The sequence below is a fragment of the Streptomyces sp. NPDC001606 genome (genome assembly GCF_053596835.1).
The window spans coordinates 115,343-169,989 of the sequence record NZ_JBSFHC010000012.1; the positions used below are offsets into that span (position 1 = coordinate 115,343).

General features: G+C 73.1%; 56 protein-coding genes and 1 riboswitch (2 of these 57 running past the window's edge). Of the genes, 35 read left to right on the forward strand and 21 right to left on the reverse strand.

Annotation, left to right across the window (positions count from 1 at the left end):
- Positions 1–403 carry the final stretch of a cytochrome c oxidase assembly protein gene (locus ACWCV9_RS22200; protein WP_450788868.1) on the forward strand. Its footprint begins 554 nt before the window's first position, so only the last 403 of its 957 coding nucleotides appear in the window; the start codon falls outside the window, past its left edge; the stop codon is at positions 401–403.
- 9 nt (positions 404–412) lie between these two features.
- Here the strand turns inward: ACWCV9_RS22200 and ACWCV9_RS22205 are convergent, their stop codons facing one another.
- Positions 413–580 (reverse strand): hypothetical protein, encoded by a 168-nt coding sequence (locus tag ACWCV9_RS22205; protein WP_450788870.1) that lies wholly within the window; start codon positions 578–580, stop codon positions 413–415.
- An 85-nt stretch (positions 581–665) separates the two neighbouring features.
- Between ACWCV9_RS22205 and ACWCV9_RS22210 the strand changes: the two genes are divergently transcribed.
- The 4 genes from ACWCV9_RS22210 to ACWCV9_RS22225 all read left to right on the forward strand — a co-directional run bounded on the left by ACWCV9_RS22210 (position 666) and on the right by ACWCV9_RS22225 (position 6,135).
- Positions 666–1,151: an Lrp/AsnC family transcriptional regulator gene (locus tag ACWCV9_RS22210; protein ID WP_385844279.1), complete on the forward strand. Its 486-nt coding sequence runs from the start codon at positions 666–668 to the stop codon at positions 1,149–1,151.
- Between the two features lie 151 nt (positions 1,152–1,302).
- A complete protein-coding gene (gene ddaH, locus ACWCV9_RS22215) occupies positions 1,303–2,112 on the forward strand; it encodes a dimethylargininase (protein WP_450788873.1) in 810 nt (269 codons plus the stop codon).
- Positions 2,112–3,329: an ornithine--oxo-acid transaminase gene (gene rocD, locus ACWCV9_RS22220; protein ID WP_385844276.1), complete on the forward strand. Its 1,218-nt coding sequence runs from the start codon at positions 2,112–2,114 to the stop codon at positions 3,327–3,329. Before ddaH ends, rocD begins: the two co-directional genes overlap by 1 nt.
- Positions 3,330–3,480: 151 nt before the next feature.
- Positions 3,481–6,135 carry a WD40/YVTN/BNR-like repeat-containing protein gene (locus ACWCV9_RS22225; RefSeq protein ID WP_450788875.1) on the forward strand — a complete coding sequence of 885 codons (2,655 nt, stop codon included), beginning with the start codon at positions 3,481–3,483 and terminating at the stop codon, positions 6,133–6,135.
- 64 nt (positions 6,136–6,199) lie between these two features.
- On the opposite strand, the gene ACWCV9_RS22230 is transcribed toward ACWCV9_RS22225, so the two are convergent.
- Positions 6,200–7,483, reverse strand: coding sequence for an amidohydrolase (locus tag ACWCV9_RS22230; protein ID WP_450788877.1), 1,284 nt, complete (start codon positions 7,481–7,483; stop codon positions 6,200–6,202).
- Positions 7,480–8,700: an MFS transporter gene (locus tag ACWCV9_RS22235; RefSeq protein ID WP_450788879.1), complete on the reverse strand. Its 1,221-nt coding sequence runs from the start codon at positions 8,698–8,700 to the stop codon at positions 7,480–7,482. The genes ACWCV9_RS22230 and ACWCV9_RS22235 overlap by 4 nt, the downstream gene beginning before the upstream one ends.
- Positions 8,701–8,812: 112 nt before the next feature.
- On the opposite strand from ACWCV9_RS22235, the gene ACWCV9_RS22240 reads away from it, so the two are divergent.
- Together ACWCV9_RS22240 and ACWCV9_RS22245 are read left to right on the forward strand one after the other, a co-directional pair.
- Positions 8,813–9,910, forward strand: coding sequence for an Lrp/AsnC family transcriptional regulator (locus ACWCV9_RS22240; RefSeq protein ID WP_450788881.1), 1,098 nt, complete (start codon positions 8,813–8,815; stop codon positions 9,908–9,910).
- Between the two features lie 49 nt (positions 9,911–9,959).
- Complete coding sequence (locus ACWCV9_RS22245; protein ID WP_450788883.1) at positions 9,960–10,679, forward strand: lysophospholipid acyltransferase family protein; 720 nt, start codon at positions 9,960–9,962, stop codon at positions 10,677–10,679.
- Between the two features lie 50 nt (positions 10,680–10,729).
- Here ACWCV9_RS22245 and ACWCV9_RS22250 read toward each other — a convergent pair whose 3' ends face one another.
- The 8 genes from ACWCV9_RS22250 to ACWCV9_RS22285 all read right to left on the reverse strand — a co-directional run bounded on the left by ACWCV9_RS22250 (position 10,730) and on the right by ACWCV9_RS22285 (position 17,531).
- Positions 10,730–12,328 (reverse strand): alpha/beta hydrolase, encoded by a 1,599-nt coding sequence (locus ACWCV9_RS22250; RefSeq protein WP_450788885.1) that lies wholly within the window; start codon positions 12,326–12,328, stop codon positions 10,730–10,732.
- A 173-nt stretch (positions 12,329–12,501) separates the two neighbouring features.
- On the reverse strand, positions 12,502–13,260 hold the full coding sequence (locus ACWCV9_RS22255; protein ID WP_450788886.1) for an urease accessory protein UreD: 759 nt from the start codon (positions 13,258–13,260) through the stop codon (positions 12,502–12,504).
- Positions 13,257–13,937: an urease accessory protein UreG gene (gene ureG / locus ACWCV9_RS22260; RefSeq protein WP_450788887.1), complete on the reverse strand. Its 681-nt coding sequence runs from the start codon at positions 13,935–13,937 to the stop codon at positions 13,257–13,259. The genes ACWCV9_RS22255 and ureG overlap by 4 nt, the downstream gene beginning before the upstream one ends.
- A gap of 78 nt (positions 13,938–14,015) precedes the next feature.
- The gene (locus ACWCV9_RS22265; RefSeq protein WP_450788889.1) at positions 14,016–14,690 is read right to left on the reverse strand and encodes an urease accessory protein UreF; all 675 of its coding nucleotides are present in this window, start codon (positions 14,688–14,690) and stop codon (positions 14,016–14,018) included.
- Positions 14,690–16,411, reverse strand: a complete 1,722-nt coding sequence (locus ACWCV9_RS22270) for an urease subunit alpha (protein WP_450788890.1) — start codon at positions 16,409–16,411, stop codon at positions 14,690–14,692. Before ACWCV9_RS22270 ends, ACWCV9_RS22265 begins: the two co-directional genes overlap by 1 nt.
- Positions 16,404–16,715, reverse strand: a complete 312-nt coding sequence (locus ACWCV9_RS22275) for an urease subunit beta (RefSeq protein WP_450788891.1) — start codon at positions 16,713–16,715, stop codon at positions 16,404–16,406. Before ACWCV9_RS22275 ends, ACWCV9_RS22270 begins: the two co-directional genes overlap by 8 nt.
- Before the next feature lie 8 nt (positions 16,716–16,723).
- Entirely contained in the window at positions 16,724–17,026 is a 303-nt protein-coding gene (locus tag ACWCV9_RS22280; RefSeq protein WP_385844260.1) for an urease subunit gamma, read from the reverse strand.
- A 226-nt stretch (positions 17,027–17,252) separates the two neighbouring features.
- Positions 17,253–17,531 (reverse strand): type II toxin-antitoxin system Phd/YefM family antitoxin, encoded by a 279-nt coding sequence (locus ACWCV9_RS22285; protein ID WP_450788893.1) that lies wholly within the window; start codon positions 17,529–17,531, stop codon positions 17,253–17,255.
- A 76-nt stretch (positions 17,532–17,607) separates the two neighbouring features.
- On the opposite strand from ACWCV9_RS22285, the gene ACWCV9_RS22290 reads away from it, so the two are divergent.
- The 3 genes from ACWCV9_RS22290 (at position 17,608) to ACWCV9_RS22300 (ending at position 19,600) form a co-directional block, all read left to right on the forward strand.
- On the forward strand, positions 17,608–18,243 hold the full coding sequence (locus ACWCV9_RS22290) for an ATP-dependent Clp protease proteolytic subunit (RefSeq protein WP_450788894.1): 636 nt from the start codon (positions 17,608–17,610) through the stop codon (positions 18,241–18,243).
- A 7-nt stretch (positions 18,244–18,250) separates the two neighbouring features.
- Positions 18,251–18,559: a hypothetical protein gene (locus tag ACWCV9_RS22295; RefSeq protein WP_450788896.1), complete on the forward strand. Its 309-nt coding sequence runs from the start codon at positions 18,251–18,253 to the stop codon at positions 18,557–18,559.
- Between the two features lie 418 nt (positions 18,560–18,977).
- Positions 18,978–19,123, forward strand: a riboswitch (cyclic di-AMP (ydaO/yuaA leader).
- A gap of 3 nt (positions 19,124–19,126) precedes the next feature.
- Positions 19,127–19,600, forward strand: a complete 474-nt coding sequence (locus ACWCV9_RS22300; protein WP_450788897.1) for a C40 family peptidase — start codon at positions 19,127–19,129, stop codon at positions 19,598–19,600.
- 51 nt (positions 19,601–19,651) lie between these two features.
- Here ACWCV9_RS22300 and ACWCV9_RS22305 read toward each other — a convergent pair whose 3' ends face one another.
- Positions 19,652–20,137 carry an ATP-binding protein gene (locus tag ACWCV9_RS22305; protein ID WP_450788899.1) on the reverse strand — a complete coding sequence of 162 codons (486 nt, stop codon included), beginning with the start codon at positions 20,135–20,137 and terminating at the stop codon, positions 19,652–19,654.
- Between the two features lie 223 nt (positions 20,138–20,360).
- Here ACWCV9_RS22305 and ACWCV9_RS22310 point away from each other — a divergent pair, with 223 nt between their 5' ends.
- Together ACWCV9_RS22310 and ACWCV9_RS22315 are read left to right on the forward strand one after the other, a co-directional pair.
- Complete coding sequence (locus ACWCV9_RS22310; RefSeq protein WP_450788901.1) at positions 20,361–21,221, forward strand: helix-turn-helix domain-containing protein; 861 nt, start codon at positions 20,361–20,363, stop codon at positions 21,219–21,221.
- A gap of 9 nt (positions 21,222–21,230) precedes the next feature.
- A complete protein-coding gene (locus tag ACWCV9_RS22315; protein ID WP_450788903.1) occupies positions 21,231–21,452 on the forward strand; it encodes a DUF397 domain-containing protein in 222 nt (73 codons plus the stop codon).
- A gap of 67 nt (positions 21,453–21,519) precedes the next feature.
- Here the strand turns inward: ACWCV9_RS22315 and ACWCV9_RS22320 are convergent, their stop codons facing one another.
- A complete protein-coding gene (locus ACWCV9_RS22320) occupies positions 21,520–22,647 on the reverse strand; it encodes an 8-amino-7-oxononanoate synthase (RefSeq protein ID WP_450788905.1) in 1,128 nt (375 codons plus the stop codon).
- 147 nt (positions 22,648–22,794) lie between these two features.
- Between ACWCV9_RS22320 and bioB the strand changes: the two genes are divergently transcribed.
- The 4 genes from bioB (at position 22,795) to ACWCV9_RS22340 (ending at position 26,837) form a co-directional block, all read left to right on the forward strand.
- Complete coding sequence (bioB, locus tag ACWCV9_RS22325) at positions 22,795–24,003, forward strand: biotin synthase BioB (RefSeq protein ID WP_450788906.1); 1,209 nt, start codon at positions 22,795–22,797, stop codon at positions 24,001–24,003.
- Positions 23,996–25,285 carry an adenosylmethionine--8-amino-7-oxononanoate transaminase gene (locus tag ACWCV9_RS22330; protein ID WP_450788908.1) on the forward strand — a complete coding sequence of 430 codons (1,290 nt, stop codon included), beginning with the start codon at positions 23,996–23,998 and terminating at the stop codon, positions 25,283–25,285. Before bioB ends, ACWCV9_RS22330 begins: the two co-directional genes overlap by 8 nt.
- Before the next feature lies 1 nt (position 25,286).
- Positions 25,287–26,003 carry a dethiobiotin synthase gene (gene bioD, locus ACWCV9_RS22335; protein ID WP_450788910.1) on the forward strand — a complete coding sequence of 239 codons (717 nt, stop codon included), beginning with the start codon at positions 25,287–25,289 and terminating at the stop codon, positions 26,001–26,003.
- A gap of 141 nt (positions 26,004–26,144) precedes the next feature.
- Positions 26,145–26,837 (forward strand): class I SAM-dependent methyltransferase, encoded by a 693-nt coding sequence (locus ACWCV9_RS22340; protein ID WP_450788912.1) that lies wholly within the window; start codon positions 26,145–26,147, stop codon positions 26,835–26,837.
- Here ACWCV9_RS22340 and ACWCV9_RS22345 read toward each other — a convergent pair whose 3' ends face one another.
- Together ACWCV9_RS22345 and ACWCV9_RS22350 are read right to left on the reverse strand one after the other, a co-directional pair.
- Entirely contained in the window at positions 26,838–27,212 is a 375-nt protein-coding gene (locus ACWCV9_RS22345) for a fic family toxin-antitoxin system, toxin component (protein WP_450788913.1), read from the reverse strand.
- Positions 27,213–27,216: 4 nt separating this feature from the next.
- Entirely contained in the window at positions 27,217–27,459 is a 243-nt protein-coding gene (locus ACWCV9_RS22350) for a toxin-antitoxin system HicB family antitoxin (protein WP_450788915.1), read from the reverse strand.
- A 169-nt stretch (positions 27,460–27,628) separates the two neighbouring features.
- Between ACWCV9_RS22350 and ACWCV9_RS22355 the strand changes: the two genes are divergently transcribed.
- The 9 genes from ACWCV9_RS22355 to mug all read left to right on the forward strand — a co-directional run bounded on the left by ACWCV9_RS22355 (position 27,629) and on the right by mug (position 37,863).
- A complete protein-coding gene (locus tag ACWCV9_RS22355; protein WP_450788916.1) occupies positions 27,629–28,441 on the forward strand; it encodes an ABC transporter ATP-binding protein in 813 nt (270 codons plus the stop codon).
- 4 nt (positions 28,442–28,445) lie between these two features.
- Positions 28,446–31,016, forward strand: coding sequence for an ABC transporter permease (locus ACWCV9_RS22360; protein ID WP_450788918.1), 2,571 nt, complete (start codon positions 28,446–28,448; stop codon positions 31,014–31,016).
- 46 nt (positions 31,017–31,062) lie between these two features.
- On the forward strand, positions 31,063–31,953 hold the full coding sequence (locus tag ACWCV9_RS22365; RefSeq protein ID WP_450788920.1) for an LLM class F420-dependent oxidoreductase: 891 nt from the start codon (positions 31,063–31,065) through the stop codon (positions 31,951–31,953).
- Positions 31,954–31,998: 45 nt separating this feature from the next.
- Positions 31,999–32,424, forward strand: a complete 426-nt coding sequence (locus ACWCV9_RS22370) for a GNAT family N-acetyltransferase (RefSeq protein ID WP_450788922.1) — start codon at positions 31,999–32,001, stop codon at positions 32,422–32,424.
- A 151-nt stretch (positions 32,425–32,575) separates the two neighbouring features.
- Entirely contained in the window at positions 32,576–33,931 is a 1,356-nt protein-coding gene (locus tag ACWCV9_RS22375) for a hemolysin family protein (protein ID WP_450788923.1), read from the forward strand.
- Positions 33,928–34,941, forward strand: coding sequence for a hemolysin family protein (locus ACWCV9_RS22380; protein WP_450788925.1), 1,014 nt, complete (start codon positions 33,928–33,930; stop codon positions 34,939–34,941). The genes ACWCV9_RS22375 and ACWCV9_RS22380 overlap by 4 nt, the downstream gene beginning before the upstream one ends.
- Before the next feature lie 57 nt (positions 34,942–34,998).
- Entirely contained in the window at positions 34,999–35,787 is a 789-nt protein-coding gene (locus tag ACWCV9_RS22385; protein WP_450788926.1) for an SGNH/GDSL hydrolase family protein, read from the forward strand.
- A gap of 85 nt (positions 35,788–35,872) precedes the next feature.
- Positions 35,873–37,315, forward strand: a complete 1,443-nt coding sequence (purB, locus tag ACWCV9_RS22390; protein ID WP_450788928.1) for an adenylosuccinate lyase — start codon at positions 35,873–35,875, stop codon at positions 37,313–37,315.
- 56 nt (positions 37,316–37,371) lie between these two features.
- Positions 37,372–37,863: a G/U mismatch-specific DNA glycosylase gene (gene mug / locus ACWCV9_RS22395; RefSeq protein ID WP_385844229.1), complete on the forward strand. Its 492-nt coding sequence runs from the start codon at positions 37,372–37,374 to the stop codon at positions 37,861–37,863.
- A gap of 31 nt (positions 37,864–37,894) precedes the next feature.
- Here mug and ACWCV9_RS22400 read toward each other — a convergent pair whose 3' ends face one another.
- The 3 genes from ACWCV9_RS22400 to ACWCV9_RS22410 are packed head-to-tail and all read right to left on the reverse strand — an operon-like array spanning position 37,895 to position 40,013.
- On the reverse strand, positions 37,895–38,338 hold the full coding sequence (locus ACWCV9_RS22400) for a hypothetical protein (protein ID WP_450788930.1): 444 nt from the start codon (positions 38,336–38,338) through the stop codon (positions 37,895–37,897).
- A gap of 41 nt (positions 38,339–38,379) precedes the next feature.
- Positions 38,380–39,090, reverse strand: a complete 711-nt coding sequence (locus ACWCV9_RS22405) for an ABC transporter permease (protein ID WP_450788932.1) — start codon at positions 39,088–39,090, stop codon at positions 38,380–38,382.
- Positions 39,091–39,092: 2 nt separating this feature from the next.
- The gene (locus ACWCV9_RS22410; protein WP_450788933.1) at positions 39,093–40,013 is read right to left on the reverse strand and encodes an ABC transporter ATP-binding protein; all 921 of its coding nucleotides are present in this window, start codon (positions 40,011–40,013) and stop codon (positions 39,093–39,095) included.
- 124 nt (positions 40,014–40,137) lie between these two features.
- Between ACWCV9_RS22410 and ACWCV9_RS22415 the strand changes: the two genes are divergently transcribed.
- The 3 genes from ACWCV9_RS22415 to ACWCV9_RS22425 all read left to right on the forward strand — a co-directional run bounded on the left by ACWCV9_RS22415 (position 40,138) and on the right by ACWCV9_RS22425 (position 43,213).
- Entirely contained in the window at positions 40,138–41,292 is a 1,155-nt protein-coding gene (locus ACWCV9_RS22415) for a sensor histidine kinase (RefSeq protein WP_450789115.1), read from the forward strand.
- Between the two features lie 14 nt (positions 41,293–41,306).
- On the forward strand, positions 41,307–41,963 hold the full coding sequence (locus ACWCV9_RS22420) for a response regulator transcription factor (protein WP_450788934.1): 657 nt from the start codon (positions 41,307–41,309) through the stop codon (positions 41,961–41,963).
- Between the two features lie 89 nt (positions 41,964–42,052).
- Positions 42,053–43,213 carry an ROK family transcriptional regulator gene (locus ACWCV9_RS22425; RefSeq protein ID WP_450788936.1) on the forward strand — a complete coding sequence of 387 codons (1,161 nt, stop codon included), beginning with the start codon at positions 42,053–42,055 and terminating at the stop codon, positions 43,211–43,213.
- 121 nt (positions 43,214–43,334) lie between these two features.
- Here the strand turns inward: ACWCV9_RS22425 and ACWCV9_RS22430 are convergent, their stop codons facing one another.
- Positions 43,335–44,096 carry a GntR family transcriptional regulator gene (locus tag ACWCV9_RS22430; RefSeq protein ID WP_450788938.1) on the reverse strand — a complete coding sequence of 254 codons (762 nt, stop codon included), beginning with the start codon at positions 44,094–44,096 and terminating at the stop codon, positions 43,335–43,337.
- Between the two features lie 190 nt (positions 44,097–44,286).
- Positions 44,287–45,171, reverse strand: coding sequence for an RNA polymerase sigma factor SigJ (sigJ, locus tag ACWCV9_RS22435; RefSeq protein ID WP_450788939.1), 885 nt, complete (start codon positions 45,169–45,171; stop codon positions 44,287–44,289).
- Between the two features lie 122 nt (positions 45,172–45,293).
- On the opposite strand from sigJ, the gene ACWCV9_RS22440 reads away from it, so the two are divergent.
- From ACWCV9_RS22440 to ACWCV9_RS22455, 4 genes are all read left to right on the forward strand, one after another.
- Positions 45,294–45,947 carry an NADPH-dependent F420 reductase gene (locus ACWCV9_RS22440; RefSeq protein WP_450788941.1) on the forward strand — a complete coding sequence of 218 codons (654 nt, stop codon included), beginning with the start codon at positions 45,294–45,296 and terminating at the stop codon, positions 45,945–45,947.
- A 97-nt stretch (positions 45,948–46,044) separates the two neighbouring features.
- On the forward strand, positions 46,045–46,875 hold the full coding sequence (locus tag ACWCV9_RS22445; protein WP_450788943.1) for an alpha/beta fold hydrolase: 831 nt from the start codon (positions 46,045–46,047) through the stop codon (positions 46,873–46,875).
- A 171-nt stretch (positions 46,876–47,046) separates the two neighbouring features.
- A complete protein-coding gene (locus ACWCV9_RS22450) occupies positions 47,047–48,630 on the forward strand; it encodes an alkaline phosphatase D family protein (protein WP_450788945.1) in 1,584 nt (527 codons plus the stop codon).
- A gap of 226 nt (positions 48,631–48,856) precedes the next feature.
- Positions 48,857–50,293, forward strand: a complete 1,437-nt coding sequence (locus ACWCV9_RS22455) for a GNAT family N-acetyltransferase (protein WP_450788947.1) — start codon at positions 48,857–48,859, stop codon at positions 50,291–50,293.
- Positions 50,294–50,404: 111 nt separating this feature from the next.
- Here the strand turns inward: ACWCV9_RS22455 and ACWCV9_RS22460 are convergent, their stop codons facing one another.
- The gene (locus ACWCV9_RS22460; protein ID WP_450788949.1) at positions 50,405–51,613 is read right to left on the reverse strand and encodes a trans-sulfuration enzyme family protein; all 1,209 of its coding nucleotides are present in this window, start codon (positions 51,611–51,613) and stop codon (positions 50,405–50,407) included.
- A gap of 60 nt (positions 51,614–51,673) precedes the next feature.
- Between ACWCV9_RS22460 and ACWCV9_RS22465 the strand changes: the two genes are divergently transcribed.
- From ACWCV9_RS22465 to ACWCV9_RS22475, 3 genes are all read left to right on the forward strand, one after another.
- The gene (locus ACWCV9_RS22465; protein WP_385844212.1) at positions 51,674–52,159 is read left to right on the forward strand and encodes an Lrp/AsnC family transcriptional regulator; all 486 of its coding nucleotides are present in this window, start codon (positions 51,674–51,676) and stop codon (positions 52,157–52,159) included.
- A gap of 53 nt (positions 52,160–52,212) precedes the next feature.
- Entirely contained in the window at positions 52,213–53,904 is a 1,692-nt protein-coding gene (locus ACWCV9_RS22470; protein ID WP_450788951.1) for a DUF885 domain-containing protein, read from the forward strand.
- A gap of 724 nt (positions 53,905–54,628) precedes the next feature.
- On the forward strand, positions 54,629–54,647 hold the beginning of the coding sequence (locus ACWCV9_RS22475; RefSeq protein WP_450788953.1) for a hypothetical protein. Its footprint extends 659 nt past the window's final position; 19 of the gene's 678 nt are visible here — the first part of the coding sequence; its start codon is at positions 54,629–54,631; the stop codon falls past the right edge of the window.

Sequence of the window (54,647 nt, forward strand, 5' to 3'; positions counted from 1 at the left end):
GGCGGTGGGTGTGGTGTTCTTCTGGCCGATCATGGGGGTGGACCCGGGCCCGCACCGGCCGGGGTACGTGATGCGGATGCTGGAGCTGTTCGCGGGCATGCCGTTCCACGCCTTCTTCGGCATCGCGCTGATGATGGCGTCGGCGCCGATGGTGGAGACGTTCGAGCACCCGCCGGCCTCGCTCGGCGTCGACGCGCTGGCCGACCAGGTCTCGGCCGGCGGCATCGCCTGGGCCTTCAGCGAGGTCCCGTCCGTACTGGTGCTGATCGCCCTGCTGTTCCAGTGGTACCGCTCCGAGCAGCGGCAGGCCAGGCGCAAGGACCGGGCCGCGGACCGGGACGGCGACAAGGAGCTGGAGGCGTACAACGCCTATCTGGCCTCGCTCGGCGCCCGCAAGGGCTGAGCGTACGGCCTACGGCTGGGTGAGGATCATGGCGAGGGTCAGCAGGCCCAGCACCACCCAGCCGAACCACAGCCAGCCGTTGCTGCCGAGCGCGACCGTGTAGGCGGTCACGACGACGAGCCCGCCGACCGTGAGTGCCCCCATCGCCTTGGTGGAACCGCTTGTGGAACCGGGCATCGCGACACCCTCCTCATGGTCCGTACCGACCATGGTGCCCCGGCTGCGGGCGAAAGGGGATGCCCTCGGTGATTACAGTGCCCGCATGAACAGCAGGACGTCGTCGTTCGACGACCTCGACCGCAAGATCATCACCGCCCTGATGGCCAACGCCCGGACCAGTTTCGCCGAGATCGGCGCGGACATCGGGCTGTCCGCCACGGCGGTCAAGCGGCGCGTGGACCGGCTCCGGGAGACCGGGGTGATCACCGGGTTCACGGCGACGGTGAAGCCCGCGGCGCTGGGCTGGCGCACGGAGGCGTATGTCGAGGTGTACTGCGAGGGCGCGGCCCCGCCCCGGCGGATCGCCGAGGTGGTGCGCAACCACCCGGAGATCACGGCGGCGATGACCGTGACCGGCGGCGCGGACGCGCTGCTGCATGTGCGGGCGCGGGATGTGGAGCACTTCGAGGAGGTGCTGGAGCGGATCCGCGTCGAGCCGTTCATCCGGAAGACGATCAGTGTGATGGTGTTGTCCCATCTCCTCCCGGAAAGCCCGGAAGCGGGTGCCACCCATGCGGCACCGGAGTGATCCGAGCCTGCGCAGCACTCGTGCGTGCGCCCGGGGAAAGACGCAGCGATGCTGCACATCCACGCAGCTATTCATTCTTGTCGGCCGTCCACCTCGCTTTCTACCGTGGTGTCACCCCCAGTGACACACAGCAAAGCGGAGGAAACCCTCTGTGTCGGAGAGCCGTGCACAGCGCCACCGGCGCTTTCTCGTCTGCGAACCCAGACATTTCGCGGTGCAGTACGCGATCAACCCCTGGATGAATCCCGACCGGCCGGTCGACGTGGACCTCGCCCAGGAGCAGTGGCAGGAGCTGATCCGCGTCTACCGCGCCCATGGCCACACCGTGGACTCGGTGGAGCCGGTGCCCGGGCTGCCGGACATGGTGTTCGCCGCGAACGCCGCGTTCGTGGTGGGCGGCCGGGTCTTCGGCTCCCTGTTCCACGCGCCGGAGCGGCGTCCCGAGTCCACGCACTACGACACCTGGTTCAAGACGGCGGGGTACGACGTGTACCGCCCCGAGTCGGTGTCCGAGGGCGAGGGCGACCTGGTGTGGACGGGCCGGTACGTGCTCGCCGGCACCGGGTTCCGCACCACCCGTGAGGCGCACCGGGAGGCGCAGGAGTTCCTCGGCCACCCGGTGATCGGTCTGACGCTGGTGGACCCGTACTTCTACCACCTGGACACGGCGCTGTTCGTGCTGGACGACGACAACATCTGCTACTACCCGGAGGCGTTCTCCGCGGGCAGCCGGGAGGTGCTGCGGCGGCTGTACCCGGACGCGGTGCTCGCCACCCGCGAGGACGCGATGGCGTTCGGGCTGAACTCCGTCTCCGACGGCCGGAACGTCTTCATCGCGCCCCGGGCCGAGGCGCTCGCCGAACGCCTCGCCGACCACGGCTACCACCCCGTCCCCGTCGACCTGTCCGAGTTCCACAAGGCCGGCGGCGGCATCAAGTGCTGCACCCAGGAGATCCGCTGATGACCGCACCCGCCCGCACCCGTACCTCCGGCGACCTGATCCGCGCCGAGGAGCCGGTCCTCGCGCACAACTACCACCCGCTGCCCGTGGTCGTCGCCCGTGCCGAGGGCACCTGGGTGGAGGACGTCGAGGGCAACCGCTACCTCGACATGCTCGCCGGGTACTCGGCGCTGAACTTCGGCCACCGGCACCCGGCGCTGATCGAGGCCGCGCACCGCCAGCTGGACCGGCTGACGCTCACCTCGCGGGCGTTCCACAACGACCGGCTCGCCGAGTTCGCCGAGCGGCTCGCGGAGCTGACCGGCCTGGACATGGTGCTGCCGATGAACACCGGCGCCGAGGCGGTGGAGAGCGGCATCAAGGTGGCCCGCAAGTGGGCCTACGACGTGAAGGGCGTCCCGGCCGACCGGGCGACGATCGTGGTCGCGGCGGAGAACTTCCACGGCCGTACGACGACCATCGTCAGCTTCTCCACCGACGAGACGGCCCGCGCCGGCTTCGGCCCCTTCACCCCCGGCTTCCGGGTCGTGCCGTACAACGACCTGGCCGCGCTGGAGGCGGCGGTCGACGAGACCACCGCGGCGGTGCTGATCGAGCCCATCCAGGGCGAGGCCGGCGTGATCATCCCGGACGACGGCTATCTCGCCGGGGTGCGGGAGCTGACCCGGCGCGCGGGGTGCCTGTTCATCGCGGACGAGATCCAGTCGGGGCTGGGCCGCACCGGCCGTACCCTCGCCGTCGAGCACGAGGACGTCGTGCCGGACGTGCTGCTGCTCGGCAAGGCCCTGGGCGGCGGGATCGTACCGGTGTCGGCGGTGGTGGCCCGGCGCGAGGTGCTGGGGGTGCTGCACCCGGGCGAGCACGGCTCGACGTTCGGCGGCAACCCGCTGGCCGCGGCGGTCGGCACGGCCGTGGTGGAGCTGCTGGAGACCGGCGAGTACCAGCGCCGCGCCGCCGAGCTGGGTGTCGTCCTGCGCGGCGGGCTGACCGAGCTGGTCGGCAGGGGCGTGGTCGGCTTCCGCTCCCGGGGCCTGTGGGCGGGCGTGGACATCGACCCGGCCATCGGCACCGGCCGTGAGATCAGCGAGCGGCTGATGCGGGAGGGCGTCCTGGCCAAGGACACCCATGGCTCCACCGTCCGGCTGGCGCCGCCGCTGACCATCACCGCCGAGGAGCTGCGTTCCGCGCTGGCGGCCCTGGAGAAGGTTCTCGCCTGAGTAACGTCCTGGTCCTGGGACCATCAACTCCTGTCCGGCCCCTAGGACAAAGGCGGTTCACAGGAGTACCGTTCCGGCGCTCGGCAACGGGAGATCATGTGCGGCCGTAGGGGCGGCCGCGCCCCGTGCCGGAGAAGCCGGAGAAAAGTCCATGCGCGTCACTTCCGCACGGCGCAGACCGCGCCGCGGCGCGAACGGCGGCGGTAGAGCGGCATTCGCCGCCACCGCCGCCGCACTCCTGATAGCCGGGACGGGACCCGTCGCCGCGTTCGGAGCGGGCAGCGACACGGGAACCGGCCGCCATGACGTGGCGGGCGAGGAGTCCCACGAACTGATGGAGTCCATCGACTCGTTCAACGAGCCGCGGCTCTCCCCCAGCGACCAGGTCGCTCCGGGCGCCTACGCCGCCGCCTGGGCCCACATCAAGAACATGCCGGTGGCGTCCGGCAGTTGGTCGGAGGTCACCACCTCTCCGTACAACGAGGACGCCGCCCACTACCGCGACCAGTCCGCCTCCAACTCCGGTGGCGGGGCGGGCCATTCGGCGGGCCGGATCGCCGCCCTGGCCACCGACCCCGGCCACACCGGTGTGGTCTACGCGGGCGCCGCCGGCGGTGGCGTGTTCCGCTCCACCGACGACGGCAGGACCTGGACGCCGATCGCCGACCGGCTGCCCGCACTGTCCGTGGGTGCCCTCGCGGTCGCGCCCGACGGCTCGCTGTGGCTGGCCACCGGCGAGGCGACCACCGCCTCCGACAACTACCTGGGCAGCGGCGTCTACCGGCTCGCCGACCCGGTCACCGGCACCTTCGCGGAGAGCGACAAGGTCGGCGGCACCGAGCTGGACAGCAGCTCCGTGCACACCCTCACCTTCGACAAGGCGGCCGGTTACGTCTTCGCGGCCTCCTCGCACGGCGTCTTCCGGCGCCCGCTGTCGGCCGACCGGTCCAGCGCCTGGACCAAGGTCCTCGCCCCCTGCGCGGGCGTCGGGATCACCGGGGTGAGCTGCGGGGTGGACAGCCACTACGCGGACATCGCCGACGACATCGCCGTACAGCCCGGCAGCGACGGCAGGAAGCTGCTCGCAGACGTGGCCTGGCGCGGCGGCGCGGCCTACAACGGCTTCTACTACTCCGCGGACGCGGGCGTCACCTGGAAGCGCGCCAACCCGACCGGCGCGGTCAACCCCGCCGAGATCGGCAACGCGGCCTTCGCCTACTCGGCCGACGGCAGCAAGCTGTATGTCTCGATGGAGTCCCCCAAACTCCTGAACAAGTCCTCCGGCTCCGGCGTCTACTCGGTCCTCGCCGGTGTGTACGTCAGCTCCAGCGGCAACGCCGACGGCCCGTTCAAGCAGATCGCGTCGGCCTCCTCGCTGTCCGCCAGCGGTTCCGCGATGAAGGTCAACGAGATCGGCACCGGCTACCAGCCCGGCTCCCAGTCCTGGTACGACCAGGTCATCACGGTCGACCCGACCGACCCGAACCATGTCTACCTGGGCCTCGAGGAGATGTTCGAGTCCCGGGACGGCGGCGCCACCTGGAAGACGATCGGCCGGTACTGGAACTTCGGCATGCCGTGCTACTCGCCCGATCCGGCCGCGGACACCTGTGACGGCGATGTGATGCACTCCGACCAGCACGCCCTCGCCATCTCCCAGTGGCCCGGCAAGGCCCCGGAGGTCTTCGTCGGCAACGACGGCGGCGCCTACGCCCGTCCCACCGCGCAGACCACGTCCGGCTGGCGCAACCTCAACGAGTCCGGCACGCTGCGCAGCCTCCAGTACTACTCGGTGCGCGCGGGGAAGATGACCGACGGCAGCGGCGAGGCCGTCTGGGGCGGTCTCCAGGACAACGGCGTCTCGCTGCTGGCCCCCAAGGGCGCCACCTACCAGGGCGCGCAGCTCAACCCGGACGGCGAGATGGTCTCCCCGTTCGGCGGCGACGGCGGCGACCAGCTGGTCAACCCCGCCAACGGCTGCCAGACGGTCGGCGAGTACGTCGACCTGGCGCTCCAGATCACCGACAACTGCGGCTACACCGCGAGCGCCGACGGCGCCGAGGACGTCATCACGGACATCGCACCGGGCGACCCGGGGGCCCGCTTCATCGCCCCGTTCGCCGCGGACGAGACCGACCCGAACGGCCTGTGGATCGCGGGCGGCCAGTACGTGTGGGGCAACACCAGGACCTGGCAGAGCACCTCGGGCGCCGACTGGACCAGGCTGTACGACCTGGGCGCGGGCCACTCCGCCTCCGCGGTCGCCAGCCGCGGCCATGTGAGCTGGGCGGCCTGGTGCGGCCCCTGCTCGAAGGTGGACGGCACCTTCGGCCGGGGCATCGCCACCAACTACGGCGGTACCTGGCACCAGGTGAACCTGCCCGCCGACTTCCCGAACCGCTATGTCGCCGGGCTGAGCATCGACCCGTCCGACGCCTCCGGCAAGACGGTCTACGCGGTGGTCAACGGCTTCTCGCGGCACTGGAACGAGGGCCCCGGCGCCGGCTACGGCCATGTCTGGCGGACCACGGACGGCGGCGCGAGCTGGACCGACGTCAGCGGTGACGCCGCCGCCACGGACTCCTTCCCGGACGCCCCGGCCAACGCGGCGCTGGTCACCCGGGACGGCACCCTCGTGGTCGCCACCGACCTCGGTGTCTTCACCAGCACCTCGGCCGGCCACTGGTCCCGGCTGGGCACCAACCTGCCCACCTCGCCGGCGGTCTATCTGTCGCCGAGCCCGGACGGCAGCCGGATGTACGCGGCCACGCACGGCCGCGGCATCTGGAAGACGGCGATGCCGTAGGCCCCCGCTGTGACGAAGAGGCCCCGGGAATCTCCCGGGGCCTCTTGGCGTACGGCGGAAAAGGTCAGGCGGAGGCAGGCGCCGCCGGGCACAGCCAGTGCGCGGCCGCCGCCAGCAGGGTCGTCACGCCGGTCTGGATGGCCGGCCTCGGCAGGGGCGCGAAGTGCGGGGAGTGGTTGGACGGGATGTGCGAGGGCAGGCCGTTCTCCAGCAGGCCGGTGAGGGAGACGCCGGTGTAGAGGGCAGGGTCGGCGCCGCCGAAGTGCCAGAAGACGGAGGGGACGCCGAGGGCGGTGCCGAAGATGCCGAAGTCCTCGCTGCCGGTGATGGGCTGGGGCAGGGCGAGGACGCGTCCCTCGCCGAGCGCGCCGGTCAGGGCCGTCTGGACGGCGGCGGTGGCCGCGGGGTCGTTGGACAGGACCGGGAAGGACTTGAGGGGTTCGATCTGCGGGTCCTTGGGGGCGCCGGAGGCGGCGGCCTCGGCCCGCACGATCCGCTCGACCGCCGCCAGCACCCGTTCGCGCACCGCCGTGGTGGTGGAGCGGATGTTGACGGTCAGTTCGGCGGTGTCCGGGATGATGTTCTCCTTCGTACCGCTGTGGATCGAGCCGACCGTCACCACGGCGGCCTGGTTGGCGCCGATCTCGCGGGAGACGACGGTCTGCAGGCGGGTGACGACCGCCGCCGCCATGACGATCGGGTCCACGGTCAGCTCCGGGCTGGAGCCGTGTCCGCCCCGCCCGAACAGGGTGATGCGGAAGCTGTCGGAGGCCGCCATCACCGGTCCGGGGCGGGTGCCGACGACCCCGACGGGGGCGGGGGCCACATGCTGGCCGAGGCAGACGTCGGGCCGGGGAAAGCGGTCCGCGAAGCCGTCACCGACCATCACCGCGGCCCCGCCGACCTCCTCGGCGGGCTGGAACACCGCGACCACCGTGCCCCGCCAGTGGTCCCGGGCGGCGGCCAGCAGGGCGGTGGCGCCGAGCAGGCAGGTGACGTGCATGTCGTGCCCGCAGGCGTGCATCACGGGCACCTCCTCGCCGCGGGCGTCGGTGCCGGTCGCGGTGGAGGCGTACGGCAGTCCCGTCTCCTCCTTGACCGGCAGGGCGTCCATGTCGGCGCGCAGCAGGACGACCGACCCGGGGCCGTTCGCGAGGACGCCGACCACACCGGTGCCGCCGACTCCCTCGGTGACCTCCCAGCCCTGCTCGCGCAGGCGGGCGGCCACGGTCCGGGCGGTGCGGAACTCCTGGAAGGACAGCTCGGGGTGGGCGTGCAGGTCCTGGTAGAGGGCGAGCAGGCCGGGCAGGCGGTCCGGGAGTCCGGCGAGCAGGGGGGCGAGGGTCATGAGGGCTCCAGAGTGCGTGCGTCGGGAAGGAGGGCGGCCGCGCGGAACGCGTCGGCGTCCTGCGGGGTCAGCCACGCCATGACGGCGGCGGCGACCGCGCCCAGGACCAGACAGGCGAAGGCGGCCCGGAATGAGAAGGCGTCGGCGAGGACGCCCAGGACCGGCGGGGTGATCATGCCGGCGAGCTGGCCGCCGAAGACGATCACGGCGCTGCCCACGCCGACCCGACCGGGCGGCAGCGCGCGCAGCGGCACGGCGAAGATCGGCATGTAGGCGAGGGAGGCGACGGAGACGGCCACCGCGACCAGGACGAGGAAGCCGGTGAGCGAGGAGACCACGGCCAGCAGCGCCAGGGCGAGCGCGGACACCGCCATGGCGGGCACGATCACCGTGCGGTGGTGCCCGCCGAGCCGGTCGGCCAGCCGCCCGCCGGCGATCGTGGCGATGGCCGCGCCGAGCGCCGGCACGGCGGCCAGGGCGCCGATCGAGGTGAGGGAGACCCCGCGGTCGTCGTCGAGGTAGGTGGGCACCCAGGTGGTCAGGCCCCAGACGATGGTGTTGTAGCCGTACATCATCCCGGCGAAGCGCCACAGCACACCGGTGCGCAGCACCTGCCCCAGCACCTCCCGGCCGGCCGGGGCCGGGGTGCCGCCGCCGTCGAGCGGGGCCGGCAGCCACAGCCGTATCGCCACCAGGACGAGCACGCCGAGGGCGGCCGTCGAGAAGAAGGCCGAGCGCCAGCCGAAGGCGCTGATCAGCGGGGCGGCGAGGAGCGGGACCAGGACCGCGGCGAACGCGTTGGAGCTGAGGATCAGGCCGTTGGCGCCCATCCGCTGCGCGGGCGTCGTCCGCTCCACCAGCAGCGTGGTGGAGGCCGGCGGGAAGGCACCCTCGGCCATGCCGAACAGGAACCGTACGACGAGCAGCACGGCGAAGGACCGGGCGAACCCGGTGAGGGCGGTGAACACGGACCACAGCAGCAGCGCCCAGCAGGTCACCCGGCGCGCCCCGAACCGGTCGCTGAGCATGCCGCCGGGGATCTGGCAGAGGGCGTACGCGAGGAAGAACGCGGAGACCAGCAGGCCCTGCGCGCCGTGCCCGAGCCGGAACTCGTGGCCGAGCGAGGGCAGGGCGAGGTTGATCACGAGGCGGTCGGCGTAGTCGACCAGCCAGGCGGCGAAGAGCAGGGTGACGGTGGTCCGGACGGTCCGGGACACGGCACTCCTCTCGGGCTCGGATGCGGCGCGGGGCCTCACGGGTGGCTCGGGGGCGGTTCGGTACGGCCGGGAGGGCTGTGGCCCGGCGGGAAGTGCCCTTACGATCCGGCCCATGAGCGGAACACCTCGGAAATTGCCGGAAACCATCAGCGAGTCCTCTGCTCTGCCCGATTCCGGCAGCCTCCGCTTCTCCGAGCTGGATCTGGCGCTCGTCGACGCCTTGCAGACCGCGCCCCGCGCCCCCTGGTCCCGGATCGGCCGGGCGCTGGGCGTGGACGCGACCACGGCGGCCCGGCGCTGGGAGCGGCTGCGCGCGGGCGGGCTGGCCTGGATCACGGCGTACGACGCGGCGAAGACGCTCACGGTCGCCCATGTGGAGGTGCGGTGCCGGCCCCGCCGTCTGGAGTCGGTGAGCGCCGCGGTGGCCCGGCTGCCGTGGGTGTTCAGCGTGGACGAGACCGCCGGTGACTTCGATCTGTTCCTCGGGGTGGCGGCGCCCGACCTCGGCACGCTGGGCCGGGCGGTGCGCGAGGAGATCGGCGGGCTGCGCGGGGTCCGTACGATCCGCACCCTGCTGGGGATCACGCAGTACGGCGAGGGCAGCGACTGGCGCACCCGGGCGATGGGCCCGGCCGACCGTGCCGCCCTCGGCGACGCCCGGCCGCCGGCCCGCGCGCCGTACAGCGCACGCACGCACGGCGGGCCCGCGCGTGAGGACCGGGCCATGCGCGACGCGCTCGCCGAGGACGGCCGGCTCGGCTACACCGAACTGGCGGCGGTGACGGGCCTGAGCGAGCACACGGTTCGCCGCCGGCTCGGGCGCATGCTGCGGGCGGGGGACGTCACCATCCGCTGCGATCTGGCGCACCAGCTCGCCGGGCTGTCGACGACGGTCGTCTACCGCGCCCATGTGCCGCACGTCCATCTCGCCCACACCGGAAACGCCCTGGCCCGCCTCGACCAGGTGCGGATGTGCGCCTCGGTGAGCGGCCGGTACAACCTGCTCGTACTGGTGTGGCTGCACGAGCTGGGTTCGGTCGACCCGTTCGAGGCGCTGCTCGCGGACCGCTTCCCGATGCTGGAGGTGAAGGACCGCACGGTGGTGCTGCACTCGCCGAAGCGGATGGGCCGGCTGCTCGACGCCCACGGCCGGGCCGCCGGCCGGGTGCCGTTCGCGCCGCCCGAGCCGCCGCACCCGCTTGTCAGGTGACTCGACAGGGGTCAGCCTGGTCGGATACGGACCGGGCGGAGGGTGAGCCGTGTTCTACTACCTGCTCAAGTACGTGCTGCTGGGCCCCTTGCTCCGGCTGGTCTTCCGGCCCCGGATCGAGGGCCTGGAGAACGTGCCGGCGCACGGCCCGGCCATCGTCGCCGGCAACCATCTCTCCTTCTCGGACCACTTTCTGATGCCGGCGGTGCTGAAGCGGCGCATCACCTTCCTCGCCAAGGCGGAGTACTTCACCGGGCCGGGGGTGAAGGGGCGGCTGACCGCGTTCTTCTTCCGCAGCGCCGGGCAGATCCCGGTGGACCGCTCGGGCCGGGAGGCGGGCCGGGCCGCGATCCGCGAGGGGCTCGGGGTGCTCGGCAGGGGCGAGTTGCTCGGCGTCTACCCGGAGGGGACGCGCTCGCACGACGGGCGGCTCTACAAGGGCAAGGTGGGGGTCGCGGTGATGGCGCTCACGGCGGGTGTGCCGGTGGTGCCGTGCGCGATGATCGGCACCTTCGAGGCGCAGCCGCCCGGCAGGGTGGTCCCGCGGATCCGCCCGGTCACCATCCGCTTCGGCACTCCGCTGGACTTCTCCCGGTACGCCGGGATGGAGCACGAGAAGGCCGTCCTGCGGGCCGTCACCGACGAGATCATGTACGCGATCCTCACGCTGTCCGGGCAGGAGTACGTCGACGAGTACGCGGCGGTCGTCAAGGAGCGGCAGGCGGCCTCGGGCAACACCCGCAAGCTCCCGCGGCCGCCGCGGAGTTGAGCGGGGGCGGCCGGTGCGTCCGGCCGCCCCCCGTCATCGTACGAACGCGGTCACGGCTTGGGCGTGGCGTGCGGAGCGCAGGTCACGTCCGCGTCGTCCAGCGTGCCGTCGAGCAGATAGGCGTCGACGCGCTGGTTGATGCAGGGGTTGACCAGGCTGGTCACCCCGTGGGAGCCCGCGTCCCTCTCGGTGATCAGGCGGGAGCCGTCGAAGCGCTGGTGCAGTTCGACCGCGCCCTCGTACGGGGTGGCGGCGTCCCGGGTGGACTGCACGATGAGCACCGGCGGCAGGCCCTCGTGGGTGGTGACGTCGACCGGGTGGTGCTGCTTGACCGGCCAGCTGGCACAGGGCAGGTTCATCCAGGCATTGGACCAGGTCAAGAAGGGATAATCGCGGTTGAGCCGGGTGTTGTCCCGGTCCCAGGTGCGCCAGCTGGTGGGCCACTTGGCGTCGGTGCACTCGACGGCCGTGTAGACGGCGTTGCCGTTCTCCGCGGATATGTTGCCCGCGGTGTTCGTCGGGTCCGGCGCGGCGGCGGCGATCAGGGGCTGGGTGTCACCGGCGACGGCCTTGGCGAACGCGGTGGCGACCGGCACCCACGAGGAGTCGTAGTACGGGGCCTTCTGGAAGAAGGAGATCAGCTCGGCCGGGCCGACGACCCCGCCGATGGGGTTCTTCTTGGCGGTGGCGCGCAGCTGGAGCCACTGCTCCTGGACGGCGTCCCGGGTGGTGCCGAGGTGGAAGACGGCGTCGTTCGCGGCGACCCAGTCCTCCCAGTCCTTCCAGCGGCCCTCGAAGGCGATGTCCTGTTCCAGGTTGGCCTGGTACCAGATGTTCTCGCGGGAGGGGTTGACCACGCTGTCCACGATCATGCGGCGCAGATGGCCCGGGAAGAGGGTGCCGTAGACGGCGCCGAGGTAGGTGCCGTAGGAGACGCCGAGGTAGTTGAGCTTCTGCTCGCCGAGCGCGGCGCGGATGACGTCCAGGTCGCGGGCCGTGTTCGGGGTGGTCATCTGCTGGAGCATCGCGCGGCCGGTGCGGTCCAGGCAGCCGTCGGCGTAGTCGCGGGCGAGCGCGCGCTGGGCGGTCTTGTCGGCCTCGGTGTCCGGCACCGGGTCCATCTTCGGCGCCTTCACGTACTCCTGGGGATCCGCGCAGGAGATGGGCGCGGAGTGGCCGACGCCGCGCGGGTCGAAGCCGACGAAGTCATAGGCCTTGGCGACGTTCGCCCAGACGGCGTTCTTGGTGGTGACCCGGCGCGGGAAGCGCAGTCCGGAGCCGCCGGGGCCGCCGGGGTTGTAGACGAGGGCGCCCTGCCGCTCGGCCGGGGTGCCGGTGTTGCCGATGCGGTCGACGGCGAGCTGGATCTGCTCGCCGTACGGGTGGGCGTAGTCCAGCGGCACACTGACCCAGCCGCACTTGATGGGCTTCTCCAGCCCCCAGTCGGCCGGGCAGTCCTGCCAGTCGATGCCGGTCTCGGCGGCCCGGGCGGCGGCTATCGCGGCTCCCCTGGCCTCGCGGTCCTGGCTCGGCCGGCCGACGGCGCCGGCGGCGGGCGCGGAAACGGCACCGGCGATCAGCGTGGCGGTGACGAGTGCTCCGGCGGAACCGAGCGCCAGTAGACGGCTCTTCGGTCTGTTGTCCCTCAAGAGGGCCCCTCCCCCTGCATAGGCATCGCTGCGAGTTGGTCAGTCGGCGGATCCTTTCGGCTGTGAGCGGCCCGAGAACAGAGGATGCCGCTCATCTTTACCAATCCGATAAACGGATGGTCATGTCCGTTGGTGAGGGGGGGTGTTCACCGGGCCGCCTGCCGGGGGCGCGTTCAGCCGAGGGAGGCCAGCGACTCGTCCAGGACGCGCCGCAGCCGCAGTGCGTCCGGCGCCACGGCGCTGACCAGGACCGCCGGCCCGGCCAGGGGGATCAGCGCGGCGCTCTCCCCCAGCATCCGCGCCTCCACCGGGTGCTGCGCGAACTCGGGCCGTACGAACACGAGTTGGCCGACCACCCGGTGCCCGGCGAGCACCGCGGGACCGTCCCAGCCGCCCGGCGCCCCGGGTCCGCAGGACAGTTCCTGGTCGAGCACGGTACGGCCCGCCACCCGTACGGTCAGCCGGCTGGTGAGCCGGCCGGGCTGCTCCCCGGCCCGGCCGAGCACCTGCTCCTCGCGCAGCACGAGCCGGGCCCCGGCGGCGAGTTCGGCGCGGGTGGCGACATACAGGTCGCTGCCCTTCGCGGAGATCAACTGCTCGGGCAGCCAGTGCAGTTCGGCGTCGTCGGCCACCTCGAGCCGGACGTCGTAGCGGGCCTCGCCGCCGGCCTGGCCGGGCAGCGCGAGGGTGGCCGCGGCCGACCCGACGTGCAGCAGGGCGCCCGCCTCGACCCGGGCGTGCAGCTGGAACCGGTCGCCGCCGAGGGGCCCGCTCATCGCGCCGACGACCATCACCCGCGCGCCGGCGCCGCTCGCCCGGGTCCGGCGCAGCGCCAGCGGGCCCTCGCCGTCCAGGACGGGCAGCGCGGTACCGCCGCGCCCGTCGGCGCGGGCCACGATCCGCGCGCTCGCCCGTACGCCGGTGGCGGTCATGCCTTCGTCCACGCGGCGAGCCGCTCCCGGACCCAGGCGGCGACGTCGGCGACGCCCTTGTCGCTCCGCAACGACTGGAAGACCACGGGGAGTTGGGCCCGCTGCGCCGCGGCGTCGGCAGCCATCCGGGTGAGGTCGGAGCCGACGTACGGGGCGAGGTCGGTCTTGTTGACCACGAGCAGGTCGGCGGTGGTGACGCCGGGGCCGCCCTTGCGCGGGATGTCGTCGCCGCCGGCCACGTCGATGACGAAGATCTGCGCGTCCACGAGCCCCTTGGAGAAGGTGGCGGTGAGGTTGTCGCCGCCGGACTCGACCAGGATCAGGTCCAGCGGGCCGACCGCGTCCTCCAGGTCCTCGACGGCCTCCAGGTTGGCGGAGATGTCGTCGCGGATCGCGGTGTGCGGGCAGGCGCCGGTCTCGACGGCCGTGATCCGCTCGGGCGGCAGCACGGCCTCCCGCAGCAGGAACTCGGCGTCCTCACGGGTGTAGATGTCGTTGGTGACGACCGCGAGGGACAGTTCGTCGCGCAGCGCCCGGCAGAGCGCGGCGACGGTGGCGGTCTTCCCGGACCCGACGGGCCCGCCGAGCCCGATGCGCAGCGCACGGCGCGATCCGTCGGGCCGGCCCGCGTCGGCGCTGACGGCGGCGGGGCCGGAGTGGTCGTGGTCGAGGTGCATGTGCGGCTCCTTGTGCGAGTGGCCCGGTGGGGGGACGGCCACGTGTGGTCCAAGCTGGTCGGGGGCGAAGGGGCGGGATCAGGACGCGAACAGCCGCACCGGCCAGGCCGCGTGCGCCTCCGCCATGACCTCCAGCACCGGTGCCGAGGCGGCGGGCAGCGCGTCGACCCCGTCGGCGGCCACCCTGCGCGCCGCCGCCACCGCCGCGTCCGCGACGCGGTCCAGTTCCGGCGCCAGCCGGGCCAGCACCCCGGTCGCGTCGAAGGGGTCGAGGCTGAGCAGCCGGACGGTGGCCGTCGCCGGTCCGCTGACGCTCTCGTAGACCGCGCAGTACGCCGCGTCCTCGGGCGTGAGTCCGGCCGCCCGCGCGGCCAGCCCGAGCACCACCGGCTGATGGGCGCCCTTGGGGAACGCCCGGGCCAGCGCGTCGAGTTCGGCCGACGGCCAGCTCGCCCGGGCGGCCCGCAGCAGCTGCCGGCCGAGGCGGCGCGCGGCGGTCCGCAGGGCGGGGGACGGCGTACGGGCGTCCGCCGCGGCGTCCAGCTCCCCCGGGTCCGCGCCGAGTACGGCGGCGGCCGCCAGCGCGCCCGCGACCCGGCCTGCGGTGTGCAGCCGGCCCCGGCAGAAGTCCTCCAGGCTCGCGGCGCAGGTGATCCGGCCCGCCTTGACCGCGGCCTCCGCCCCGCCGGAGTGCGCGTGCCCTCCGGCGGGGAACCGGCCGTCGGCCAGGACGAGCAGTGCTGCCCTGGACATCAGAAGAGGAAGTAACGCTGGGCCATGGGCAGTTCGACGGCCGGGGTGGCCTCGACCAGCTCGCCGTCGATGTGCACGGCGAAGCTGTCGGGGTCGATCCGGACGTCCGGCCGGGCGTCGTTCTCCCGCATGTCGGCCTTGGTGACACCGCGCGTGGACTCGATCGCCGCGAACCGCTTGCCGAGCCCCAGCCGCTGCGGCAGCCCGTCCTCGATCGCCGCCGGGGAGACGAAGTTGACCGAGTTGCCGGCCGGGGCGCGGCCGATCGCGCCGTACATCGGGCGCGGCAGGATGGGCTGCGGGGTGGGGATGGAGGCGTTGGCGTCGCCCATCTGCGCGTAGGCGATCTGTCCGCCCTTGAGCACGAGGAGCGGCTTGACCCCGAAGAAGGCGGGCTCCCACAGCACCAGGTCGGCGAGTTTGCCGGTCTCCACGGAGCCGATCTCGGCGGCGAGGCCCTGGGCGAGCGCCGGGTTGATCGTGTACTTGGCGACATAGCGCCGTACCCGGTGGTTGTCGGCGCGGCCGTCGCCCGGCAGCGCGCCCCGCCGGCGCTTCATCACGTGCGCCGTCTGCCAGGTGCGCAGGACGACCTCGCCGACGCGGCCCATGGCCTGGGAGTCGGAGGAGATGATCGAGATCGCGCCGAGGTCGTGGAGGATGTCCTCCGCGCCGATGGTGGACGGCCGGATCCGGGACTCGGCGAAGGCCAGGTCCTCGGGGACCGCCGGGTTGAGGTGGTGGCACACCATCAGCATGTCGAGGTGTTCCTCGGCGGTGTTGACGGTGAACGGCCGGGTCGGGTTGGTGGAGCTGGGCAGCACGTTGGGCTGGGAGACGACCGTCATGATGTCCGGCGCGTGCCCGCCGCCGGCACCCTCGGTGTGGTACGAGTGGATGCCCCGGCCCCCGATCGCGGCGAGGGTGTCGGAGACGAAGCCCGCCTCGTTCAGCGTGTCGGTGTGGATCGCGACCTGGATGCCGGTGCGGTCGGCGACGGTGAGCGCGGCGTCGATGACGGCCGGGGTGGAGCCCCAGTCCTCGTGCAGCTTCAGGCCGACGGCGCCGCCGCGGATCTGGGAGAGCATCGCCTCGTGCGAGACGGTGTTGCCCTTGCCGAGCAGGCCGACGTTGACCGGGTAGGCCTCCATCGCCTCCAGCATCCGGGCCAGGTGCCAGGGGCCGGGGGTGACGGTGGTGGCCTTGGAGCCCTCGGCGGGTCCGGTGCCGCCGCCGACCAGGGTGGTGATGCCGGAGGCCAGCGCCTCGTCGGCGACCTGGGGACAGATGAAGTGGACGTGCGCGTCGATGGCACCGGCGGTGAGGATCCGTCCGTTGCCCGCGATGATCTCGGTCTCGGGGCCGATGACCAGGTCGGGGTGGACACCGTCCATGGTGTCCGGGTTGCCCGCCTTGCCGAGCGCGGTGATCCGGCCGTCCCGGATGCCCACGTCGGCCTTGACGACGCCCCAGTGGTCGACGACGACGGCACCGGTGATCACGGTGTCGGGGGTGCCCTCGGCGCGGGTCGCACGGGACTGGCCCATCGACTCGCGGATGACCTTGCCGCCGCCGAAGACCGCCTCGTCCCCGGAGGTGCCGGGGCCGCCGGAGCGGTCCTCCTCGATCTCGATCAGCAGGTCGGTGTCGGCGAGCCGGATGCGGTCGCCGGTGGTGGGGCCGAACAGGTCGGCGTAGGCGGCGCGGCAGATCTCAGGCATCGAGGGCACCTCCGGTCTCCCCGCGCAGCCCCGGCACCACGCGGGCGCCGGCGAGCGGGACGAGTTCGACCTCGACGGGGATGCCGGGCTCGAAGCGCACGGCGGTGCCCGCGGCGACGTTCAGCCGCTTGCCACGGGCGGCGGCACGGTCGAACTCCAGACCGGGGTTGGCCTCGGCGAAGTGGTAGTGGGAACCGACCTGGACCGGCCGGTCGGCGGCGTTGAGGACGGTCAGCGCGGTGACCTCGCGGCCCTCGTTGAAGGGCACGGGGTCGTCCGCGAACAGGATCTCTCCGGGGATCATCGCGGCCCTCAGACGATCGGCTCGTGGACGGTGACGAGCTTGGTGCCGTCCGGGAAGGTGGCCTCGACCTGGACGTCGTGGATCATCTCCGCGATGCCGTCCATGACGTCGTCCCTGGTGAGCAGCTTGCGGCCGGAGGACATCAGTTCGGCGACGGTACGGCCGTCCCGCGCGCCCTCCAGGATGTGCGACGTGATGAGGGCGACCGCCTCCGGGTGGTTGAGCCTGAGGCCGCGGGCCCTGCGCTTCTCGGCCACGTCGGCCGCCACGTGAATGAGCAGTCGCTCTTGCTCGTGCGGGGTCAGTTGCACGTCCCACCTCACAGTCCTTGCTCCGGACCGTGCGGGGTCCGGCTGCCGCAGCCACCACGACGGGGATAGGTGTAACACACAGACACATCGCAGATTCGGCGACAATCCGGGCATAAAAGCCCCTGGTGGCGTGGATCGGCAGGCTAGTTCGCCGGAGTTTCAACGACGTTAACCAGACCTTGATCACGGCATGACCGCGCGATGGACTCGCGCATACCCGCGCGACTCAGCGCATGCCCGGCCTCCGGTGCTCGGCCGCGAGGCCGAACCGCTGCTGTTCACGCACGGCGGAACCGGCCTCCTGGACCCCCGACACCGTGCTGACGACCTGCTCCTCGGCCGGCTCGTCGAGCGCGTCGAGCCGCGCCAGATCGGCGGCCGAGACCAGGGCGACCAGCGGCTTTCCATGCCGGGTGACCACGACGCGCTCACCGCCGTACACCACGCGGTTGATCAGGTCGGCCAGCTCGGCCCTGGCTTGCGTCACCGGAATCTCATAGGCCATGGGCCCATTCTAACGTCACGTACATCCTGTACATTTTTTACAGACCGAGGTTCTCGCTCCGAGGAGGGGTGTGCTCATGTCCCGACCGTTCGCCCGCCATGTCCTGCCCGAGTTCACCGAGCGCACGGGCAGTACCGTGCGCACGCTCGATCCGTACGCGAAGCTCTTCGAGGACCGGGTGGTGTTCCTCGGCACGCCGCTCGACGAGGCGGCCGCCAACGACGTGACGGCGCAGTTCATGTATCTGGAACACGCCGCGCCCGACCGGGACATCACGCTGTACGTCAACTCCCCCGGCGGCACCTTCGCGGCGCTGACCGCGGTCTACGACACGATGCAGTACGTCAGTTGCGACGTGGCGACCTACTGCCTGGGCCAGGCCGCCTCCTACGCCGCGGTCCTGCTCGCGGCCGGCGCCCCGGGCAAGCGGTTCACCCTGCCGGGCGCCCGCATGGTGATCGACCAGCCGCGGCTGCCCGAGCCCGTGCGGGGCCGGCCCAGCGACCTGGTCATCCAGGCCGAGGAGCTGGCCCGCACCCGGGCTCTGCTGGAGGAGATGCTGGTACGGCACACCGGGCGCACGGCGGAGCAGGTGCACCGGGACCTGGAGCGGGACCTGGTGCTGGACGCCCACGGGGCGCTGGCCTACGGCCTGGTGGACGGCATCGTGCCCGGCCGGCGTGGCGCGCTCGCCGGCCCGGACGCGGGGTGAACCCGCGATGCTGCCACCGGAACTGCCGCCGCTGCCCGCGCTGACCCGCGCCGAGGGCGAGTTGATCGACCGTTACCTGGAGTCCGTCGATCTGCTCGGCCGGATCAATCCCGCGCGCGCCGGGAACACCTACCACGGGCTGCGCGCGGCGCAGGCGCTGGTGCGCAAGGCCACCGAGCTGCGGGACGCGCTGGACCTGATGCACCGTCGGGGTGAGACGGAGCTGCACGGGCACACGCTGGCACGGGCCTTGCGGGTGCTGGACGGCGAGCGCCGTACCGCGCGCGTCGCGCTCCCGTCCGACGGCGCCGGCTGACCGGACGCGGCGGCGGTCCGACCGGTCCCGGACGTCGACACGCGGCGTTCGGGGCGGACGGGAAACGGTCCGAACGATGTACGGCCGACCGGTGTATATCCGGCGCCGTTTCCGGTCCGCACGAGTTGCGCACGAACCATGTTTGAGCCTCATCCGGAACCACTGCGTCCCAGGTCCGGGGCTACGTCCGGGATCTGACGGCGGCTCGAACGGAACACTGTCCACCCGAACGGGTGAGTGGTGAGTAACGCCACAAATCCTCGATTTCATTGGGATTTTCGGACAGCGGTAAGCCAAGATCCCTGTCTGACGACAAGCCCCCGCCACCGCGGCGGGGCGGTCCGGGCGGACGCCGAGTCCTGCCGCCACCCGGATGACCGGTCGACAGGAGTGGATCGGCAGGAGTGGAGGACCCAAGCAAGACGGGTCGCCGACGCGGACGTTCGTCGCGGACGAACGGGCGTGCCGAGCAACCCTTGGGGTGAAGCCGCAGCGATGCGGCCGGGCAACTTCGCCAGCCCGAATCCGACAGGTCATCCTTCACAGGCGGCTGACGAAGGGTTGCGCATGACTGCGCTCAATCGTGTCCCGTCGCTCATGGCCCGGGCCGGTACGGCCTCGGCTCTCACCCTCGCCGCCGTGGGCGGCTCGATCGCGGTGCCGGGCCTGTCCGCCGACGCCTCGGCGGCGACCCTGGCCTCGAAGGCGCTCCAGGTCGCGGCCTCCAAGAAGGGCGCCCCCTACCAGTGGGGGGCCACCGGACCGCGCCGGTTCGACTGCTCGGGTCTGACGCTCTACTCGTTCAAGAAGGCCGGCAAGACCCTGCCGCGCACCGCCGCCGGGCAGTACAACAAGACGCACCACATCTCGGCCCGCAACCGCAGGGCGGGCGACCTGGTGTTCTTCCACTCGGGTTCCAGCGTCTACCACGTCGGCATCTACGCCGGCCACGGCAACATCTGGCACGCCCCGAAGTCCGGCGACGTGGTCAGGCTCCAGAAGATCTGGACCCGGAGCGTCTGGTACGGCCGGGTCAGCTGACCCGGCACCGGCTGTGGAGCGGCCTCGGGCCCGTGGCCGCTCCGCACGCCGTCAGCGCCGGATGTCGGCGCGACGGGCCGCCGCCGGGCGCTGCGCCGCCGTCGGTACCGGCTCGGCGGGGACGGCCCAGGGGAGTTCGATCGAGACCGTCTTGCCGCCCTCCCGGGTGGGCCGGACACGGAGCCGGCCTCCGCACTCCGCGGTGAGCCAGCGGATGATGACCATGCCGCGGCCGTTGTCCTGCTGCACGGCAGCGGGCAGTCTCTTCGGAAAGCGCGGATGGCTGTCCGTGACCCCGATGCGCAGCTGCTCGTCACGGTCCAGCGCGAGGTCGACCGTGAAGGTGGGTGACTGCCCGAAGGTGTGCTGCACGGCGTTGGTGGCGAGTTCGGAGACGATGAGCCGTACCGTGTCGGCGATGTCGGCGTCCGAGGGGAGGCCCCACTCCGCGAGCGTGCCCACGACATAGGAGCGGGCGGCGGAGACCGAGGCGGGATCGCTCGGCAGAGTGACGGATGCTTCCAGATGGTCTGCCATGGCGACGTCGTCCCTTTCCCACGGGACCGGTGTCCGGCATGGAGCGGCCGGTTCGAGTACGGTCCCGGACTGGTGCTTGCCCGTCAGACTGCCATCACCCGGCCGGTCACGGGGGGCGATCCACCGAGATATGCATATATCTGTCGCTCGAAGCGGTGAACTCTGCGACGCGAGACCGTATTCCAGCGGCAGGGAGGCGAGCAGACGGAGTAAGGAGCAGCCCATGCAGAACGGTCCGGCGGTGCGGCGCCGCAAACTGGGCGACGAACTGCGTACGCTGCGTACCGGAGCCGGGCTCACGAGCGGTGAGGCGGCCCGGCTGGTCGGCTGGCACCAGTCGAAAGTGAGCCGTATCGAGACCGGCGCCAGCGGCGTGAAACCGGCCGATCTGCGGTTACTGCTCGACGCCTACGGCGTCCACGACGGCCAACTGCGCGAGATGCTGATGATGTTGGCGGGGTCCGAGGACACGGGCGGCCGGAACCGCTGGTGGCACGCGTACCGCGGGGTGATCCCGCCCACCTATCGCGACTTCATCAGCCTGGAGTCGCAGGCGAGCGCGATGCGCACCCTGGAGACCACGGTCGTGCCCGGGCTGCTCCAGACGGCCGAGTACGCCCGCGCGGTGACCCGGGCCGCCGTGAAGGACCTGGACGAGGAGCGCCTGGACGCGCTGGTGGAGGTGCGGCTGGCCCGCCAGGACGTCCTGCGTTCCGACCCGCCGCTGGCCCTGAGCGCCGTACTGGACGAGGCGGTGCTGCGCCGCGAGGTCGGCGGTCCCGAGGTGATGGCCCGGCAGCTTCAGCGGCTGGCCGAGGCGGCCCGGCTGCCCCAAGTGCGGCTCCAGGTGCTGCCCTTCGACGCCGGAGCACATATCGGCCTCACCGGGCCTTTCGTTATCTTCTCATTTCCGAGCACTTCTGATCTAGATGTAGTTGTTCTCGACCAATTGACGAGTAGCCTCTACCTGGAACGGAAAGAAGACCTCATGGCTTACTCGGAGGCCTTCACCACCCTTCAGTTCCACGCCCTTTCCCCCGAGGACTCGTTGGACTACCTCGCCCAGATAGGCGACGGCGCGTAGGGAGGCACCATGACCGCACTGCCTCGGAACGTCCCTGCCAGTACCGACCTGCACGACGTGCACTGGCTGCGCAGCAGCTACAGCACGGGAGCCAACAACTGCGTGGAGACGGCCCGGCCGCGCTCCGGCCCACCGGCCGGGCTGCTCGCCGTGCGCGACTCGAAGGCCCCGGGCGGGCCCGCGCTGCTCTTCTCGCCCCAGACCTGGGCCGGGTTCGTCACCGCTCTCTGATCAGATCCGATCACCGACCGACACCACTGACCGCTGTTTGTGCGAAGCACGGCCGTGTCACGCCGACTCATGGTCGCGTTTCGTCGATCACCCGTACCGCGCGTTCGATCTCTGCCCCGGAGAGGTCCGCGCGAGCGGTCAGCCGCAGCCGTGACACGCCGTCGGGCACGGAAGGAGGACGGAAGCAGCCCACGGCCAGCCCCGCCGTACGGCAGTCGGCAGCCCAGCGCACCGCCTGCTCCGGGGACGGAGCCCGCACGGAGACCACCGCGGCGTCCGGACGCACCGCTTCCAGCCCCGCGGCGGTCAGCCGTGCGTGCAGCTCCGCCGCGACCTCGCGAGCCCGGGCCGCCCGCCCGGGCTCGCGGCGCAGCAGCCGCAGTGCCGCGAGCGCCGCGCCCACCGCGGAGGGCGCCAGCCCGGTGTCGAAGATGAAGGTCCGGGCCGCGTTGACCAGATGGTCGATGACCCGTGCCGGGCCCAGCACGACCCCGCCCTGACTGCCCAGCGACTTGGACAGGGTGGCCGTGACCACCACGTCCTCCGCCCCGGCGAGCCCCGCCGCGTACGGCGCGCCCCGGCCGCCGTCGCCCAGCACTCCCAGGCCGTGGGCGTCGTCCACCACCAGTCCGGCGCCGTGCTCCCGGCAGGCCTCGGCCAGCGCGGCCAGCGGCGCCCGGTCCCCGTCGACCGAGAACACCGTGTCGGAGACGACGATCGCCGGGCCCGCGTGCCCGGCGAGCGCCTTGCGCACCGCGTCCGGGTCGGCGTGCCCGACCACCTGGCGCTCGCCGCGGGCGAGCCGGCAGCCGTCGATGAGCGAGGCGTGGTTGCCCGCGTCGGAGACGATCAGCGAGCCGTACGGGCCGAGCGCGGTGACCGCGGCCAGGTTGGCCGCGTACCCGGAGGAGAAGACCAGGGCCGCCTCGAATCCGCAGAAGTCGGCCAGTTCGCATTCCAGCTCGGCGTGCAGCTCGGTGCTGCCGGTGACCAGCCGGGACCCGGTGGAACCGCCGCCCCAGGTGCGCGCGGCCGCGGCCGCGCCCTCGGCGGTCTCGGGGTGGTGGGCGAGGCCCAGGTAGTCGTTGCTGGCCAGGTCCAGCAGCGGTGACTCGGCGGGGCGCGGGCGCAGGGTGCGTACGAGTCCGGCGCGGCGACGCGCCTCGGCCTGCTCGTCGATCCAGCCGAACGCCATGGGTCCTCCGGTGCTTTTGTAGGTAGCGGACAGACCCTAGCGGCACGACGGGCAGCGCGAGGTGTGGCAATACCCACACGGTGAACTGTCAGCGTTGTGCAAACTCTCCTTGGCCGGGAGCGGGTCCGTAGGACAGGATCGGATCTCATGGACCTGCTGAACACGCTGGTGGACAAGGGGCTTCGGCGCGAGCTGCCGACCCGCGAGGAAGCGCTCGCCGTGCTGGCGACCTCGGACGACGAGTTGCTCGACGTGGTGGCCGCGGCCGGGAAGGTGCGCCGGCACTGGTTCGGGCGCCGGGTGAAGCTCAACTATCTGGTGAACCTGAAGTCGGGGCTGTGCCCGGAGGACTGCTCCTACTGCTCCCAGCGGCTGGGCTCCAAGGCCGACATCCTGAAGTACACCTGGCTCAAGCCGGACGAGGCGTCCCAGGCGGCCGCGGCGGGGCTCGCGGGCGGCGCCAAGCGGGTCTGTCTGGTGGCCAGCGGGCGCGGGCCGACCGACCGGGACGTGGACCGGGTCTCGCAGACCATCAAGACGATCAAGGAGCAGAACGAGGGCGTCGAGGTGTGCGCCTGCCTCGGGCTGCTCTCCGACGGCCAGGCCGAGCGACTGCGTGAGGCGGGCGCGGACGCCTACAACCACAACCTGAACACGTCCGAGGGGACGTACGGGGACATCACCACCACCCACACGTACGCCGACCGGGTGGACACGGTGAACAAGGCGCACGCGGCCGGGCTGTCCGCCTGCTCCGGGCTGATCGCGGGCATGGGCGAGAGCGACGAGGACCTGGTGGACGTGGTCTTCTCGCTGCGCGAGCTGGACCCGGACTCGGTGCCGGTCAACTTCCTGATCCCGTTCGAGGGCACCCCGCTGGCCAAGGAGTGGAACCTCACCCCGCAGCGCTGTCTGCGGATTCTGGCGATGGTCCGGTTCGTCTGCCCGGACGTCGAGGTGCGCATCGCCGGCGGCCGCGAGGTCCATCTGCGCACGATGCAGCCGCTCGCGCTGCACCTGGCCAACTCGATCTTCCTCGGCGACTACCTGACCAGTGAGGGCCAGGCGGGCAAGGCCGACCTGGAGATGATCGCGGACGCCGGGTTCGAGGTCGAGGGCACCGACCAGGTGACGCTGCCGGAGCACCGGGCCGAGGCCGCCGGGGGCTGCGGCTCGGTGTGCGGCTCGCACGAGAGCGCCGGCTGCGGCTCGCACGAGGGTTCCGGGTGCGGTGCGCACGAGGCCGGCGCCGGTTGCGGTACGGCGGAGACGCCCGCGGCGGCGAACGAGCCGCGCCCCGATCTGGTCGCCGTCCGCCGCCGGGGCGCCGGAACGGACCTCGCGCCCAATGCCTGAGCTGCCCGGCCTGGCCGTGTCCGAGCTGCTGGAGCTGGACCGCCGGCACGTCTGGCACCCGTACGGCCCGATGCCCGGACGGACCGAACCGCTCGTCGTGGAGTCGGCGAGCGGGGTCCGGCTGCGGCTCGCGGACGGCTCGGGCGAGCTGGTCGACGGCATGTCCTCGTGGTGGTCGGCCATCCACGGCTACAACCACCCGGTGCTCAACGAGGCGGTGCGCGACCAGCTGGGCCGGATGAGCCATGTGATGTTCGGCGGGCTCACCCACGAGCCCGCCGTCCGGCTCGCCAAGCTCCTTGTCGACATGTCACCCGAGGGCCTGGAGCATGTCTTCCTGGCCGACTCCGGGTCGGTGTCGGTCGAGGTCGCGGTGAAGATGTGCCTCCAGTACTGGCGTTCGCTCGGCCGGCCCGGCAAGCAGCGGCTGCTGACCTGGCGGGGCGGCTACCACGGGGACACCTGGAGCCCGATGTCGGTGTGCGACCCCGAGGGCGGGATGCACCAGCTGTGGTCCGGTGTCCTGCCCCGCCAGGTGTTCGCGGACGTACCGCCCGCGGAGTACGACGAGTCGTACGCCGACCGGCTGCGCGAGCTGATCGCCCGTCACGCCGACGAGACCGCCGCGGTCATCGTGGAGCCGGTGGTGCAGGGCGCGGGCGGAATGCGGTTCCACTCCCCCGCGTACCTCCGGGTGCTGCGCGAGGCGTGCGACGCGCACGACGTGCTGCTCGTCTTCGACGAGATCGCCACCGGCTTCGGCCGCACGGGCGCGCTGTTCGCGGCGGACCACGCGGGTGTCAGCCCCGATGTGATGTGCGTGGGCAAGGCACTGACCGGCGGTTATCTGACGCTGGCGGCGACGCTGTGCTCCGCCCGGGTGGCCGACGGCATCTCGCGCGGCGAGGTCCCGGTGCTGGCGCACGGCCCGACGTTCATGGGCAACCCGCTGGCGGCGGCGGTGGCCTGTGCCTCCCTGGAGCTGCTGCTCGGGCAGGACTGGCAGACGGAGGTCAAGCGGATCGAGGCGGGCCTGCGCGAGGGCCTCGCCGCGGCGGCGGGGCTGCCCGGGGTGCGGGACGTCCGCGTCCTCGGCGCCATCGGTGTGGTCCAGCTGGACCACGAGGTGGACATGGCCGCCGCCACCGCGGCCGCCGTCCGGGAGGGCGTGTGGCTGCGCCCCTTCCGGGACCTGGTCTACACGATGCCGCCGTACGTCACCTCGGACGAGGATCTGGCACGGATCACGCGCGCGGTGTGCGCCGCGGCGCGGGAGGGATGAGATGTCGGTACTGGTGATCACCGGGACGGGCACGGAGATCGGCAAGACCGTCACGACCGCCGCGGTCGCCGCCGCGGCGCTCGCGGCGGGGCGCTCGGTCGCCGTGCTGAAGGCCGCGCAGACGGGCGTACGGCCGGACGAGCGCGGCGACGCCGACGAGGTCGCCCGGCTGGCGGGCCCGGTCACGGCGACCGAACTGGCCCGCTATCCCGAACCCCTGGCGCCGGGTACGGCCGCCCGGCGGGCCGGGATGGCGCCGGTGCACCCGCACCAGGTGGCCGAGGCGGCGGCCAAGCTGGCCACCGAGCACGATCTGGTGCTGGTCGAGGGGGCGGGCGGGCTGCTCGTCCGGTTCGACGCGGCGGGCGGCACGCTGGCCGACGCCGCGGGGCTGCTGGGCGCACCGGTCCTGGTGGTCACCCCGGCAGGGCTGGGCACGCTGAACAACACCGAGCTGACGGCACGCGAACTGCGCCGCCGCGGGGTGGAGTTGGCGGGCGTGGTGATCGGCAGCTGGCCGGACTCCCCCGGTCTCGCGGAGCGCTGCAACGTGACCGACCTGCCGGAGGTGGCCGGCGCCCCGCTGCTGGGCGCGATCCCCGCGGGCGCGGGCTCGCTGCCCCCGGCCGCCTTCCGCCCGGCGGCCCCCGGCTGGCTGGCCCCCCGCCTCGACGGCACCTGGGACGCGGAGGCGTTCCGCACCCGCGAGGCGGCGTAGGGCCTTTCTTTCGGATCAGGTCGGCTGCGATGCCGGCAAGATCCGAAAGAAAGGCCCTGACGGCCTTCCCCCTCCCGGCGAGGGATGGGAAGGGGGCGTGCGTGGGGAGACTCCTCGTAGGCCCACTTCGGGGAGGTTGCCATGCGGCTGCTGTCCAGCGGCTCCGGCACGGTGGCGCGCGGCCCCGCCCGCCATCCGGTGTTCGCCCGCTCCTACGCCCGGTTCAGCGTGGGTGCCGAGACCCGGCTGGGCATGGCCGGCATCCGGGAGCGGCTGCTCGCCGGGGTGTCCGGGCGGGTGATCGAGATCGGCGCCGGCAACGGGCTGAACTTCGCGCACTATCCGGGCACCGTCTCGGAGGTGGTGGCGATCGAGCCGGAGGCCCTGCTCCGGCGCCTGGCCCTGGAGGCGGCGCTGCGCGCAGAGGTCCCGGTCGACGTGGTGCCGGGTGCCGCGGAGGCGCTGCCGGTGAAGAGCGAGGCCTTCGACGCGGTGGTGCTGTCCCTGGTGCTGTGCAGCGTGCGGGACGTACCCCGGGCGCTGGCCGAGGTACGGCGGGTGCTGCGCCCGGGCGGCGAAGTCCGCTTCTTCGAGCACGGGCGGGGCGGCGGCCGGATCATGACGCTGACCCAGCAGGCGCTGGACCACACCGTGTGGCCCGCGCTGTTCGGCGGCTGCCATGTCTCCCGGGAGCCGGTGGCCGCGCTGCGCGAGGCCGGGTTCCGGCTCGGCCCGCACCGCCGGGTGCTGCTGCCGGACAAGGGCCCGGCCCTGCCGACCTCGTACTGCGCGCTGGGCGTCGCCTGGCGGCCCGAGGAGCCGGAGTCGGACTGATCACAGGCTCCAGCGGCGCAGCTCCCGCGCGATGTCGTCGACGCCCACCGCGCCGTCCTTGACCAGCCGGGCGAGGTCGCGGACCTGCTCGGCGGTGGTGGCGACCTTGACCCCGCCGGCGACGAGATAGCCGTACGCGACGGCGCAGGCGAACAGCGCGTTGGAGCGCTCCAGGGCCGGGACATGGATGAGCAGCTGGAGCAGGGAGGCGGCACGGGCGTACGGATCGTCGTAGACGGGCACGCCGAATATCTCGGCGCGGTGTCGGGCGACGGCGGCCACCAGGGCACCCCAGTCGGTGACCTGCGGGTCGCCGGGTGTGCGCTGTTCGGCGAGCATGAGCAGCCAGGCGAGGTCGATGCTGAGCTCGTTCAAGGGATCAGCGATGGCCTTGGTCCGGTGCGGGCCTTTGGGCCTCGGCGAACTCCTCGGCGAACACGGACTCGTAGCTCTTCATGAAGTCGGCGGCGGCCTCGACGAACGTCCGGCCGGCCTCGCCGGTGTCCTGTCTGACCAGTTCCTCGATGTACCGGTTGACGCTGATCCCGCGGGCCAGGGCGCGTTCGCGGGCCGCGCGGGCGGTGCCCTCGTCCACGCGCACGTTCAGCTGGGTCTTCGCCATGCCTCGACGCTAGCGCTCCATCGCTAGCAGCAGCAAGGGGGCACGGCGGTGGCAGATGGGCGCGCTGCGCTACGACTGTGCGCCGGGTCACACTAGGCTCGGTCCCGAGCACGAGGTGGGCTCGGCCTCGGTCACGGGGCCGGGACGTCGAGGCGACCGGGAGGCGCTCTTGTACACACCTGCTGCGGAGCACGCCCCGGGCCGCGCGCCGGGCGACGGGACCGCTGCCCGGGCCCGCGGGCTGACCAAGGCGTACGGCACCGGCGAGACGCGCGTGCTCGCCCTGGACGCGGTGGACGTGGACATCGCGCGCGGCCGTTTCACCACGGTGATGGGCCCCTCGGGGTCCGGGAAGTCCACGCTCATGCACTGTCTGGCCGGGCTGGACACGGTGTCCGCCGGCCAGGTCTGGCTGGGCGACACGGAGATCACCGCGCTGAAGGAACGGGAGCTGACCCGGCTGCGGCGGGACCGGATCGGGTTCATGTTCCAGTCGTTCAACCTCATTCCCACGCTGACCGCCGCCGAGAACATCACCCTGCCGATGGACATCGCGGGCCGCAGGCCCGATCAGCAGTGGCTCGACCAGGTCATCGACAGGCTCGGCCTGCGGGACCGGCTGGACCACCGGCCGGCCGAGCTGTCCGGCGGCCAGCAGCAGCGGGTCGCCTGCGCGCGAGCGCTGGCCTCCCGGCCCGAGCTGATCTTCGCCGACGAGCCGACCGGCAACCTGGACTCGCGGTCCGGCCTGGAGGTGCTGGGCTTTCTGCGGGGGGCGGTGGACGATCTCGGCCAGACGGTCGTCATGGTCACTCACGACCCGGGCGCCGCTGCCCACTCCGACCTGGTGCTCTTCCTGGCGGACGGGCGGATCGTGGACGAGATGGACCACCCGAGCGCGCAGGCCGTCCTGGACCGGATGAAGCGTTTCGACCTGGTCCGCGGGGCGCTCGGCGACGGCGGCCCCGCCCAGGAGGGCTGACCCGGTGCTGAAAGCGACCCTGCGGAGCTTCCTCGCGCACAAGGGACGGCTCGCCCTGTCCGCGCTGGCCGTGCTGCTGTCCGTGGCGTTCGTCGCGGGCAGCCTGATCTTCTCCGACACCGTCACCCGTACCTTCGACCGGCTGTTCGCCTCCACCGCCGCCGATGTGACCGTGCAGCCGAAGGACGACCTGCGGGCCGCCCGGATGAGCGGCGCCGCCCAGACCGTGCCCGCCGCGCTGCGGGACCGGGTCGCCCGGGTTCCCGGGGTCGCGGCGGCCCGCGCCGACGTGTCGGTGCAGAACATCGTGGTCGTCGACAGCCGGGACCAGTCGGTGGGCCCGACCACCGGCGCGCCCACGATCGCGCAGTCCTGGCAGGTCACCCGCCGCAGCCCGGTGCGGCTGACCTCGGGGCACGCGCCGCGTGGGGCGGATGAGGCGCTGCTGGACGCGGACACGGCCGGCAAGCGGGGGGTGCGGATCGGCGACCTGCTGACCGTGCACGCGCAGCCGGGCACCTTCCGGGTCCGGGTGTCCGGCATCGCCACGTTCACCACCACCAATCCGGGCGCGGCCCTGCTCTTCGTGGACCCGGCGGTGGCCGGCCGGGAACTGCTCGGGTCGGCCGCGAAGGCCACGAGCATCTCCGTGGACGCGGCGGGCGGGGTGTCCGACACGGAGCTGAAGCGGCGGATCGACGCGGCCATCGGCCCCGGCACCTACGACCTGAAAACCGCCGCCGAGCAGGCCAAGTCGGCCGCAGCCAGCCTCGGCACCTTCCTCGACGTGGTGAAGTACGTGATGCTGGGCTTCGCCGGAATCGCCGTGCTGGTCGGGGTGTTCCTGATCGTCAACACCTTCTCCATGCTGATCGCCCAGCGCACCCGGGAACTGGGGCTGCTGCGGGCGCTCGGCGCCGACCGGCGGCAGGTGCGGCGCTCGGTGCTGACCGAGGCGCTGCTGCTCGGGCTCGTCGGCTCCACGCTCGGCCTCGCCGCCGGGACGGGACTGGCGTACGGCCTGATCCGGCTGATGAGCGCGTTCGGGATGAACCTCAGGGCGACCGAGATGGAGATCGGCTGGGTCACTCCGCTCGCCGCGTACGTCGTCGGGCTGGGGGTGACCTTCGTGGCCGCCTATCTGCCGGCGCGCCGGGCCGCCGCCGTCTCCCCGATGGCGGCGCTCACGGACGCCGAGGTCGCGGGCGTGGGCAAGCCGTTGAAGGTCCGTGCGGTCGTCGGGGCGGTGATCGGCGTGCTGGGCGCGGCCGCGCTGGCCGGGTGTGCGGCGGCCACCCGGACGGGGCCGGCGGCCGGGCTGCTGGGCGTCGGCGTGGTGCTGACCCTGGTCGCAACCGTGGTCGCCGGGCCGCTGCTGGTGCGGCCGGTGGTCCGGGTGCTGGGCGGGGCGTTCCCGGCGCTGTTCGGGCCGGTCGGCCGGATGAGCCAGCGCAACGCCCTGCGCAATCCGCGCCGCACCGGGGCGACGGCGGCGGCGCTGATGGTGGGCCTCGCCCTGGTCGGCGGGATGTCGGTGGCGAGCGCCTCCCTGTCGGCGTCGGTCGACCGGCAGATCGACAGGACGCTGGGCGCCGACTTCGTCGTGCAGGGCACCGGATTCACGCCGTACACCAAGGAGGTCAGGGACGCCGTGGCGGCGACGCGCGGGGTGGGGCTGGTCGTGCCGGAGCGGCTCAGCCCGGTCGCCGTGCGGCTGCCCGACGGCAGCCGGGTGCGCACCCTCGCCGCCGCGTTCGGGCCCCGGCTCGACGAGGTCGTGCACATCGCCTACGCCCGGGGCGGCTCGGCGGCCGCGCTGGCGGACGGGCGGCTGGCGCTGGACGCGGGCTATGCCCGGGACCACGGCATCCGGTGGGGCAGTGTGCTCCCGGTGGAGTTCCCGGGCGGACGCACGGCGGACCTGACCGTCGCCGCCCTGACCGAGCAGGGCAGCACGAACCAGGGGTTCGGCAACGAGGGCGGCATCTGGTTCGGCCTCGGCACCCTGGAGAAGTACGTGCCCGGCGGACAGGACTCCGCACTGTTCGTGAACGCGGCCTCCGGCACGAACCCGCAGGACCTGCGGCCCCGGCTGGAACAGGCCCTCACGCCGTATCCGCAGGTGCAGGTGCGCAACCAGAGCGACTACAAGAAGCTGGTGCAGGACCAGATCTCCGTGCTGCTCTACCTGGTGTACGCGCTGCTGGCGCTGGCCATCGTCATCGCCGTGCTCGGGGTGGTCAACACGCTCGCGCTGTCGGTGGTGGAGCGCACCCGGGAGATCGGGCTGCTGCGGGCGATCGGGCTCGGGCGGCGGCAGCTGCGCCGGATGATCCGGCTGGAGTCGGTGGTGATCGCGGTGTTCGGCGCGGTGCTGGGGCTGGCGCTGGGGCTGGTGTGGGGGGTGTGCATGCAACAGGTGCTGGCGCTGCGCGGGTTGACGGAGCTGGCGTTCCCCTGGGGCACGATCGTCGCGGTGGTGGTCGGCTCGGCGGTGGTGGGCGTGGTGGCGGCCCTGCTGCCCGCGCTGCGGGCGTCGCGGATGAACGTACTGGCGGCGATCGCGCACGAGTGATGGAATCGCCCCGGTAGGCAAGTAAGCAGCAATACGGGGAGAGTTGATGTCACGTCCGTTCCGCTTCGGGGTCAATCTGCTCACGTCGGCGCCCGCCGCCGAGTGGCGCGCCACCTGCCAACGTGCCGAGGAACTGGGGTACGACGTGGTCCTCGTCCCCGACCATCTGGGGATGCCGGCGCCGTTCCCGGCGCTGGTCGCGGCGGCCGCGGCGACCGAGCGGGTCAGGGTCGGCACCTTCGTGCTGAACGCCGGGTTCTACAACCCGATGCTGCTGGCCCGCGAGGTGGCGACCACGGACGCGCTGACCGGCGGCCGCCTCGAACTGGGCCTCGGCACCGGGTATGTGCCGGCCGAGCACGAGGCGGCCGGGCTGCCGTACGGCTCGCCGGGCGAGCGGGTGGACCATCTGCGGCACACGGTGCGGGAGCTGGACCGGCTGCTGGGCTCGGCGGAGCACGAGCCCCGGCCCGCCCAGTCCCGGGTGCCGGTGCTGATCGGCGCCAACGGCGACCGGATGCTGCGGCTGACCGCCGAGCACGCGGACATCGCGGCCTTCACCGGGGCCCGGCCCGGCCGCGACCCCGGCTCGCTGGAGCCGCTCACCGCCGAGGAGCTGGACGAGCGGGTGGCCCGCTACCGGTCGCTGGCCGCGGGGCGGACGGCTCCGGCCGAGCTGAACCTGCTGATCCAGCAGGTGGCGGTCACCGACGATCCGGAGGCGGCGCTGAAGCCGCTGCTGGAGCGGCTGCCGCAGCTGACCATGGAGCAGGCGCTGGCCCTGCCGATCGTGCTCGCCGGTCCGCTGGACGACGTGGTCGCGAAGGTGCGGGCGCAGCGCGAGCGGTACGGCTTCACGTATCTGACGGTCCTCCAGCCGTGCATGGAGGCGTTCGCGCCGGTGATGGAGCGGCTGCGCGCGGAGGAGTCCGCATGATGGAATTCCCGGCTCCGGGCCACCGGCCGTGATCATGCTGGGCGCATGACCGATCTGTGCATACGCCCCGCCTCCGGTGCCGACCTCGGCGCCGTCCTCGCCTTCTGGCGGACGGCCGCCGAGGGCACCAGCATCAGTGACGACCTCACCGGGGTGGAGCGGCTCGTCGACCGTGACCCCGAGGCGCTGATCCTGGCCGAGCTGGGCGGCGAGCTGGTGGGCACGGTGATCGCCGGCTTCGACGGCTGGCGGTGCCATCTGTACCGGCTCGCGGTGCACCCGCAGCGGCGGCGGCAGGGCATCGCCACAGCACTGCTGGCCGCCGCCGAGGAGCGGTTCGTCCGGCTGGGCGGGCGGCGCGGGGACGCGATGGTGCTGGTCCGCAACGAGCGCGCGCAGCACGCGTGGCGGGCGGCCGGATACGGCCCGCAGGAGCACTGGCGGCGCTGGGTGAAGCCCCTCACTGGCTGACCCTCACGGCTTTTTTGCCCATCCTTTACCATTGAGGGAGTACTCGGCCCTCCATGAAAGGTTGTGAGCGTCCGCCCATGGGCGAGCCCCCCGGTGCGCGACACCGTGCGTTCCGTCCTGCCCTGTCCGATCATGGGACGGGGGTGACCCGATGACCGAAGTGCTGCTCCTTCTGGTGGCGGTCCTGCTGTCCCTCGCCTGCGGCGCCTTCGTGGCGGCGGAGTTCTCGCTGACCACCGTGGAGCGCGGCGAGCTGGAGCGGGCCGCCGCGCGCGGCGAGCGCGGTGCCGCGGGCGCCCTGAAGGCCGTACGGAACCTGACCTTCCAGCTCTCCGGCGCCCAGCTCGGCATCACCGTCACCAATCTGGTGGTCGGCATGCTCGCCGAGCCGTCGATCGCCCAGCTGCTGGCCGGCCCCTTCGAGGCCATGGGCCTGTCCCGGTCCACGGCGACCTCGGTGGCACTGGTGCTCGGCACCGCCCTGTCGACGGTGTTCCTGATGGTCGTCGGCGAGCTGGTGCCCAAGAACTGGGCGATCTCCTCGCCGCTGGCCATGGCCAAGCGGGTCGGCAACGCCCAGCGCTGGTTCAGCGCGGTCTTCCGGCCCTTCATCACCCACCTGAACAACACGGCCAACCGGTTCGTACGACGGCTCGGCATCGAGCCCGCCGAGGAGCTGGCCTCCGCGCGCGGCCCGCAGGAGCTGGCGGCCCTCGCCCGGCACTCCGCCAAGGAGGGCGCGCTGGAGGCGGACACCGCCGAACTGTTCGTCCGCACCCTGAACCTGGCCGACCTGACCGCCGAGAACGTGATGACCCCGCGCGTCCAGGTGATCGCCCTGGACCTCCAGGCGACCTGCGAGGACGTGGCGAACGCGACCCGGGCCACCGGACTGTCCCGGTTCCCGGTCTACCGGGGCAGCCTGGACTCGGTCGTCGGCATCGCGCACATCAAGGACGTCCTGGCCGTACGCGCCGAGGAGCGCCCGCGCCGCACGGTCGCCCAGGTGATGCGCGAACCTCTGCTGGTGCCCGAGTCGCTCACCGTCGACCGGCTGCTGGACCGGCTCGGCGGCAGGCGGACCATGGCCGTGGTCATCGACGAGTACGGCGGTACGGCGGGCGTGGCCACCCTGGAGGACATCGTCGAGGAGGTCGTCGGCGAGGTGCGCGACGAGCACGATCCGCACGAGACGCCCGACCTCGCCCCCGCCGGGGCGGACGAGCAGGGCCGCGCGCTGTACTCGGCCGACGGCGCCGCCCGCACCGACCAGCTGGCGCGTGTGGGCCTCCGGGTGCCCGAGGGGCCGTACGAGACCCTGGCCGGACTGGTCGCCACCGAGCTGGGGCGGATACCGGCGAGCGGGGACAGCGTCCATGTCTCCGGCTGGCAGCTGGAGGTGGTGGACGCCTCGGGCCGCCGGGCGGCCCGGCTGCTGCTGCACGCCCCGCTGGACGACGAGCCCGGCCGGCCGGCCGAGGGGACGACGCCGGAGGGGGCGCGATGACCGCCGTACAGCTGCTGATCGGTCTGGCGACCCTCGTCGTCAACGCCTTCTTCGTCGGCGCCGAGTTCGCGCTGATCTCGGTGCGCCGCTCGCAGATCGAACCGCTCGCCCAGGAGGGCGACCGGCGCGCCAGGAGCGTGCTGTGGGGCCTGGAGCACGTGTCGGCGCTGCTGGCCGCCGCCCAGCTCGGCATCACGCTGTGCACCCTGGTCCTCGGTGTGGTCGCCGAGCCGGCGATCGCGCATCTGCTGGAGCCGGTCTTCCACGCGCTCGGGGTACCGGTCGGCGCGGGCCACGCGGTGTCCTTCGTGATCGCGCTGGCCCTGGCCACGTATCTGCACATGCTGCTCGGCGAGATGGTCCCGAAGAACATCTCGCTCGCCGAGCCCGTGCGCAGCGCGCTGCTGCTCGGCCCGCCGCTGGTCACCCTGGCCCGGGCGCTGCGCCCGGTGATCTTCGCGATCAACGCCTTCGCCAACGGGCTGCTGAAGCTGCTGCGGGTGGAGGCCAAGGGTGAGGTGGCGGCGACCTTCACGGACACCGAGCTGGCCGAGATCGTCAAGGACGCCAGCGAGGCCGGGCTGATCGACAACCGGGCGCAGGAGCGGCTGCACGACGCCCTGGAGCTGGGCAGCCGGCCCGTGCGCGACGTGGTCGTGCCGCTGGAACGGGTGGTCTACGCGCGCGTGGGTGTCACGCCGGAGCAGCTGGAGCGGCTGTCGGCCGAGTCGGGCTTCTCCCGGTTCCCGGTCGTGGACTCCGGCCGCCGGATCGTGGGCTATCTGCACGTCAAGGACGCGCTGGACGCCTCGCCCCGGCATGTGCCGTTCCGGCTGCGGGACATGCGCCCCATCGCGCGCGTGCGCGAGCGGACCCCGCTGGACGACGTGCTCACCGCGATGCGGGGCAGCCGTACGCACCTCGCGGCGGTCCTCGGCGACGACGGCCGGCTGGCCGGTCTGGTGACCATGGAGGACGTGCTGCGGCAGCTGTTCGGGCAGCCCGTCTGAGGGGTTCGGGGGCCGACCGACCGACGGGTATGGAGCCGGGATACCATCGCTGACGCCATGCAGACGAATCCCGCTCCTTCCCCGTACACCAGCCTGGTCGCGGTCGGCGACTCCTTCACCGAGGGCATGTCGGACCTGCTGCCCGACGGCTCCTACCGGGGCTGGGCCGACCTGCTCGCCGCGCGGATGGCCGCCCGCACACCGGGATTCCGGTACGCCAACCTCGCCGTGCGGGGAAAGCTCATCGGGCAGATCGTGGCCGAGCAGGTGGACGTGGCGGCCGCCATGAACGCCGATGTGGTCACGCTGGTCGGCGGTCTCAACGACACCCTGCGGCCCACGTGCGACATGGTCCGGGTGCGCGACCTGCTGACCGAGGCCGTCGAACGCCTCGCCCCGTCCTGCAAGCAGCTGGTGCTGATGCGCAGCCCCGGCCGCCAGGGACCGGTGCTGGACCGGTTCCGGCCGCGCATGGAGGAGCTGTACTCCTGCGTGGAGGAGCTGGCCGGCCGGCACGGCGCGCTGGTGGTCGACCTGTACGGCGCCCCCGCGCTGAGCGACCCGCGGATGTGGGACGTGGACCGGCTGCACCTCACGGCCGAGGGGCACCGCCGGGTCGCCGAGGCCGTGTGGCAGACGCTCGGGTACGAGCCGGAGGACACCGAGTGGCATGTGCCGATGCCGGCCACCGCCCCGCCCGGCTGGCTGACCCGCCGGGTGACGGACGCCCGGTTCGCCCGGCAGCATCTGCTGCCCTGGATCGGCCGCCGCCTCACCGGCCGCTCCTCCGGCGACGGCCGCCCCGCCAAACGCCCCGACCTGCTGCCGTACGAGGGTCAGGCCTGAGGACGGCAGTGACGCGGCTCTCGTAGCTTCCACCGAACGGGGGCGTGGCGCTGGCCTGCACAAATCGCCAGTAGAATCCGGAGACGTGACTTCAGCGCCCGCCAAGCCCCGCATCCCGAACGTCCTCGCCGGACGCTACGCCTCGGCCGAGCTCGCCACGCTCTGGTCCCCCGAGCAGAAGGTGAAGCTGGAGCGGCAGCTCTGGCTCGCCGTGCTGCGGGCCCAGAAGGACCTCGGCATCGAGGTGCCGGACGAGGCGATCGCCGACTACGAGCGCGTCCTCGACACCGTCGACCTGGCCTCGATCGCCGAGCGCGAGAAGGTCACCCGGCACGATGTGAAGGCGCGGATCGAGGAGTTCAACGACCTCGCCGGGCACGAGCACGTACACAAGGGCATGACCTCCCGTGACCTCACGGAGAACGTCGAGCAGCTCCAGATCCGGCTCTCCCTGGAGCTGGTGCGGGACCGTACGGTGGCCGTGCTGGCGCGCCTCGGCAAGCTCGCGGGCGAGTACGCCGAGCTGGTCATGGCCGGCCGCTCGCACAACGTCGCCGCCCAGGCCACGACCCTCGGCAAGCGCTTCGCCACGGCCGCCGACGAGCTGCTGGTGGCGTACGGCCGGGTCGAGGAGCTCCTCGCCCGCTACCCGCTGCGCGGCATCAAGGGCCCGGTCGGCACCGCCCAGGACATGCTGGACCTGCTCGGCGGGGACGCGTCCAAGCTGGCCGAGCTGGAGGGCCGGATCGCGGGCCACCTGGGCTTCTCGCAGGCCTTCACCTCGGTCGGCCAGGTCTACCCGCGCTCGCTGGACTACGAGGTCGTCACCGCGCTGGTGCAGCTGGCGGCGGCGCCGTCCTCGCTGGCCAAGACGATCCGGCTGATGGCCGGGCACGAGCTGGTCACCGAGGGCTTCAAGCCGGGCCAGGTCGGTTCCTCGGCGATGCCGCACAAGATGAACACCCGCTCCTGCGAGCGCGTCAACGGCCTGATGGTGATCCTGCGCGGCTACGCGTCGATGACCGGCGAGCTGGCGGGCGACCAGTGGAACGAGGGCGATGTGTCCTGCTCGGTGGTGCGCCGGGTGGCCCTGCCCGACGCCTTCTTCGCGCTGGACGGCCTGCTGGAGACCTTCCTGACCGTCCTCGACGAGTTCGGCGCCTTCCCCGCCGTCGTCGCCCGCGAGCTGGACCGCTACCTGCCCTTCCTGGCCACCACCAAGGTGCTCATGGGAGCGGTGCGGGCGGGCGTCGGCCGCGAGGTCGCGCACGAGGCGATCAAGGAGAACGCCGTGGCCACCGCGCTCGCCATGCGCGAGCAGGGCGCCGAGCGCAACGACCTGCTGGACAAACTCGCCGCCGACGAGCGGCTGCCGCTCGACCGCGACCAGCTGGCGGCCCTGATGGCCGACAAGCTGTCCTTCACCGGTGCGGCGGCCGACCAGGTCGCCCTGGTGGCCGGCCGGATCGAGGAGATCGTCAAGCAGCGCCCGGAGGCGGCCGGTTACACCCCCGGAGCGATCCTCTGACCCCCCGCTTCACCAAGGCGGACCTGGAGGCCGCCCGCGACCGTCTGGTACCGGACGTGGTCGCGGGCGGCCTCCGCGTGCTCTTCTGCGGTATCAACCCCGGCCTGATGACGGCGGCGACCGGTCATCACTTCGCCCGCCCCGGCAACCGCTTCTGGCCCGTGCTGCACCTGTCCGGCTTCACACCCCGGCTGCTGAAGCCCGAGGAACAGCAGGAGCTGCTCTCCTACGGGCTGGGCATCACCAATGTCGTCGCCCGGGCGACCGCGCGGGCCGACGAGCTGACGCCCGAGGAGTACGCCGAGGGCGGCCGGCTGCTGACCGCCAAGGTGACCCGGCTGCGGCCGAGCTGGCTGGCCGTGGTCGGGGTGACCGCCTACCGGGCGGCCTTCGCCGACCGCACGGCCCGGGTGGGACCGCAGGAACGGACCATCGGCGACACCCGCCTGTGGGTGCTCCCCAACCCCAGCGGCCTGAACGCCCACTGGACGACGGCGACGATGGCGGCGGAGTTCGCCCGGCTGCGGGAGGCGGCGCAGGCGCCCTGAGCACCCCTGGCGATCCGTCGCCGTGAGGGGGTCAGGGCGGGGGTATCTCCGTGACCGTGGCCAGGAGGTGGATCTCGTCCGCCTCGTCGCGGTCGGCGACGCCCAGGGCGAGCCAGCGGTCGATGTGGTCCGGCTGCCACACGTCGAGGTCGTCGGTGCACAGGCACAGGTCCGCCCAGGGCTGCGGGATCTCCTCGCCGCGGCTCATGCGGGTGCGCAGGGTCAGCTGGCCCCACGGGGGCTGCCGGCCCCAGCGGTCGGCGAGCCGCCCGGCGAGTGCCTCCCGGTACGCGTGGAAGTCCGCCGCCGTGCGCTGCCGGATCTCCGGGTGCTCCGCGGCCGCGCCCCGGCTCGTCACCAGCTCCACCGTGAGATAGCCGGGCCCCGCCGTGCCCACGTCGGATCCGCCGTGGTCCGCCGGGAACTCCCGGGCGCACAGCAGGTCGATGAGGGCCAGGCAGGTCGCGATGTCCATACGGCCCAGTAAAGCGGGCGGCACTGACAATTGGCGGGGCGTCAGGCGTCCCTGCGGTGCAGGGTCCACGCGCCGGCGAGCAGGGCCGCCGCCGTCCATCCCGCGGTGACCGCGAGACCGGTCCACGGGCCGAGGGAGCCGTCCCAGGAGCTGTGCAGGATCACCTGGCCGGCCCGGTCGGGCAGGAAGTCCGCCACCCCGCCGGACATGTCGCCGACCACGAAGGACACGATCAGGACGAAGGGGATGAGCAGGGACAGGGTCGCCGTGCCGCTGCGGAGCACCGCCGCGAGCCCCGCGGCGAACAGGGCCATCAGGGTCAGGTCGAGACCGCAGCCGACGGCGCCGCGCAGCCCCTCGGACCAGGCGGGGGCCGAGGCGCCGAGAACCGCCCGGCCCACCAGCAGGGTCACCAGGCCGGTGAGCAGGCCGACGGCGAGTACCGGCAGCGCGATCGCCGTGACCTTCGCCGCGAACCAGCGGCGCCGGTCGGGCACCGCCGACAGGGTCAGCCGCAGCGCGCCGCCGCGGAACTCGGCGGAGACCGCCGTCGTACCGAAGGCGATCGCGGCGATCTGGCCGAAGCTGATGCCGAAGAAGGCAGAGAACAGCGGGTCGGACGCGGTGTCGTCGGCCGCTGCCAGCGCCGAGAAGGCGGTGGTGGCGAGCAGCATCGCGGCCAGGGCGGCCGGCAGCGAGCGCAGGGTGCGGATCTTGATCCACTCGGCGTGGAACACGGGCACGAAGGGCATGGTCAGGCCTCCTGGGGCTGGGCGGTGAACTCGGCCTCGGCCGCGGTCAGATCGAGGTAGGCCTCCTCCAGGGTGGCCTCCTGGGCGGCGAGTTCCGTGACGGGGACGCGCGCGTCGGCCAGGAGCCGGCCGAGGTCCTCCACGCGCGCGTGCCGCACGATCCACGCGCCGTCCTCGCTCCTGGCGGCGTCCAGACCGTGCCGGGCGAGCAGGCCGTCGAGCGCGCCGGCGTCCGTGGTGCGGACCCGGATGCCGGGCTGCACGCGTGCGTGGATGAACTCCCGTACCGGGGTGTCGGCGAGGAGGCGGCCGCGGCCCAGGATCACCAGATGGTCGGCGAAGGCGGCGGTCTCGTTCATCAGATGGCTGGAGACCAGGACCGTACGGCCCTCGGCGGCGAGCCGGCGCAGCAGGTCCCGGATCCAGACGATGCCTTCGGGGTCGAGGCCGTTGGCGGGCTCGTCCAGCAGGACCACCTCGGGGTCGCCGAGCAGCGCGGCGGCGATGCCGAGCCGCTGGCGCATGCCGAGGGAGTACGTCCGCACCCGGCGCCGGGCCACCGGGGCGAGGCCGGTCTGCTCCAGGACGCTGTCGACCCGGCGGTCAGGGATGCGGTTGCTCGCGGCGAGGGCGCGCAGATGGTCCCGGGCGGTGCGGGAGCCGTGCGCGGCCCGCGCGTCGAGCAGCGCGCCCACCCGCCGCAGCGGCTCGGGGAGTTCGGCGTAGCGGCGGCCGCCCACGGTGGCCGTGCCGGAGGTGGGCCGGTCGAGTCCGAGGACGAGCCTCATCGTGGTCGACTTGCCGGCGCCGTTGGGGCCGAGGAAGCCGGTGACCCGGCCGGGCCGGACGGTGAAGGTGAGCCGGTCGACGGCCCGCCGGCCGGCGTACTCCTTGGTGAGGTCGCGTACTTCGATGGTCGTCATGACAGCCAGCCTGGCCGGGGCCGGGGGCGGCGGTCCTCCCCCGCCGGTGGAGATCGTCTCCCCCGTGCGGGGGAGGCCCGTTGCCGGTGCTGCCTGCGACGATGTCTCCATGGTCCGCCTCTGTCTGGTCCGCTTTCTGCGCCCGCTGCTGCGCGGGACGACGTACACGCGCCTCTTGCATCTCTGGGTGCCGATGCTGGTCGTCAGCATCTGGCTCTTCATCGACATATCGACCCCGTGGGTGCCCGCGCTGCTGCTCGTCCCGGTCGGTCTGCTGCCCGGCGTACGGACCGGTGAAGGGGTGCAGGCGCGGCTGCTGCTGACGCCCGGTGCGGCCGACTCGGGCATCTCCGAGACCCCGTCGGCGACGTGGCGGGACAGATGGCGCACGGTGCTGTGGCTGGAGCTGCGGATGCTGCTCGGCGCCGCGGCCATGTTCGGCACGGTGTGGCTGCCGGTCGCCGCCTTCGAGCTGGCGCGGTGCGCGGCCGGCCGGGCGCCGTCCGGGATGCCGCTGCTGGACCGGCTGCCGCCGGACCCCGCCTGGGCCCTGCTGACGCCGCTTCCGCTGCTCGCCCTGTACGGCGTGGTCGTGGGCCTGGGCGAGCTGGTCACGCTCTGCGCGCGCCGGCTCCTCGGGCCGTCCGCGGCGGAGCGGCTGGCGGCGCTGGAGGAGCGCACCGAGCGGCTGCTGGAACGCACCCGGATCGCCCGGGAGTTGCACGACTCGATCGGGCACGCGCTGACGGTGGCCGTGGTGCAGGCGGGTGCGGCCCGGGCGGCGGGCGATCCGCGGTTCACGGAGCGCGCGCTGGACGCCATCGAGGAGACCGGGCGGGCCGCCCTGGCGGACCTGGAGCGGGTGCTGGGCGTGCTGCGCGAGGCCGAGCGGCCGGTGAGCGCCCGGCCCACGCTGGCCGACGCCGACCGGCTGCTGGAGTCGGCGCGCGTCTCCGGGGCGAAGGTCGACGCCGAGGTGACCGGCCCGGTCGCGGCCGTGCCGGGGCCGGTGTCCCGGGAGGGGTACCGCATCCTCCAGGAGGCGCTCACCAATGTGCTGCGGCACGCGGGCGCCGTCCCGGTGCGGGTCCGGGTCGCGGTCGCCGACGGCACGCTCGCCCTGGAGGTCCGCAATCCCCTGCCGGCCGCGCCCCCCGGTCCAGGGCGGGGCAGCGGGCTGCGCGGCATACGCGAACGGGCCGCCCTGCTCGGCGGCACGGCCCGCACCGGCCCGCACGAGGGCGACTGGCAGGTCCATGCGGAGCTGCCATGCGGCTGATCTAGGCTGGCCGGGTGCCGGTCACCGTACTTCTTGTCGACGATGAGCCTTTGGTCCGCGCGGGTCTGCGGGCCGTGCTGGAGGCGCAGGCCGATATCGAGGTGGTGGGTGAGGCGGCCGACGGGGCGGCGGTCATTCCGCTGGTACGGCAACTGCGGCCGGACGTGGTCGCGATGGACGTGCGGATGCCCCTGATGGACGGCATCGAGGCCACGCGCGCGGTGCTGCGCACGGTCGCCGATCCGCCGAAGATCCTCGTGGTGACCACCTTCGAGGACGACGCGTTCGTGTACGAGGCGCTGCGCGCGGGCGCCGACGGCTTTCTGCTGAAGCGGGCCCGGCCCGCCGAGATCGTGCACGCGGTACGGCTGGTGGCGGAGGGCGAGTCCCTGCTGTTCCCGGCCTCCGTCCGGCGGCTCGCCGCCCGGTACGGCGACGGCGGCGGGCCGGCGCCGGCCGGGCCGGCCGGGGCCCGGCTGACCGAGCGGGAGGCGGAGGTGCTGCGGCTCATGGCGCGCGGCCTGTCGAACGCGGAGATCGCGGCCCGTCTGGTCGTGGGCACGGAGACGGTGAAGTCGCATGTGAGCGCCGTACTGACCAAGCTCGGGGCGCGCGACCGCACCCAGGCGGTGATCGCCGCGTACGAGTCGGGGTTCGTGGCTCCGCGCTGAGCCCGGCCGGTGCGGGGCCCGGCACTCGCCGGGGTGCGGCGGGCCGAGTACGATCCGGCCAACACGCCCGCGAGCTGGGAGGACGGACGGTGGGGCAGCTGACCGGCGGCGATCCCTCGCTGCTGCGAAGGATCAATTCCGCGGTGGTGCTGCACGCGCTGCGGGCCACGGACTGTGCGACGTTCACCGAGATCACCCGGGTCACCGGGCTGTCCCGGCCGACCGTCGAGGGTGTGGTCGAGGGCCTCGTCGAGGCCGGGCTGGTGGCGGAGGCGGCGGCCGGCGAGGGCATCGCGCGCCGTCAGGGGCGGCCCGCCCGCCGGTTCCGGTTCCGGGCCGAGGCGGGCCATCTGCTGGGCCTGGAGATCGGCGCCCACCGGGTCGCCGCGCTCCTGTCCGACCTGGACGGACGGGTGCTGGGCGCGCAGGCCAGGGAGGTCGACGAGACGGCGCCGGCCGACGAACGGCTCGACCGGCTGCGCGGCGCGGTCGCCGAGCTGCTGCGCCGGGCGGGGGTGGCGCGTGATTCCCTGCGGGCGGTGGGGGTGGGCACGCCCGGCATCGTGGCGGACGACGGCACGATCCGGCTGGGCACGGCCCTGCCGCAGTGGACCGGCCTCCACCTCGGCGAGCGGCTGAGCCGGTCCTTCAAGTGCCCGGTGCTGGTGGAGAACGACGCCAACGCGGCGGCCGTCGCCGAGCACTGGAAGGGCGCGGCGACCGAGAGCGACGACGTGGTGTTCGTGCTGGCGGGGCTGAGCCCGGGCGCCGGTGCGCTGATCGGCGGGCGGCTGCACCGCGGTTACGGCGGAGCGGCCGGGGAGATCGGCGCGCTGCACCTGCTGGGCCGTGAGGCCACCCCGGAGACGCTGTTGTCCACCACCGACGAGCCGTTGCATCCGCTGGACGAGCAGGCGGTCGCCGAGGTGTTCGCGCTGGCCCGGGAGGGTGATCAGCGGGCGGAGGCGGCCGTCGAGCGGTTCATCCAGCGGCTGGTGCACGACGTGGCCGCGCTGGTGCTGGCGCTCGACCCGGAGCTGGTCGTGATCGGCGGCTGGGCCGCCGGTCTCGACGGTGTGCTGGAGCCGCTGCGCCGCGAACTGGCCCGCTACTGCCTGCGGCCGCCCCGGGTGGCGCTGTCGTTGCTGGGCGAGGCGGCCGTGGCCACGGGAGCGCTGCGGCTGGCCCTGGACCGGGTGGAGGAGCAGCTGTTCGCGGTCGAGGGAACGGTGACGGCCCGTCGGGGCTAGAGCCACTCTTTCGGGCCTTGCCGGCGTTGCAGGGCCCTGACGGATCGGGTTGCAGGGCCCTGACGGATCGGGTTGCAGGGCCCTGACGGATCGGGTTGCAGGGCCCTGACGGGTCCGGGGGTCAGGAGGCCTGGCGCTCCGGGTCGTGGTGTATCTCGACGTCCGGTGAGTCGCCGAAGGTCAGCCGGCAGGTGTCGGCGCGGTAGGTCGCCACGGAGAGGGCCGCGGTACGCCCCTGGGCGTAGAAGCGGGTGGTGACGACGAGGACGGGCGAGCCGGGGAGCCGGTCCAGGTCCCTGGCGTCGTCCGCGCGGGCGGAGCCCAGCTCGACGGCGCGGTCCTGGCCCTCCAGCGGGAGGTGCTGCACCTCGCGCAGCACCGCACGCGCGCGTGCCGGGCCGGACGGGGCGTCGATGGCGGTGAGGCCGGGCACCGAGGCGGCGGGGATGTAGAGCAGCTCGGTGGCGACCTGCTGGCCGTGGGACATCCGGGAGCGGCGCACGGTGTGCACGGCCTCGTCCGCGGCGGTCTCCAGGGCCGCGGCGACCGCCGCGGGCGGCACCGCTTGGACGCTGTCGAGGGGCTGCCAGGCGTCGTCGGCACCGCCCGGCCAGCTGTGCTGCGCGGTGCCGACGGCCACGCCCACGCGCGGGGGTGCGACGGTCGTACCCACACCGCGGCGGCGCTGCAACCGGCCCTCCAGCTCCAGCTGTTCCAGGGCCTGACGGAGGGTGGCGCGGGCGACGCCGAAACGGGCGGCGAGGTCGCGTTCGTTGGGGAGGATCTCGCCGACGGAGAACTCGGAGTCGAGTGCCTCGGTGAGCACGGTCTTGAGATGCCAGTACTTCGGTTCCGGCACCGATTCCAGCTGCGTGGTCCCCACCCTGTCCTCCGCAAGAGCCGTGGTCCGGCGGTTTTTAGCGCCCTTGTTTATTAAAGGTTGTTGCACTTCTCTGCGACCATAGGGCGGCCGTCACCCTTGGTCAAGACCAATCCTCGATCCCTGCGGCGACGCCCGGGTGACGGCACGACGAAGCCCCCGCCGTACGACGGGGGCTTCCTGGTGACGGGGGTCAGCGGCCGGCGAGGTGCCGCAGCTTGTCGGGGTTGCGGATGATGTACACGGAGGTGATGCGGCCGTCGGCGGTGTCCAGCTGGAGCAGGCTCACGGGTTCGTCGCCGGCCAGGAGCAGCACGGCCGGGCCGCCGTTGACCTCCAGGAAGCGGGCGGACAGGGTGGCGGCGCCGGCGGGCGAGACGGCGGCGAGGAAGCGGCCGACCTTGTCCGCGGAGTGCAGGACGCGCACGGGCGCCTTGGCCTTGCCGCCGCTGTCGCCGACCAGCTGGACGTCCGGGGCGAGCAGGGACATGAGCCCCTCGAGGTCGCCCCCGCCCGCCGCCACGAGGAAGCGCTCGGTCAGGTCCCGGCGCTCGGCGGGGTCCACGTCGTAACGGGGTCGCCGCTCCGCCACGTGCCGGCGGGCCCGGCCGGCGAGTTGCCGTACCGCCGGCTCGGCGCGGTCGAGGAGCGCGGCGATCTCGGCGAACGGGAAGCCGAAGGCCTCCCTGAGCACGAACACGGCCCGTTCCAGCGGTGACAGCGACTCCAGGACGACCATGACGGCCAGCGAGACGGAGTCGGCGAGCAGCGCGCGCTCCGCCGCGTCCGGGACGGCCTCGCCGAACTCGGTGACGTACGGCTCGGGCAGCCAGGGTCCGACGTACGCCTCGCTGCGCGCCTGCGCCTGGCGCAGCCGGTCGATGGCCAGCCGGGTGGTGATGCGCACCAGATAGGCGCGGGGTTCGCGGACCTCCTCGCGGTCGGCGCGGGACCAGCGCAGCCAGGTGTCCTGGACCACGTCCTCGGCGTCGGCCACCCGGCCGAGCATGCGGTAGGCGACGCCGGTGAGCAGGGGCCGGTGCTCTTCGAAGACGTCGGTGGCACTGTCGGCGATCATGCTTCCATCCCATCCGACACGCCCCGCGGGTGTCCAGCGGAATCGGGCGGTTCCGGGCACGGTCCGGATCACAATGACCGCGGGCCGCCGGGGGCCGGCGGCCGCCGATCTGGAGGTGATCGATGCGGTACGCGGTGCTGGGCACGGGCGAGGTGGGGCGCACACTGGGCGGCAGGCTGGTGGAGCTGGGGCACGAGGTGACACTGGGCTCGCGCACCCGGGACAATCCGGTCGCCCAGGAGTGGGCCACGGCCTCGCCGGGCCGGGCCCGCGCGGGGTCGTTCGCGGATGCGGCCGCGGCGGCGGAGGTCGTCGTCAACGCGGTGGGCGGCCGGGTGGCGCTCGACGCGCTGCGGGCGGCCGGTGCGGAGCATCTGGACGGCAAGGTGCTGGTGGACGTCTCCAATCCGCTGGCGTTCGAGGACGGGCTGCCGCGGCTGGATCCGGTGGAGTCGGACAGCGTGGGCGAGCGGATCCAGCGGGAGTTCCCGCAGGCGCGTGTGGTGAAGACGCTGAACACCGTCAACTGCCAGGTGATGGTGGATCCGGGGCGGGTGCCGGGCGAGCACCATCTGTTCGTGTGCGGCGCCGATGCGGAGGCCAAGGCGCAGGTCGTCTCGTTGCTCGGGGAGTTCGGATGGCCGGCCGGGCGGGTGGTGGACCTGGGCGGCATCCGCTGGGCCCGCGCCCTGGAGATGTATCTGCCGCTGTGGCTCGGGATGTTCCAGCGGTTCGGCAGCGCCGATTTCAATATCGAGGTACGGCGGGCGGGTTGACCGCGGTTGGGGCGCACCACCGGGGGCTACCCGTCGGTAGCAATTGCTGACAAGCTGTCCACGCCGTCCGTCAGCAGCCCAGACGAGGAGCACCCTGATGTCCGCCACCGTCTCCTTCCCGGTCCCCACTGCACACGGCCCGAAGGACGTGACCGTGTCCTACGCGCGCGTGGGGCGCGGCGAGCCGCTGGTCCTGCTGCACGGCATCGGCCATCACCGGCAGGCCTGGGACCCGGTCGTGGACATCCTCGCCACCGAGCGCGATGTGATCGCCGTCGACCTGCCCGGCTTCGGCGTCTCCCCGGGGCTGCCGGACGGTCTGGCCTACGACCTGCCCACGACCAACTCCGTGCTGGGCGCGCTGTTCGAGGCGCTCGGCCTCGACCGGCCGCACATCGCCGGCAACTCCCTGGGCGGTCTGCTCGCCCTGGAGCTGGGCCGCGAGAAGCGCGTACGGTCCGTCACCGCGCTGGCCCCGGCCGGCTTCTGGACCGAGGCCGAGCGGCGGTACGCCTTCGCGCTGCTGCTCGCCATGCGGGGCGTCGCCGAGCGGCTCCCGCCGCCGCTGGTGCGGCAGCTGTCCGCCACCGCGGCCGGCCGCGCCGCGCTGACCAGCACCATCTACCACCGGCCCGGCCGCCGGGCACCGGAGGCCGTGGTCGCCGAGACGCTCGCGCTGGCCGGCGCGACCGGCTTCGCCGCGACGCTGCGGGCGGGAACGACCGTACGGTTCACCGACGATCTGCCGGGCCTGCCGGTCACCGTGGCCTGGGGCGCCCGGGACCGGATCCTCCTGCGCCGCCAGGGCGTCCGCGCGAAGCGGATCCTCCCGCACGCCCGGCTGATCCGGCTGCCCGGCTGCGGCCACTGCCCGATGAACGACGACCCGGCCCTGGTCGCCCGCGTCATCCTGGACGGCAGCAGCTGACCGGGGCGGACGAAGGGACCGTGGACGACCGCGAGGACCGGCCCGTCGTACGCGCAACCGTGACGGCACCTTCGCGGGGCGGTTGTTCATGTGGGGTTCGCGTGCGCGCCTCAGGGTGCCCGTAGGTGTGGCTTCGCACACTGGCCGGAACCCGTCCCTGGAGGCACAGCCATGTCACACCGTCCGTTCCCCGGCCGCCGCAGCGTTCTGCGCGGCTCCCTCGCCGCGTCGGCGGCCCTGACCCTGCCCGTGGGCCTCGGCGCGGCCCCGGCCTTCGCCCGCTCGGGACGCCCGGAGGCGGGGTGGGGCGTGCAGGCCGGCGACGTCACCACCGACTCCGGGCTGGTCTGGGTGCGTTCGGACCGGCCCGCCCGGATGATCGTGGAGACGGCGGCCACCGAGTCCTTCCGCAACCCGCGCCGCTGGCACGGCCCGCTGCTGGGCGCCGGGACGGACTTCACCGGCACCACCCGGCTGCACGGACTGCCCTCCGGCGAGCAGATCCACTACCGCGTACTGCTCGCCGACCCGGACGACCCGCGCCGTACCGGCGAGCCGGTGGCCGGAACCTTCCGCACCGCGCCGGTGAGGCGGCGCCAGGGCGTGCGGTTCGTGTGGTCGGGCGACCTGGCCGGTCAGGGCTGGGGCATCAACGAGTCCATCGGCGGCTACCGGATCTTCGACGCCATGGCGCGCACCGACCCGGACTTCTTCCTGTGCAGCGGCGACAACATCTACGCCGACGGGCCGATCGCGGCGACCGCCGCCCTGCCGGACGGCGGTGTCTACCGGAACCTCACCACCGAGGAGAAGTCGCACGTCGCCGTCACCCTGGACGACTACCGCGGCAACTTCCGCTACAACCTGCTGGACAAGGCGCTGCGCCGGTTCAACGCGCAGGTGCCGAACATCATCCAGTGGGACGACCACGAGGTGCGCAACAACTGGTACCCGGGCGAGGTCATCGGCACCGGCACCCCCTACCCGGCCGGCACGAAGCTGGACGACCTTGCGCTGCGCTCCCGGCAGGCGTTCTCCGAGTACTTCCCGATCTCCACCATCAGCGAACGGCCCGACGGCCGGATCTACCGGGTCGTCCACCACGGCCCGCTGCTCGACGTCTTCGTGCTCGACATGCGCAGCTACCGCAACGCCAACTCCCCCGACGACCAGACCACGGACCCGGTGGGCATCCTCGGCCGCGAGCAGCTGGAGTGGCTCAAGCGGGAGCTGGCGAAGTCCCGCGCGGTGTGGAAGGTGATCGCCAACGACATGCCGCTCGGGCTGGTCGTGCCCGACCCGGTCGAGGGCAGGCCGAACTTCGAGGCGGTCGCGCAGGGCGACCCGGGCGCCCCGCTGGGCCGTGAGTTGCAGATCGCCGAGCTGCTGCGGTTCATCAAGCACCGGCGGATCACCGGCACGGTGTGGCTGACGGCCGACGTGCACCACACCTCCGCCCAGCACTACGACCCGTCACGGGCCGCGTTCAAGGACTTCGAGCCGTTCTGGGAGTTCGTCTCCGGCCCGCTCAACGCCGGCGCCTTCCCGGCCAACGCGCTGGACGGCACGTTCGGCCCGGAGCGGGTCTTCGTCAAGGCGCCCACCACCGCCAACGTGTCCCCGGCCGAGGGCTACCAGTTCTTCGGCGAGGTCGACATCGACGGCGACAGCGGCGAACTGACGGTCCGGCTGCGCGAGTACGACGGCACGGTGCTGTTCTCCCGGACGCTGCAGCCGGGGCGGGTCGGCCAGTAAGCGCGTTTCCGCAGGCCGGGACCGTTGTCAGTGGTCGCCTCTACGGTTTTCTGCATGAGGCGATCACCTGACAACCCGGCGGCGCTCTTAACAGGGGACAACGAGAAGATCTGGGGCAAGCTCCGCCCTCAGAGGCGTAAATCGCGACAAAGAGGGCGGAGCATGCTTTACCCATCGGTCACAAACCGTTCGTGATCACGCAACACCCTTCGTTCACAGTGGATGCATGACTCCAGAGATGTCTGATGTGACCCGGACGAAGCACGGACGGCCCGTCCACCACTGGCGGCGGGACATCGTCGAACTCGCCGCGCTCTTCACGGCCGTCGCCGTGGCCGACGGAGTGGCGAACCTGGTGGGGCACGGCCCGGACGGCCCGGCCCTGCTGGTGTTCTCGGCGCTCGCGCTGGCCGCGACGGCCGGCTTCCACACCTGGTGGGCACGGCGCCACGGACACGCACCGCCGGCCCTGGATACCGGTCCCCGGCCGGCCGCACCGACGCGGCCGGCCGGGTCCGACGCCTCCGGCGACGAACTGACCGGCGCCGGCGCGCTGTGGCGGATGCGCACCACGGTGAAGGACGAACCGGGGTCGCTGGCCGCGCTGTGCGTGGCCCTGGCCGAGCTGCGGGTCGACATCCTGAGCCTCCAGACGCACCCGCTCGGCGACGGCACGGTGGACGAGTTCCTGCTGCGGGCGCCGGGCGCGCTGCCGGCGGCCGGGATCACCCGGGCCGTCGCACTGGCCGGGGGCGCGTCCACCTGGATCGAGCGGGCCGACGCCCACGATCTGGTGGACGCTCCCACCCGGGTGCTCGGCCTGGCCGCCCGCACCGCGCTGGACACCGCGGAACTCCCGCTGGCGCTCCGGCAGTTGCTGGGTCGGTGCACGATCCGTTCGCTGCCCGCGACGCCGGTCGCCGGGCAGCGGGACGCGGAGTCCGTGCCGGTCGAGGGGGTGCTGGAGGACACCGTCATGCGGCTGCGCGCGCCGGAAGGCGGTGTGCTCACCGTGGAGCGGCCGTATCTGCCGTTCACCCCGGCCGAGTTCGCCCGGGCGCGGGCCCTGGTGGAGCTGGACAGCCGGCTGGGCCCGCGGATTCCCCGCGGCCAGGACGTGCTGACGCTGCCGGAGGGGAACGACATCACCGTCCGCCGGGTCGACACCGGCGACCTGGCGGCGGCCAAGGCCATGCACGAGCGGTGCTCCGCACGCACCATCGGCCTGCGCTACCACGGCCCGGTGGGCGACGCGGACCGCTATCTGAACCATCTGCTGAGCCCCCGCTTCGGGCGGACGCTGGCCGCGCAGACCCCGTCGGGCCGCATCGTCGGCCTGGGGCATCTGCTGTGGGACGGCGACGAGACCGAGGTCGCCCTGCTGATCGAGGACGACTGGCAGCGCCGTGGCGTCGGCACCGAGCTGCTCGGCCGGCTGGTGGCGATGGCGGTGGACGCCGGCTGCGAGAGTGTGTACGCCGTGACGCAGGCGTCGAACACCGGCATGGTCGCCGCGATGCGCGGCCTCGGCCTCCCCCTCGACTACCAGATCGAGGAGGGCACGCTGGTGATCACAGCCCGACTGGGCACGGCCCCGGCCGGCGCCCGCCCGGCCTACGGCGACGAATGGGAACCTCTCGGCAGCCGCACCCCCCGCGACTGACACCCCCCCCGCTCCCCCGGCAGCCCCCGGCGCCACAGGCACGCATAACCCTGAACACCGCACACGGGCGGACGGCCCAGCGAAGAGACGCCGGGCCGTCCGTCTGTGCTGTCAGTCCTGTCGGTGCCCCCTGGCGGCACCCACCTTCTGACGGTCCTGCGGAGCGCCCAGTGCCTGGTCCAGGTCGGTCCAGAGGTCGTCGACGTCCTCCAGGCCCACCGAGAGCCGCAGCAGCCGGTCGCTCACCCCGGCCCCGCGGCGGTCGTCCGCGTCGACGATGCGGTGGCTGATGGACGCGGGATGCTGGATGAGCGTGTCGACGCTGCCGAGGCTCACCGCCGGGGTGACGAGCCGGACCCGGGAGATCACCTCGTGCGGATCGCCGTACACCTCGAAGGCGATCATGGCGCCGCCGAGCCGGGGGTAGCTCACCCGGGACACGCGCGGGTCGGCGGCGAGCCGGCGGGCCAGTTCGCCGGCGTTCGCGGAGGCGGCCCGGACCCGGACCGGAAGCGTGGACAGTCCGCGCAGCAGCAGATACCCGGCGAGCGGGTGCAGCACCCCGCCGGTGGCGAAACGTATCTGCCGCAGCCGGCCGGCGAACTCCTCGTCGCAGGCGACCACTCCGGCGAGGACGTCGCCATGGCCGCCGAGGTACTTGGTGGCGCTGTGCAGCACCAGCCGGGCGCCGTGCTCGGCCGGGCGTTGCAGCACGGGGGTGGCGAAGGTGTTGTCGGCGAGCAACGGCACCGAGCCGCAGGCGTGGGCGACGGCCCGCAGATCGACCTCGGCCAGGGTCGGGTTCGCCGGGGACTCGACCATCACCAGCCCGGTGTCCGGCCGTATCGCGTCGGCGATGCCGGCCGGGTCGGTCCAGGTGACCTCCGTACCGAGCAGCCCTGCGGTCAGCAGGTGGTCGCTGCACCCGTACAGGGGCCGTACGGCGACGACATGGCGCAGGCCCATGGCGGACCGGGCCAGCAGGACGGCGCTGAGCGCGGCCATGCCGCTGGCGAAGGCGACGGCGGACTCGGTGCCCTCCAGCCGGGCGAGCGCGGTCTCGAAGCGGGCGACGGTGGGGTTGCCGAGCCGGCCGTAGACCGGGGGTCCGGCCGGGTCGGCGCCGTCGGTGGCGAAGGCGTCGATGCGGGCGGCCTCGGCGCGGCTGTCGTAGGAGGGATAGGTGGTCGACAGATCGATCGGCGGGGCGTGCAGGCCCTGGCGGGCGAGATCGTCGCGGCCGGCGTGCACGGCCTCGGTGGCCAGAGCTCGGGATGCGGTGCGCACTGCGTCGTGGGCACTCGTGCTCGCTGAGTCCATGCGCGGAAGGGTGAACAGTGGACGGTTTCCGGGGGCGAGACGCCGTGCTACGTTCGGCCAATGGCCGAATCCGTCGTACTGGATCCGGTGGACCTGCATCTGCTGCGCCTGTTGCAGAACGACGCCCGGACCACCTACCGCGATCTCGCCGCCCAGGTGGGCGTGGCGCCGTCGACCTGCCTGGACCGGGTGACCCGGCTGCGCCGCTCGGGGGTGATCCTCGGGCACCGGCTCCAGCTCGATCCGGCGCGGCTGGGGCGCGGGCTCCAGGCGTTGCTGTCGGTGCAGGTGCGGCCGCACCGGCGGGAGCTGGTCGGGCCGTTCGTGGAGCGGATCCGCGCGCTGCCGGAGGCCCGTACGGTGTTCCATCTGACCGGGCCGGACGACTACCTCGTGCAGGTGGCCGTCGCGGACATGGCCGATTTGCAGCGGCTGGTGCTCGACGAGTTCACCGCGCGGCGGGAAGTGGCCCGGGTGGAGACCCGGTTGATCTTCCAGCAGTGGGAGTGCGGGCCGCTGCTGCCGCCCGGCCACGCCCAGAGCTGAATCCCCCCATCCGTGGGTGACGCGGAGATCCCTCTCGTACGAGGATGTGCGGCATGTCTGACATCAAGAGCCCGCTGCCCCGTCAGGTCGCCGACGCGTACGTGGACGACCTCATCGCCCTCGACCCGGTCACCGGTACCTACCTCGGCGTGAAGGAGAGTTCCAGCAGGCTGCCGGACTACTCGCCCGCGGGCCAGGAGGCCCTCGCCGGGCTGGCCCGGGCGACGCTCGCGAAGCTGGACGAGGCGGAGCGGCAGCCCGGCGCGGACAGCGACGTGGAGCGGCGCTGCGCGCGGCTGCTGCGGGAGCGGCTGACCGCCGAACTCGCCATGCACGACGCGGACGAGCATCTGCGCGCGGTCGGCAACATGCACACCCCCGGCCACTCGGTCCGGGAGGTCTTCACGGTGACTCCGCAGCAGACGGAGGAGGACTGGGCGGCGATCGCCGAGCGGCTGCGCGCGGTGCCGGAGGCGCTGGCCGGCTACCGGAAGTCGCTGCAACTCGGCCTGGACCGGGGGCTGTTCGCGGCTCCGCGGCCGACCGCGACGTTCGTCGAGCAGCTCACCGAGTGGACGGGCGGCGACGGCGAGGGCCGCGGCTGGTACGAGGACTTCGCCGCCGCCGGACCGGAGGCGCTGCGCGCCGAGCTGGACGCGGCGGCCCGCGCGGCGACCGGTGCGCTGGTGGAGCTGCGGGACTGGCTGCGGGACGTGTACGCGCCGGCCGCGAAGGACGCCCCGAACGTGGTCGGCCGGGAGCGGTACGCGCGCTGGTCCCGGTACTTCAACGGCACCGATCTGGACCTGGACGAGGCCTACGCGTACGGCTGGGCGGAGTTCCACCGGCTCCTCGGCGAGATGCGGCAGGAGGCCGAGAAGGTCCTGCCGGGCGCGCGGACCCCGTGGGAGGCGCTCGCGCACCTGGACGAGCACGGCCGGCACATCGAGGGTGTGGACGAGGTCCGCGAGTGGCTCCAGGGCCTGATGGACCAGGCCATCGCGGATCTGGACGGCACCCACTTCGAACTCGCCGAGCGGGTGCGGAAGGTGGAGTCGTGCATCGCCCCGGCCGGCAGTGCGGCGGCCCCCTACTACACGGCGCCGTCGGAGGACTTCTCCCGGCCGGGCCGCACCTGGCTGCCCACGATGGGGCAGACCCGGTTCCCGGTCTACGACCTGGTCTCGACCTGGTACCACGAGGGCGTGCCCGGGCATCACCTCCAGCTGGCGCAGTGGGCGCACGTGGCCGAGAACCTCTCCCGCTACCAGGCGACGGTCGGCGGGGTGAGCGCCAACGCCGAGGGCTGGGCGCTGTACGCGGAGCGGCTGATGGACGAGCTGGGCTATCTGACCGGGCCGGAGGAGCGGCTCGGCTACCTGGACGCGCAGATGATGCGCGCGGTGCGGGTGATCATCGACATCGGCATGCACCTGGAGCTGGAGATCCCGGCCGACTCGCCCTTCCACCCGGGCGAGCGCTGGACGCCGGAGCTGGCGCAGGAGTTCTTCGGGTCGCACAGCAGCCGGCCGGCGGACTTCGTGGAGAGCGAGCTGACCCGGTATCTGACCATGCCGGGGCAGGCGATCGGCTACAAGCTGGGCGAGCGGGCGTGGCTGCTGGGCCGGGAGAAGGCGCGGCAGCGGCACGGCGACGCCTTCGACCTGAAGGCCTGGCACATGGCGGCGCTGTCGCAGGGCTCGCTGGGCCTGGACGACCTGGTGGACGAGCTGTCCCGGCTCTGAACCGCGCCCGCCGGTCACTCCGGCGAGCGTGCCGTCGTAACCGCTGAGGTCACGGCCGGCGAGGAGAACACCCCCGCCGGCCGTCCCCCGGACCACCACGTCGACCGGCCGTCCCGGGAGCACCGCCTCGAGCGGCCGTCCCCCCGGACCACCACGTCGACCGGCCGTCCCTCCGGACCACCGCCTCGACCGGCCGCGTCCCTCCGAACCACCACGGGGCCGTCTCCCGGACCACCGCGCCGCCGGCCGTCCCCCGACCACCGCCTCGGCCGGCCGGCCCTACGGACCACCGCGTTGCCCCTCCGTACCACCGCGTCGGCCGGCCAGCCCGGCGCGAGCGGCTCCGCCGGGTCGCCAGTCCCGGAGAAAACCCGGGCGCGGAGCCCCCGAGGACCCCGAGCCCCGAGTCGGCGACACCCTGGAAGCAGTGGGCAGCCCGCAGCACGACCGGGCCCGGCCCGCCGGCACCGTCGATCGCCGGGCGCGCGCTCCGCCGGGTCACCAGCCCCCGAGAGGACCCGTGTCGCGGAGTCCCCAAGGACCCCGCGCCCCGAGTCGGCGACACCCTGGAAGCAGTGGACAGCCCGCAGCACGGCCGGGCCCGGCCCGCCGGCACCGTCGATCGCCGGGGCGCGCGCTCCGCCGTCCGGCCCTGGCCCGGTGGCGGGCCTGGTGTGCGGGCGGCTAGCTGGTGCCGGGGCCGATGCGGAGGAGGCGGGCCGGCATGCAGCAGAAGGGACCCG

Excerpts from the sequence above, each read along its gene's own strand:
- ACWCV9_RS22265 (WP_450788889.1), bottom strand. The coding sequence starts at position 14,690 with ATGTCCAGGGCAGCACTGCTCGTCCTGGCCGACGGCCGGTTCCCCGCC.
- ACWCV9_RS22465 (WP_385844212.1), top strand. The coding sequence starts at position 51,674 with ATGGCCGAATCCGTCGTACTGGATCCGGTGGACCTGCATCTGCTGCGC.
- ACWCV9_RS22310 (WP_450788901.1), top strand. The coding sequence starts at position 20,361 with ATGCAGAACGGTCCGGCGGTGCGGCGCCGCAAACTGGGCGACGAACTG.
- ACWCV9_RS22305 (WP_450788899.1), bottom strand. The coding sequence starts at position 20,137 with ATGGCAGACCATCTGGAAGCATCCGTCACTCTGCCGAGCGATCCCGCC.
- bioB (WP_450788906.1), top strand. The coding sequence starts at position 22,795 with ATGGACCTGCTGAACACGCTGGTGGACAAGGGGCTTCGGCGCGAGCTG.
- ACWCV9_RS22365 (WP_450788920.1), top strand. The coding sequence starts at position 31,063 with ATGTCACGTCCGTTCCGCTTCGGGGTCAATCTGCTCACGTCGGCGCCC.
- ACWCV9_RS22205 (WP_450788870.1), bottom strand. The coding sequence starts at position 580 with ATGCCCGGTTCCACAAGCGGTTCCACCAAGGCGATGGGGGCACTCACG.
- bioD (WP_450788910.1), top strand. The coding sequence starts at position 25,287 with ATGTCGGTACTGGTGATCACCGGGACGGGCACGGAGATCGGCAAGACC.
- ACWCV9_RS22460 (WP_450788949.1), bottom strand. The coding sequence starts at position 51,613 with ATGGACTCAGCGAGCACGAGTGCCCACGACGCAGTGCGCACCGCATCC.
- ACWCV9_RS22320 (WP_450788905.1), bottom strand. The coding sequence starts at position 22,647 with ATGGCGTTCGGCTGGATCGACGAGCAGGCCGAGGCGCGTCGCCGCGCC.
- ACWCV9_RS22370 (WP_450788922.1), top strand. The coding sequence starts at position 31,999 with ATGACCGATCTGTGCATACGCCCCGCCTCCGGTGCCGACCTCGGCGCC.
- ACWCV9_RS22350 (WP_450788915.1), bottom strand. The coding sequence starts at position 27,459 with ATGGCGAAGACCCAGCTGAACGTGCGCGTGGACGAGGGCACCGCCCGC.
- ACWCV9_RS22300 (WP_450788897.1), top strand. The coding sequence starts at position 19,127 with ATGACTGCGCTCAATCGTGTCCCGTCGCTCATGGCCCGGGCCGGTACG.
- ACWCV9_RS22450 (WP_450788945.1), top strand. The coding sequence starts at position 47,047 with ATGTCACACCGTCCGTTCCCCGGCCGCCGCAGCGTTCTGCGCGGCTCC.
- ACWCV9_RS22295 (WP_450788896.1), top strand. The coding sequence starts at position 18,251 with ATGCTGCCACCGGAACTGCCGCCGCTGCCCGCGCTGACCCGCGCCGAG.
- ACWCV9_RS22340 (WP_450788912.1), top strand. The coding sequence starts at position 26,145 with ATGCGGCTGCTGTCCAGCGGCTCCGGCACGGTGGCGCGCGGCCCCGCC.
- ACWCV9_RS22270 (WP_450788890.1), bottom strand. The coding sequence starts at position 16,411 with ATGCCTGAGATCTGCCGCGCCGCCTACGCCGACCTGTTCGGCCCCACC.
- ACWCV9_RS22470 (WP_450788951.1), top strand. The coding sequence starts at position 52,213 with ATGTCTGACATCAAGAGCCCGCTGCCCCGTCAGGTCGCCGACGCGTAC.
- ACWCV9_RS22400 (WP_450788930.1), bottom strand. The coding sequence starts at position 38,338 with ATGGACATCGCGACCTGCCTGGCCCTCATCGACCTGCTGTGCGCCCGG.
- ACWCV9_RS22240 (WP_450788881.1), top strand. The coding sequence starts at position 8,813 with ATGAGCGGAACACCTCGGAAATTGCCGGAAACCATCAGCGAGTCCTCT.
- rocD (WP_385844276.1), top strand. The coding sequence starts at position 2,112 with ATGACCGCACCCGCCCGCACCCGTACCTCCGGCGACCTGATCCGCGCC.
- ACWCV9_RS22440 (WP_450788941.1), top strand. The coding sequence starts at position 45,294 with ATGCGGTACGCGGTGCTGGGCACGGGCGAGGTGGGGCGCACACTGGGC.
- ACWCV9_RS22380 (WP_450788925.1), top strand. The coding sequence starts at position 33,928 with ATGACCGCCGTACAGCTGCTGATCGGTCTGGCGACCCTCGTCGTCAAC.
- ACWCV9_RS22210 (WP_385844279.1), top strand. The coding sequence starts at position 666 with ATGAACAGCAGGACGTCGTCGTTCGACGACCTCGACCGCAAGATCATC.
- ACWCV9_RS22285 (WP_450788893.1), bottom strand. The coding sequence starts at position 17,531 with ATGGCCTATGAGATTCCGGTGACGCAAGCCAGGGCCGAGCTGGCCGAC.
- ureG (WP_450788887.1), bottom strand. The coding sequence starts at position 13,937 with ATGCACCTCGACCACGACCACTCCGGCCCCGCCGCCGTCAGCGCCGAC.
- ACWCV9_RS22455 (WP_450788947.1), top strand. The coding sequence starts at position 48,857 with ATGACTCCAGAGATGTCTGATGTGACCCGGACGAAGCACGGACGGCCC.
- ACWCV9_RS22315 (WP_450788903.1), top strand. The coding sequence starts at position 21,231 with ATGACCGCACTGCCTCGGAACGTCCCTGCCAGTACCGACCTGCACGAC.
- ACWCV9_RS22330 (WP_450788908.1), top strand. The coding sequence starts at position 23,996 with ATGCCTGAGCTGCCCGGCCTGGCCGTGTCCGAGCTGCTGGAGCTGGAC.
- ACWCV9_RS22385 (WP_450788926.1), top strand. The coding sequence starts at position 34,999 with ATGCAGACGAATCCCGCTCCTTCCCCGTACACCAGCCTGGTCGCGGTC.
- ACWCV9_RS22375 (WP_450788923.1), top strand. The coding sequence starts at position 32,576 with ATGACCGAAGTGCTGCTCCTTCTGGTGGCGGTCCTGCTGTCCCTCGCC.
- ACWCV9_RS22445 (WP_450788943.1), top strand. The coding sequence starts at position 46,045 with ATGTCCGCCACCGTCTCCTTCCCGGTCCCCACTGCACACGGCCCGAAG.
- ACWCV9_RS22405 (WP_450788932.1), bottom strand. The coding sequence starts at position 39,090 with ATGCCCTTCGTGCCCGTGTTCCACGCCGAGTGGATCAAGATCCGCACC.
- ACWCV9_RS22275 (WP_450788891.1), bottom strand. The coding sequence starts at position 16,715 with ATGATCCCCGGAGAGATCCTGTTCGCGGACGACCCCGTGCCCTTCAAC.
- sigJ (WP_450788939.1), bottom strand. The coding sequence starts at position 45,171 with ATGATCGCCGACAGTGCCACCGACGTCTTCGAAGAGCACCGGCCCCTG.
- ACWCV9_RS22290 (WP_450788894.1), top strand. The coding sequence starts at position 17,608 with ATGTCCCGACCGTTCGCCCGCCATGTCCTGCCCGAGTTCACCGAGCGC.
- ACWCV9_RS22410 (WP_450788933.1), bottom strand. The coding sequence starts at position 40,013 with ATGACGACCATCGAAGTACGCGACCTCACCAAGGAGTACGCCGGCCGG.
- ACWCV9_RS22225 (WP_450788875.1), top strand. The coding sequence starts at position 3,481 with ATGCGCGTCACTTCCGCACGGCGCAGACCGCGCCGCGGCGCGAACGGC.
- ACWCV9_RS22230 (WP_450788877.1), bottom strand. The coding sequence starts at position 7,483 with ATGACCCTCGCCCCCCTGCTCGCCGGACTCCCGGACCGCCTGCCCGGC.
- ACWCV9_RS22255 (WP_450788886.1), bottom strand. The coding sequence starts at position 13,260 with ATGACCGCCACCGGCGTACGGGCGAGCGCGCGGATCGTGGCCCGCGCC.